This is a genomic window from Thalassococcus arenae (assembly GCF_019104745.1).
Classification (GTDB): Bacteria; Pseudomonadota; Alphaproteobacteria; order Rhodobacterales; family Rhodobacteraceae; genus Thalassococcus_B; species Thalassococcus_B arenae.
The window spans coordinates 440056-497726 of record NZ_JAHRWL010000002.1 but is presented as its reverse complement, the minus strand read 5'-3'; the positions used below and the strand labels follow the sequence as shown (position 1 = coordinate 497726).

Sequence of the window (57671 nt, the reverse complement as noted above, 5' to 3'; positions counted from 1 at the left end):
CCTACCATAGGCGGCGTGTCGATCGCCGCCACCCCCAGCGAATTGCCGCCCAACACCAGATGGTGACGTGACATGGGCGGAGTACCGCTTTATGATGCGGCTCAACCGGCGGAACAGCCGGATATCCAGGCATGGGCCACCGGGCCCGCAAGAGCAGAGAGCGATGACATGACCCATTCCCGCCGCGCCTTTTCGCTGGGCCTCGCCGCCCTTCCGCTTGTCGCAGCCTGCGGCAACGGGATCGGATCCAACAACGCGCAGAGGATCGACGCCCGCGTCGACGCCACGCTGAACCAGCTCTACGCCGACTATCCCGGCACCCGGCGGCTGGGCGAAAACGCCGCCGGCGTGCTGACCATGCCGCTGGTGACCGAAGCCGGGCTGGGACTTGGTGGCGCTTACGGGCGCGGGGCCTTGCGGGTCGGCGGCGCCACCGTGGACTATTACTCGGTCGCCAAGGCAAGCGGCGGGTTGCAGATCGGCGCGCAGCAATACGCGCATGTGCTGTTCTTCATGACCGAAGATGCGCTGATGACCTTCCGCCGTTCGCCCGGCTGGGCTGCGGGCGCCAACGTGGAATACGCCACCCCCGCCCAGGGCGAGACGCTGGCGGCCGAGACCACGACTTCGCTCGCCCCGGTGATCGCGGTGATCTTCGGTCAGTCGGGCCTGCGCCTGGGTGCGACGTTGGAAGGCGTGAAATACACCCGGATCATTCCGTAACACCGGCGTTCCGGCGCAGGTGTCAAAGCTGGCAAGGCGCTCTTTTTTCGCTGCCGAAAAAAACACAGGCAATCCCGTTCCGATCCCGCACATGCTAGGCCAGCGCGGGCGGATCCGCTTTGCGCACCGCCCCAGCCCTCCACCCGGAACAGCCGTGAAAAAAGGCGCGCTGCCCCGCTTCGCGCATGCGCGAATTCACCCCGAGGTATTTTCGAACCAGAGAAGCAAGTGTTTGTTAACCTTACCGCCGGAAGATCTGCCCGCGGAACAGGCGGAGGCGCCGATGGCCGCAACCAGAGAAGCCCCCGGTCACCATGCCGGGGGTGGACCCGGCTTCTTCTCCGGTTGGCAAATACCTTGGGGTGAATGCCGCGCCCCCGCGCGGCAGAGGGGCAACGCCCCTGTCTTCCCGCGACGCCACACCGACCACCGGACGCTCGATATTTCCGCGTAGCGTTCCCGCGGCGCTCAGGTCGACATGCGTCAGTGCGGCGACGCCGGTTTCAGTGGAACGTCAATTCGCCCACCACGTTGCGCCATTCCCCGGGCGAGATCATCTTGCGGTGGCAAAAGCGCACCGAATGCAGCGGCCCCTCGATCTCGTCCTGCCAGAACTCGATGAAGGCGAACAGCCGCTTGTGATCCGGTGCAAGGTCGTAATCCTGCCAGATGAAGCTGTTCAGCACGTTGCGGTAGTCCGGCATCCGATAGAACAGCTCGGCCGTGGTCAGACCGTATCCTTTCAGCATCAATTCGGTCGCGCTTCCCATCTCGCTCACCTCGTTGTTTTTGCCTTTCAAAAATCATGCCGAGAGAATCTTTACTTTTCAATGAAAACAGTGTGTTAGCAGCCTCTCGCCTTGGCTGCCAGAAAACCGGGTCCCCCCGGGATTGCCCCCCACAACTTGTCTCTGATATAGTCCGCCCAACAAGATATGGCAGAGACAAAGACAGGCCGAGCACGTGAGCGACACGCCAGAAACACCTGAAAACGAAGAGCAAAAGCGCGTGATGCCCGCGGGGCCGACGATCTCGATCACCCAGGAGATGAAGTCGAGCTATCTCGACTACGCGATGAGCGTCATCGTCAGCCGGGCGATTCCCGACCTGCGCGACGGCCTGAAGCCCGTGCATCGGCGCATCCTCTACGCCATGCACGAGACCGGCAACGGCCATGACAAGCCCTATCGCAAATCCGCCCGGCCGGTCGGTGATGTCATGGGGAAATACCACCCGCACGGCGACAGCGCGATCTATGATGCGCTGGTGCGGATGGCGCAGGATTTCTCGATGTCGCTGCCGCTGCTGGACGGCCAGGGGAACTTTGGCTCGATGGACGGCGATAACGCCGCGGCCATGCGCTATACCGAGGTGCGCATGGACAAGCCTGCGGCCTACATGCTGATGGACATCGACAAGGAAACGGTCGATTTCCAGGACAATTACGACGGCAAGGATCGCGAACCCACCGTCCTGCCCGCGCGCTTTCCGAACATGCTGGTCAACGGTGCGGGCGGCATCGCGGTCGGCATGGCCACCAACATCCCGCCGCACAATCTGGGCGAAGTGGTCGATGCCACTCTGGCGCTGATCGACAATCCCGATCTCAGCTCGGAACAGCTGATCGAATACATTCCCGGTCCCGATTTTCCCACGGGTGGCATCATGCTGGGCCGGTCGGGTGCACGGAAAGCTTACCTCGAAGGTCGCGGCAGCGTCATCATCCGCGCCAAGACCCGGATCGAGGAAATCCGCAAGGACCGCTGGGCGATCATCGTCGACGAAATCCCCTACCAGGTGAACAAGGCCACGATGATCGAACGCATCGCCGAGGCCGCGCGCGACAAGCGGATCGACGGCATCGCCCATGTCCAGGACGAATCCGACCGCAACGGCGTGCGGGTGGTCGTGGAACTGAAGCGCGACGCCACCGCCGAGGTGGTGCTGAACCAGTTGTTCCGCTTCACGCCGATGCAGACCAGCTTCGGCTGCAACATGCTGGCGCTCAACGGCGGGCGTCCCGAACAGCTGACGCTGCGCGGCTTCCTGACCGCCTTCCTCGATTTCCGAGAGGACGTGGTGGCGCGGCGCACCGCGCATCTGCTGATGAAGGCGCGCGAACGCAGCCACGTGCTGTGCGGCCTGGCCGTCGCGGTCTCGAACGTGGACGAGGTCGTCGCCACGATCCGTGCCTCGGCCGACGCCGCCGAAGCGCGCGCCAAGCTGATGGAGCGGCGCTGGCCCGCGCATGACATCCTGCCCTATATCCGGCTGATCGACGACCCGACCCACAAGGCCAACGAGGACGGTACCTACAACCTGTCCGAAACCCAAGCCCGCGCCATCCTCGAACTGCGCCTGCAGCGCCTGACCCAGCTGGGCGTCAAGGAAGTCACCGACGAGCTCGAGGACCTGGCCGGCAAGATCAAGGAATACCTGGCGATCCTGGGATCGCGCGACCGGATCATGGGCATCATCGGCGACGAACTGCGCGAGGTGCGCGAGCTGTTCGCCGTGCCGCGCCGCACCGAGATCGTCGACTGGTCCGGCGACATGGAAGACGAGGACCTGATCGAACGCGAGGATATGGTCGTCACCGTCACCCAGTCCGGCTGGATCAAGCGCACGCCATTGGCCGATTTCCGCGCGCAGCGCCGCGGCGGCAAGGGGCTGTCGGGCATGGCGACCAAGGATGACGACGTGGTCACCACGCTGTTCGTCGCCAATACCCATACCCAGCTTCTGTTCTTCACGACCGACGGCATGGTCTACAAGCTCAAGACCTGGCGCCTGCCGCAGGGCGGCCGCACCGCCAAGGGCAAGGCCATCATCAACATCCTGCCGATCCCGCAGGGCGTGTCGATCGCGGCGATCATGCCGGTCGACCGCGACGAAGAAGATTGGGACGCCCTGCAGATCGTGTTCGCCACCACCGCGGGCGACGTGCGCCGCAACGCGCTCAGCGATTTCACCAACGTCATGCGCAACGGCAAGATCGCCATGAAGCTGCCCGAAGGCGTCGAGCTGGTGAATGCCCGCATCTGCTCCGAAGACGACGACGTGATGCTGGTCACCGATTCCGGTCGCGCGATCCGGTTCCGGACCACCGACGTGCGGGTCTTCAAGGGCCGCGACAGCACCGGCGTGCGCGGCATCCGGCTGTCGAACGGCGACCGCGTGGTGTCGATGGCCGTCATCCGCCATTTCGAGGCCACACCGGACGAACGCGCCGCGTATCTCAAGATGCGCCGCCTGGTGGCCGGTGTGACCGAGGAAACCGAGACCGACGAAGAAGAAGGCAATGCCGATGCGGCGCTCAGCCAGGACCGCTATGCCGAAATGTCCGCGGCGGAAAACCTGATCCTGACGATCACCGCCAAAGGCTCGGGCAAACTCAGTTCCAGCCACGACTACCCGATCCGGGGCCGCGGCGGCATGGGCGTGATGGCGATGGACAAGGCGATGCGCGGCGGTCCGCTGGTCGCCGCCTTCCCGGTCGAGATGGACGACCAGATCATGCTGGCCACTTCTACCGGCCAGTCGATCCGCGTTCCGGTCGACGGCATCTCGTTCCGTTCGCGCAGCGCCGGCGGCGTCAAGGTCTTCGACACCGGCAAGGGCGAAACGGTCGTCTCGGTGGCCTGGATCGCCGACCAGGGCGACACCGAAGACGAGGCCGAGACGCCCGAGGCCTGAGCTTTGCTTCGGAGCCGCCGTCGCTTGCATCCCAAGGGACGGGCCGGTGCCGGGGAATCAAGCGAAATCGCCGAGGGGCCCCGCTTGCGGGGATACGGCTATTTTGCTTGGATCCCCCGGTGACGGACTGTCACGCACGGATCAAGCGGGGGCGGCTCCGAAGCTTTGCTTTGGTGAGCCCGAGCGCCCTGCCCCCAATCACACTCCCGACATCCACCCTCTGGCTCACACGGCCACGGGTCCCGGAAACCAGCCTGCGCGCAAGGCGCGCAGCCCTTTGGATCAAGCCCCGCTCACAATCCGTAGAGCGCGCCGAACTTGGCCTCGAGGTAATCCAGCAGCGGCGCCTCTGACGGCGCGAACCCGCAGGCTTTCTCGATCACCGCGCGAGGTTCGTAAAGCCCGCCATGGCGTTGCACGCGGGCCTTCAGCCAGCCCGTCGCGCCGCTCAGATCGCCCTCGGCCAGTTGCGCGTCCAGTTCCGGGATCGCCGTGCGCAGCGCCTTCATCAGACAGCCGGCATAGACGTTGCCCAGCGTGTAGGTCGGAAAATAGCCGAACAACCCGCCCGACCAGTGCACATCCTGCAAGACACCGTCCGAGGCCTTGTCGACGGCAAAGCCGAAATCGGCCTCGAACCGGGTATTCCACGCCTCTTCCAGGTCCTCGACCTCGAGCGCCCCCGAGATGATCTGCCGTTCCAGGTCAAATCGCAGAAGGACATGCAGGTTGTACTGCACCTCGTCCGCCTCGGTACGGATATAGCCGTCATGCACACGGTTCACGACCGCGTAGAAAGCGTGTTCCGACCCGATCCCGAAATCGCCGAAGGCATCCTTCATCTGGCCGAACAGCCAGCCGCAGAACGGCCGCGACCGGCCCAGCTGGTTTTCGTAGATCCGGCTCTGGCTTTCGTGCACGCCCATCGACACACCGCGCCCCAACGGGGTCAGGCGATACGCCGGATCGATACCCTGCTCGTAAGCGGCGTGGCCGACCTCGTGGATGGTCGAGTAGAAACAGTTGAACGGGTCCAGCCCATTGGTCCGCGTGGTGATGCGCACGTCATCGCCCGAGCCCGAACTGAACGGATGCACCGCCTTGTCGACCCTCCCCCGGCTCATGTCGTAGCCAAAGGTCTTGGCCAACATGCGCGACAATTGCATCTGCTTCTGCTCGTCGAAATGCCCGTTCAGCGCCTTGGGCTGCGGTTTGCCCAGCACCGCCTCGCGCAACGCCACCAACCGCGGGCGCAGCGCTCCGAACATGGTGGCCAGTTCCGACGCCGTGGCGCCTGGTTCGTAGTCGTTCAGAAGCGCGTCATAAACATCGCCGCCATCCGCCAAAGCCGCTCCTTCCTCGCGCTTCAATGCCACGATCGTCTTCAGCGTGGGGGCAAAAGCGGCAAAGTTGTCGTCGGCCCGCGCCTCGGCCCAGACCCGATGGGCCAGGCTGGTCAGCCGCGCCAGTTCCGCCGACAACCGGGCGGGCACCTTGACCCCGCGGTCATAATCCCGCCGGATATGGCGCAGATTGGCTGCCGCCACCGCGTTTCTGGCTTCGGCGCGGTCGAGCCAGTCGGCGACCCGGGCATCGGTACGGCGCGCGTGCAGAACGGTTTCCATTGCCGCCATCTCTTCGCCGCGCTGGTCCGCGGCCCCACGCGGCATCATGGTTTCCTGGTCCCAGCTCAGGCGGCCGGCCACCTCGGCCAGCGCCGCTGTCTCGCGCTGGTACGCCATCAATTCGTCATACGCGCTCATGCCCGTCCCCTTACCGATTGTGCCCTCGGATAGCCCGCGCCGAACCGCGCCCTCAGGATCAGCACCCAAAGGATCACCGCGCCCAGTTGATGCAGGATCGCGATATGCCAGGGCGCCATGTACAGGACCGTGACGATGCCCAGCACCATCTGCACCAGCATCATGGCGAAGACGGCGTTGAAGCGAAAGCGGGTATCGGTATTGGGCGACCGGCGCGCCCGCAGCCAGACCACGACGCCATAGACCAGCAGCAGGTACCCGGCGACGCGGTGCATGAACTGGACCAGCCCGGCGTTTTCGAAGAAGTTGCGCCAAACCGGCGTGAGGTCGAAGGGATAGGGCGGCAGAACCGACCCTGCCATCAGCGGCCAGTCGTTATAGGTGCGGCCCGCATCGATCCCGGCGACCAGCGCGCCCAGCAGGATCTGCAGCATGGCGAAATGCATCAGCCCGGTGCCCATGCTCCACAGCCTGGTCTCGCGCGTCCGCTGCGCCTGCATGAGATCGCGGCTCTCGCGGCCCAGGCGGAAGACATACCAGGAAATCAGGCCAAGGATCACGAAGGCCAGCCCCAGATGCGTGGCCAACCGGTACGAGGCCACGTCCAGCATCTCGCCGGTCAGGCCAGAAGACACCATCCACCAGCCGATCGCGCCCTGCAGCCCGCCAAGCGCGCCCAGGCCCAGCAGACGCCCGGTCCAGCCCTGCGGAATGCGCCTTGTCAGCCAGAAGAACAGGAACCCGGCCGCCCAGACCAGACCGATCACCCGGCCCAGCTGCCGGTGCCCCCATTCCCACCAGTAGATCACCTTGAACTCGGCCAGGCTCATGCCCTTGTTCTGCAACTGGTATTCCGGGATGGCGCGGTATTTTTCGAACTCGATATCCCAGGCCTCGGCGCTCATCGGTGGGATGGCCCCGGTCACCGGTTTCCATTCCGTGATCGACAGCCCGGAATCCGTCAGCCGGGTCAGCCCGCCCACCACGATCATCGCCACCACCATCGCGAACAGCACCATAAGCCAGGCGCGCACCGCGCCGCGGGCGCCGCGTCGCCCGGCATCGATCATGCCGCCCTGCGGGGTCGCCGGTTTCGTGGTCTGCGCCACCTCTTCGAACAGTTTGCGATTGCCGCTCATGGCCCTCTCCGTCTTCTTGCCGGGCTTCTTGCCGGGACGATATGTCGGCGCCGCCGGGGCGTCCAGAGCAGGACCTATTTCCCGTCGCGCTCTTTCCAGCGCACCATTTGCCGCAGGATGCCATGCAGCATCTGCACATCGACGCGCGTCAATGGCATGCGCGACCACAGATTGCGCAGATTGACCTTCATCGCGGGGGCCTTGTGTTCGGGAAAGAAGAACCCCGCCTCTTCCAGCCTTTCCTCGTAGTGCCGGGCCAGGTGTTCGATCTCGTGCCCTTCGGCCCAGTCGGCCCCGGCCATTTCCACCGTTCGCGCCACGGTTTCGTTGGTCGCCCGGCGCCACTCATACGCCGTCAACAACACGCATTGCGCAAGGTTCAGCGACGGGAAGTCGGGATTCACCGGCACCGAGACGATGGCATTGGCCCGGGCGATGTCCTCATTCTCGAGACCCGCCCGCTCCGGCCCGAACAGCACCGCGACCCGCTCGCCCGCGGCGATCCGGTCGCGTGCCTCGGCCATCGCCGCCTCGGGGGTCAGCACCGGCTTGGTCAGGTCGCGCGACCGCGCGGTGGTGGCATAGGTATAGGTCCGGTCGGCAAGCGCGCCCGCCAAGTCGTCGCACAGCATCGCGGCGTCCAGCAGCCGCCCCGCCCCCGAGGCCAGAGCCATCGCCGCCGGGTTCGGCCAGCCGTCGCGCGGCGCGACGATGCGCATGCCGCTCAACCCGAAATTCCACATCGCCCGCGCCGCGGCGCCGATATTCTCGCCCATCTGCGGCCGCACCAGCACGAAAGTCGGCTGACCGATCTGCTCTGCCATCATCTTCTCCAAAACCGCTCACCGCATAGGCCAAGGCCGGGACGGCTGACAATCCCCCGTCTTCATCTTGCCCGATAAACTCCCGCCGGAGGCTCCCGCAGGTGTCACGCAGACCGATGCCGGGCCGTGCAAATCCCCATGGCCAAACGCGAATTCCCGCGCTAAGGAAAGGCCCGCACGACAGGAGCCCGCCATGGCCGAACCCGAGCAGCCGCAGCTCTACCTCATCACCCCGCCCGAGATCGACCTGCTGAGCTTTCCCGCCCGGCTGGCCTCGGTGCTCGACGCAGCGCCCTTTGCCTGCATCCGTCTGGCCTTGGCCACCCATGACGAGGACCGGTTGATGCGCGCCGCCGACGCGGTGCGCGAGGTGGCCCATATGCACGACATCGCGCTTGTCATCGACACCCATGTGGTGCTGGCCGAGCGCCTGGGCCTGGACGGTGTGCACCTGCACGGGGCGCGTGGCGTGCGCGCGGCACGCAAGGCGCTTGGACCGGATGCCATCGTCGGCGCCTTTTGCGGCGCCTCGCGGCACGACGGGATGAACGCGGGCGAAGCCGGTGCCGATTACGTCGCCTTCGGACCGGTCGGCGGCGCGATCCTGGGCGATGGCAGCCTGGCGGAACGCGATCTTTTCGACTGGTGGTCGCAGATGATCGAACTGCCGGTCGTGGCCGAAGGCGGCCTGACCCCGGACCTGATGCGCGATCTCGCCCCGGTCACGGATTTCTTCGCGATCGGCGAGGAAATCTGGGGCGAGGACGACGCGCTGGCCGCGCTGTCGCGATTGACGTCCGCGCTGCGCTGACGCTCAGCCTTCGGTCATCGCATGGGCGGCGCGCACCTGCGCCTCGAGATGCGAGGCCAGCGTCTTGCGGTTGGGAAAATCGTCGACCCGGACAGGGTCGTGATAGATCAACTCGACCCGCCCCTGGCGCCTTGTTGCCAGCGTTTTCAGCAAGTGCGGGGCGAAATCCATCTCGCCCCACCATCCGTAATAGCGCGGGTCCTCACCTTCGGGCGGGTGATACATCACCGTCACCGCCTGCATCTGCAGGTCATGGCGCAGCCCATCTGTGAAGAAAGCGGCAAAAAGCGTTGATTTGAAGGGCAAAACCCGAATCGCATCGGTTGAGGTTCCTTCGGGAAAGAACAGCAGCCGATGCCCCTGGCGCAAGCGTTCCTCGAACAGCCGCGTCTGTTCCGCCGCCTCCCGCGGGTCGCGGCGGATGAACACCGTGCCGGTGGCGCGCGCCAGCCAGCCGATCCCGGGCCAGCCCGCCACCTCGGCCTTGGACACGAAATAGACGTTCTTGCGGCTGTTCAGAGCAAAGATGTCAAGCCAGCTGGAATGGTTCGCCACCACCGCCCCCGGCCCCTTGATCCGCGGACCGCGCGCGGTGATCGGCATCCGCAGGATGACAAAGGCCGCGCGACAGACGCCCTGGGTGATCCAGGGCGTGATCGGGCGGCGGGTGCCGTAGATCGGCCGTTCGATGAGGCGCATCAGCAACAGCAGGCCCAGCCCGCCGAACGTCACCGTGCCCAGCACCGACCCGCGCCAAAGCACCCGCAGCCAGTCGCCGGGGCCGAGCTTTGGATCGGGTGGGATATCATCCTCCCACGACCGGCTCATGCACCCGTGCCCCTTGTATAGAGCGCCGTCTGGGCGGCATTCATCCGCGCGGTGTCCATCACCAGGCAGATATCGGTGGTGTTGAAGGCATGATCCACGAAAGCGCCCTCGCCCACGAACCCGCCCAGTCGCAGATAGGCCTTGATCAGCGCCGGAATCGCCAGCATCGCCCGGCGCCGGTCAAGATCCGCTTCCGGCATCAGGTCCATGCGTTGAAAGGCCCGGGACCGCACCCGCAGTTCGGGCGGCGCCAGATGACGGTGGTGCAGCATCGACAAGGGTTCCGCCAGCGTTGCCGGATCGGTGCCATGGAACGACGCCACCCCGAACAGCACCTCGATCCGGTGTTCCTGCACATAGGCTGCCAGACCTTGCCACAGGTGGAACATCGCCGGTCCGCCGCGATAGTCGCGATGCAGGCACGACCGTCCCAGTTCCAGCAATCTGCGACCGCTGTCGCGCAGGCAGGTCAGGTCGTATTCGTCTTCGGAATAGAACTGCCCGGCGGCACGTGCCTGGTCGCCGCGCAACAGCCGGTAGACGCCGACCACCGCGCCGCGCGCCGTGTCCTCGACCAGCAAGTGATCGAAAAACGGATCGAACCGGTCGCGCTCGAGACGGGCATCGTGATCGACCAGAGGGCCCGAACCGCCCAGTTCCTCGACGAAAACGTCGTAACGCAGCCGCTGGGCCGCGGCGATGTCGGAATCATCGCGCGCCAGGCGCACGGCAAAGGCCGGCGCCGCGCCGGTCATGCGATCTGGACGCAGGTGATCCATGGCGCGCTTCTAGGCAGGGGCCGAGACATTGACAACCGTCCGGACACAGACTGTTCCTCCCGGGGATTAACGTTCTTTAAACCTTGTCATCCCAAGGTTGATCTTCAAAGATCGGCTCCAGGGCAATCGTCCGTCCATCCAGCACGACCTTGCCCGCCTCGCGGAAATTCACGGTGATGCGGCCACCGATATTGGATTGGACCTGGCCGATGCCCCAATCCGGCTGGCCGGGATGGGTTACGAGCATGCCGGGTTCCAGTATCGCGTTCAAATCGGTCATCAATCATCCTCGGGACAGGGCTACAGATGCAGGACAATAGGGCGGAACTTGCGGCGATGGTAGGGTCACGGCTGTGCCACGACCTGATCAGCCCCGTGGGCGCGATCCAGAACGGTCTGGAATTGCTGGCGCTGGCGGGACAAACCGGGCCCGGGCCGGAAATCGCCCTGATCGAGGAAAGCTGCGCTGCCGCCACCGCGCGCATCCGTTTCTTTCGGGTCGCCTTCGGCCTGGCTGGCAACGGCCAGAACCTCAGCGCGCGCGAAGCGGCGGCGCTGCTGGACAAGATCACCGATGGGGGCCGCGTGATGGCCGATTGGCGCCCGCGCGATCCGATGCCGCGGGCCGATGTCCAGATGGCCTTCCTGGCTTTCCTGTGCTGCGAAGCGGCCCTGCCGCAGGGTGGACGCATCACCGTCGACACGGACGGCGACGTCATCGATGTCGAAGCGACAGGACCGCGGGTCAACGTCGATCATTCGGTCTGGTCGCATCTGTCCGGCCCGGCCAAAGCCGCCGATCTGGCACCTGCTTCGGTTCAGTTCGCGCTGCTTGCCACCCTGTCGCGGGACCGCGGCGCGATGCTGACGACGCGAACATCGGACAGCGCCCTGCAAATCCGGATCGGTTGACGATCAGGCGCGCACCGCGCCATCCGCCGTGACAAGGTATTTGAAGCTGGTCAGCTGTTCCGCACCGACCGGACCGCGGGCATGCATCTTTCCGGTGGCGATACCGATCTCGGCGCCCATGCCGAATTCGCCGCCATCGGCGAATTGGGTCGACGCATTGTGCATCAGGATCGCGCTGTCGAGCCGGGTAAAGAATTGCCGGGCGGCCTCCGGATCCTCGGTCAGGATGCAATCCGTATGGTTCGACCCGTAGCGACGGATATGCGCGATGGCTTCATCAATGGAATCAACGACTTTAGCCGCGATCTTCATGTCCAGATACTCGCGCCCCCAATCCGCGTCATCCGCCGCTTGGGTGCCCGGGACGGCTTGCAGATCGGTATCGGCCCGCACTTCGACACCGGCGTCGATTAGTGCCCGGATCACACCCTGGCCCACCGTGTCCAACGCGTCGCGATGGATCAGCAGGCACTCCGCCGCACCGCAGATCCCGGTGCGCCGTGTCTTGGCGTTCAGCACCACGTTCAGCGCCTTGACCGGGTCGGCCGCCTTGTCGATGTAGATGTGCACGATGCCTTCGAGATGGGCAAAGACCGGCACGCGCGCCTCGCGCTGCACCAGCCCCACCAACCCCTTGCCGCCGCGCGGCACGATCACGTCGATGAATGCGGTCATGGTCAGCATTTCCGACACCGCCGCCCGGTCGCGGGTCGGCACCAGCTGGATCGCGTCCTCGGGCAGGCCCGCCTTGCGCAGCCCGTCGATCAGGCAGGCATGGATGGCGTTCGAGGAATGAAAGCCTTCCGAGCCGCCGCGCAGGATCACCGCGTTGCCGGCCTTGAGGCACAGCGCACCCGCGTCGGCGGTGACGTTCGGCCGGCTTTCATAGATCACGCCAACGACGCCCAGCGGCGTTCGCACCCGCTGGATGTGCAGGCCGTTGGGGCGGTCCCATTCGGCGATCACGGCGCCGACGGGGTCGTCCTGCGCGGCCACCGCGCGCAGCCCCTCGGCGATGCCCTTGATCCGCGCCTCGTCCAGCATCAGCCGGTCCATCATGGCGTCCGACAACCCCTTGTCGCGGCCGTAGTCCAGATCCTTGGCGTTTGCGGCGATGATGTCGGCACGGGCCGACCAGACCGCATCGGCCGCCGCTTCGAGCGCGGCGCGCTTGGCGTCGGCGGGCGCAAAGGCCAGCTCGGCGGCGGCGGCGCGAGCGCGCGCGCCGATCTCGGCCATCAGGGCGGGAATGTCGGTCAGATCCTTCATCGCGGGGCCTTTGGAAACCGGGGGGGTGCGTATTTAGTAAAGAGAAGAAGGGACCGGGTCAAAGCGCCATGTCATCGCGGTGCACCAGCACCGCGCGGCCGGGATAGCCCAGGATCGCCGCGATCTCGGAGCTCTTGTGCCCGGCGATCGAGCGCGCCTCGTCCGCCGTGTAGCGCACCAGCCCCTGGCCCAGGCCGCGCCCCGATGCGTCACGGATCGTCACCGGATCGCCGCGACCAAAGCGCCCTTCGACCCGCGCCAGCCCGGCGGGCAACAGCGATTTGCCCTGGTCCAGCGCGCGCGCGGCGCCGGCGTCGACCACCAGCGTGCCCTGCGGCTTCATCGCGGCGATCCAGCGTTTGCGCGCGGCATGCGGATCGAGCTGCGGGGTGAACAGGGTCGAGGGTGCGCCGTCCAGCAGCGACCGGATCGGGTGCAGCGCCGCGCCCTGGGCGATCAGCATCGCGCAGCCCGCCGCCGTCGCTGTCTTGGCCGCCATCACCTTGGTCTTCATCCCGCCCTTGCTGAGACCCGAACCGGCATCGCCGGCCATCGCCTCGATCTCGGGGGTGATGGCATCGACGCGGGCCAGCCGCCGGGCTTGCGGATCGGTGATCGGATTGGCGGTGTAGAGCCCGTCGACATCCGACAACAGCACCAGCAGATCGGCGCCCACCGTGACGGCCACCTGCGCTGCCAGCCTGTCGTTGTCGCCGAAGCGGATCTCGTCCGTCGCCACGGTGTCGTTTTCGTTGACAATGGGCACCACGCCAAGCGCCAGCAGCGTTTCCATCGTGGCACGAGAATTCAGGTACCGGCGGCGGTCGGCGCTGTCTTCGAGCGTCACCAGGATCTGGCCGGTGGTGATGCCATGCGGCGCCAGCGCCTCTTCGTAGGCGCGGGCCAGCCGGATCTGCCCGACCGAGGCGGCGGCCTGCGATTGCTCGAGCGCCAGCGCGGTCCGTGGCAGGCCCAGAACCCCGCGACCGAGCGCGATCGAGCCCGATGACACGATCACCACGTCCGCCCCGCGCGCCTTGAGCAACGCCACGTCCTGCGCCAGCGCGTGCAGCCAGTCGGCGCGCAACTGCCCCGACCCGCGATCCACCAGCAGGGCCGAGCCGATCTTGACCACGACCCGGCGCGCATCGCTCAGGGACGCCATGGTCCGCTATCCTCCTGGACATCGGCGCGATCGGCCTTGCGGCGGGCCTGGACATGCGGGCGCAAGGCGCGCAGCACCTCGGTCACGCCTTCCTTTGTGGCGCCCGACATCAGCATGACGTCCTGCGCCCCCGCGGCCTCGAGTTCATCCTTGAGGAAGGTGCGTTCCTCGGCATCGAGCGCGTCGATCTTGTTCAGCACCGTCACCCGGGGCTTGTCTGCCAGACCCGCGCCATAGGCCGCAAGTTCGTCCAGGATGGTCTGCCAATCCTCGATCAGCGTGCCGGAGGTGCCATCGACCAGATGCAAGAGCACGGCGCAGCGTTCGATATGACCAAGGAACAGATCGCCCAGCCCCCGGCCTTCATGCGCGCCCTCGATCAGGCCGGGAACGTCGGCGACGACGAATTCGGTATCGTCCACACCGACCACGCCCAGATTGGGGTGCAGCGTGGTGAAGGGATAGTCGGCGATCTTGGGACGGGCATTCGACGTGGCGGCAAGAAAGGTGGACTTGCCCGCGTTCGGCAGCCCCACCAGCCCGACATCGGCGATCAGTTTCAGCCGCAGCCAAAGCGTCCGCTCGACGCCGTCCTGGCCCGGGTTGGCGCGGCGCGGTGCCTGGTTGGTCGAGGTCTTGAAACGCAGGTTGCCCCAGCCGCCATTGCCGCCTTTGGCCAACAGAACCCGCTGACCAAGCTCGGTCAGGTCGGCGACCACGGTTTCCTCGTCCTCGTCGAGGATCTCGGTGCCCACGGGCACCCGCAGCACGATGTCGTCGCCATCCTTGCCGGTGCGGTTGCGGCCCATGCCGCCCTGGCCGTTCTGGGCGAACCAGTGCTGCTGGTAACGGAAGTCGATCAGCGTGTTCAGACCATCGACCGCTTCGGCCCAGACATCGCCGCCATTGCCGCCATCGCCACCATCGGGCCCGCCGAATTCGATGAACTTCTCGCGGCGAAAGCTGATGCAGCCATTGCCGCCGCTGCCCGAGCGGACATAGACCTTGCAGAGATCGAGAAATTTCATCCGGCAGCCCCAAAGCGTTCTGCCGACAGGCGATAGAGGGAAATCGGCGCAGGCTCAAGCCGCGCCGCAGAGGTAGCGGTGCCATCGCCGGTTTTGGCAAAGCCCAAACGCGCCAGAATATGCGCCGAGGCCGGGTTGTCGTGAAAGACATCGGCCCCAACCGCGTCCAGCCCCAGATCGTCGAACAGGAAACGCAGGAAGGCTACCAGAGCTTCGTTCGCGATACCCTGCCCTTGCGCGGCGGGGTCGAGGAAATAGTAGATGTCGGGCACGGGGCCTGCCCCCACCCCGACCGAGCCGACCAGCGCACCGTCGCGGTACACCCCCAACCGGAAGGGCGGTGCGCCGGTGAACCGCGTTCGCCGGATAAAGGCTCTGGCGTCATCATCGGTCCAGTCGGGCGGGAACAGGAACAGCATCCGCCCCACCGAAGGCGTGGTCACGATGCGCCGCAAGGCCGGTGCATCGGTCTCGGCCATGGCGTCCAGCGCAAGCCGGTTCGTGCGGAGCGGCAGCGTCTTCATCCGGTCCCGGGTTTTCCGGCGGCGGGCCGCATGGCACGGATCACCGGCACCGCGCGGCCCAGAAAATGCGCCTGTCGGGTTTCAACGACCCCCGTGCGGACAAAGCCCAGCTTGGCCAGCACCCTTTCCGAAGCGGTGTTGCCCTCGATCCAACCGCTGTTCACGCAGCCCCCGCTGTTGGCGTCATGGCTTTTCAGCAATGCGCCCGCCGCTTCGGTCATGATGCCCTGTCCCCAGGCGTCGACCCGCAACCAGTAACCCAGATCGACCGTACCGGACCCGGACTCGGCGGTTTCGTCGTCGGGCGTCAGGGTTACCATGCCCAGTCCCACGCCATCGCGCGTGATGACGCGGTAAGCGGGCAACCCCGCCTTGGCCGCGATATAGGCACGTGCATCCTCAATTCGGTAGGGATGCGGCGGCGAGGTCAGCCAGCGTTGCACATCCGGATGGCGGATGGTCCGAAAGATCCAGCCAGCATCCGCCGCCACCAGTGGCCGCAGAACCAGCCGCCGTGTAGCGATCATGGCTCAGAGCTTTCGCAGATAGGTCCAGGTCGGCACCTTGGCGTTGCGCGCGACACAGAACGCTTCGGCGTCGCCGATATAGTCGAACCCGCAATTCACCAGCACCCGCGCCGAGGCCGGGTTGTCCTGGAACACGCTGGCGAACATCGTCGCGTTGCGCATCGGGTTGGCCTCGACCAGGGCGCGAACGGCTTCGGAGGCGAGGCCGGTATTCCAGAATTGCGGCGCCACCCAATAGCCGATCTCGGACTGGTTGCGGTCCATCCGCATCAGGCCGATCACGCCCATCAATTCGCCCCCGCCAGACTTGCTGGCATCCATCGCCCAGGCGTCTTCGCTGCGTTCCTCGGCAGTGACACGCGACACGAACGCCTGCATCACGCCGGGCGGCAGCGGGTGCGGGATCGACGGCGTCATGGTCGCCACGCGTTCGTCGCCCGCGAACAGCTCCAGCAGACCGATATCGGACGCGCGCAGCGGGCGCAGGTCGAATCGTTCCGTCTGAACGACGGGTTGGGTGGTCAATGCATCAAGGCTCATCTGCACTCTCCTCATGCGCGATGGCTGCTTTCAATATGGGACCGGCCCAGTGTCCTAGCGCGCCCCGGTGTCGGGGATGTGACCGAACCGTGACCGGAAAAAACCGAAGGGGACCGGCGGTATCGCCGATCCCCTCCGTGTTTCTTGCAAAACCCTTAAGGTCGGCTTACTCGGCGGCCTCGGCCATCGGCAGGACCGAAATGAAGGTGCGGCCCTTGAGGCCCTTGTGGAAGGTCACGGCGCCCTCTTCGGTCGCAAAGATCGTGTGATCCTTGCCCATGCCGACACCTTCGCCCGGCCAGAACTTGGTGCCGCGCTGGCGCACGATGATGTTGCCCGGGATGGCGTGCTGGCCGCCATAGAGCTTGACGCCAAGGCGACGGCCCGCGGAGTCGCGCCCGTTGCGGGAGGAACCGCCTGCTTTCTTGTGTGCCATCTCGTCTCTCCTTAGCCTTCGGCCAACTTCTTGGCCTGAGCGATCCAGTCGTCGCGCTCGATCCGGCCCTTGAAGTTGAGTTTCTCGTCCATAGCAGCCACGTCATCCGCGGTCCATGCCGCGATCTGCGCAAAGGTGGTCACGCCAAGCGCGTTCAGCTTCTTGACGATCACCGGGCCCACGCCCGAAATCTGAGTCAGATCGTCCGCACCGTCGGTCTTGGCGGCTGCCTTCTTCGGGGCTGCCTTCTTCGGTTCGGCCTTCTTGGCCTCGTCCTTTTTCGGCGCGGCCTTCTTCGGCTTGTCTGCCGCGGCCACGGCGACGGCTGCAACCGATCCCGCGCCCATCGCGGCCTTGACGCCGGTCTTGTCGCCGCCCGAGGCAAGGATTTCGGTCACCCGCAGCAGCGTCAACTGCTGGCGGTGGCCCTTGGTGCGCTGCGAGCCGTGCTTGCGGCGACGCTTGACGAAGTGGATCAGCTTGTCGCCCTTGATCTGGTCCACGACCTCGGCCTGCACGGCGGCGCCATCCACGAAGGGCGCGCCGACCACGACCTTGTCGCCACCCAGCATCAGAATCTCGTTGAATTGAACGGTTTCACCCGCATCGGCTGCCAGCTTTTCCACCCGGAGCGTATCGCCCGACTGGACCTTGTATTGCTTGCCGCCGGTTTTCATCACCGCGAACATGCGCGTCGTCCTTTGTCTGCCGCGTTCTGTGGCCCCCGGTCTTCCGGGCGTTCCGGCTGTCGCCGCCTCGAACAGCGTGCCCCTTTCGGGACAATCGTTTGTCAAAAACGAAAGCCGGGGCCCGAGGCCCCGCGCAATCCGTGCGGCGCATATGCCCGCCCGCGTTCGGCCTGTCAAGGCCGGAGTGCGGGATGCCCGGGTGCCCTGCTACAGGTCCAGCGCCTTCATCTGGCTCGCTGCCGCAAGGCCAAGCGCGTAAGAGATATTGTCGTACATCGCGTTGAACCCGGCAAACAACGCGCCGTTCAGGCGGCGGCCTTCGGGAGTTGCGGACAACGCGATATAGGTCTCGAGCGTTTCTTCATCGAGCGGGCCATAGGCCAACAGGAGAAAGCCGTAGACCCATTCTTCGGTATCGGACCGGGTCTGGTCTTCCTGTGACCAGACCTCGATCAGGATTTCCTCTTCGGTCATCGAAAAGGCGCCGCCGTCGACCAGGCCGCGATAGAACTGGTACGACGCGTTCATAGCACCCACGACATTGGCGTCGATCAAGTCATTCGCGGCGACGAAATCGCGGATGCGCGCAAGACGCGGATCGTCGGCATCCTGCAGCGCGCGATAGGCTGCGCGGGCCTCTTCCTCGACATCGTCGTCCACCATCGCCCGCCGCGCGCTCAGTTCGAGCGCCACGATCTGGGTGCCGGCTTGGCTGGTGAAGAAATCCAGCACCGGCGTCGGGTCGGCGTTGCCGAATTCCCTTCGGAACGCCGCACGCACCACGTCTTCCATCCGCTCCGTGCCATAAATCTCCGAGACCAGCGCCCGCCAGCCGTCGCTGGCGCCACCCGGCAGCATGTCGCGCGCCATGTCCTCGCCATAGAGCAACCCTTCCTCGCGCATGATGGCGACGATCTCGGGAACGCCCATCGCGTCGAGAATCGCGTCGACCGGATCGGCGCGCAATGCGCCGGGTATCATCAGGCCAAGCCAGAGAAGACCGGTCATTACCAGCCGGCGCGGGGCGATCAGGGACATCATTGGGTTCCTTTCGGGGCGTACCCGATACCTAGGCGCCGCCCGCGCGAAAGCCAAGGGCGCGGCATGCGCCAAGGCGCCGCGTCGGGCGGAAACTTGGGTGTTGCAAGCCCCGCAGAGAGACGCTAAACGCACCCACCAGACCCCCGCGGAGAGGTGCCGGAGTGGTCGAACGGGGCGGTCTCGAAAACCGTTGTGGGCGCAAGTCCACCCAGGGTTCGAATCCCTGTCTCTCCGCCACTCTTCGGCAAAATGGCTTCAAGGCCGCATTCGGCAGGGCCGACAACCGGATTGTCTCGGTCTGCCCGGTGCCATGACGCGTGCAGGCCCGATCGCGCAGGCCGTAGGCGCCGTTGCGACCTTGTCCTGTCCGGGCTGAACCCCCGATCAGAACTTCGCGATCAGGTTCACGAATGCGCCTTCATCGTCATAGGTCAGGTCGGTCAGATCGTCCGAGAAGCTGCCGAAATTGTATCCCAAGCCCAGCTTGAGGTTGTTTCCGACATGGCGGTAGACGGCGCCGAGGAACGCGGTTTCCGACAGGCCCGCCTGGTCGGCCTCGAGGTGCCGCCCCTCGATCAGCACGTCCCATTTATGGGTCAGATGATAGCGCGCATTGGCCACCACGAGCCACGCGTCGTTCTGCTGCAGCGGCGTGTCGGCATCCGGCGCCGAGTTCGACCAGCGTCCACCCAGCTTGGCCCCCAGCGTCCATTGCGGCGTGAGGTCGTAGGCCATGTCCAGGGACAGGACATGGCTTTCCTGAACCGGCCCGCGATCGTTGCGGCCGCCATCGGTTTCCTGTCCGATCATGTCGTAGAGATAGCGGTACTTCAGCAGCAGGTTAAGCTTGTCGTTCAGCACCGGGCGGTAGGCATAGCCCAGCGTCGCATCGACATAGCTGCCGGACCGGATCGAACTGTTGTCGGTTTCCGTTTCCGCCCATTCCAGCGAAAAGACCATCCTTCGTTCGTCGTCGAGCTTGTAGCGCGCAGACGCGGTCAGCAGGAACACCTCCTGGTCGCGGTCGTTGCCGGCGATGTCCCCTTCGTCCAGCCGGTATTCCAGCCGGCCGGTCGCCTGCAGGCTTTCGCCGTCGTCATATCGCACGCCCAGGCTGACGGCGTGGCGGTCGAACTGGTCGGGGCCGTCGTCGATCTGGCCCACTTCCAGCGCGCCGGTCCAGGTCAGATGTTCCGTCCGGCGGTATTCCACGCCGTAGATGTTGGTCAGCGCCTTGTGACGGCCGAACAGGTCATAGGTCGCCTCGCCGTAGAAATCGACATCGTCGGATACCCGCCGCTTGCCGCCGGCGACATAGGTGCCGCGATCGCTGCCGCGCAGATCGACGCCGCTGAATTCGCGCCCCGGTTCCAGCCGATAACCGAAATACGCGCTGTCATAACCTTCGGACTGGTAGGTGAAGATCGCCTCGCCCGCGACGCCCTGGCTGCCGTCGGACACTTCGCCGTCAAAGGTCCAGTTCTCGGCGAAACGGTAACGCACCCCCGCACCCACGCGGTGATTGTCCTCGAAACCGCCATCGCGGGCCACCGTCGCCTGGCCGAACAGCCACCATTTGAACCGGTCGGATTCGGTGAAGGTTACCCTGGCCGCCACATCCGTGCGCGACCCGGTCTCGTCCGCGTCGCCACCCGGCGTGCGCTTGCTCAGATGCTCGGCGCCCAGATCCAGTTGCACGCGCGCGTTCAGCGTCAGGCCCAGCTCGACCCCGCCTTCCCGAACCGATTTGCCGGTCGCGTCGTTCAGTTCGTCGTAGTAGAACCGCAGCGCGACGTCCTCGCGCGGCTGCAGTTCGAAGGACAGGCCCCACAATTCCTCGTTATCGTCGACCTGGTAGTCGAGCGACGAAAACCCGGCGGTGCGTTTCTCGTAATAGGCCGCAACCGAGCCCGGCAGGGCAAAGCCCAGCTCTTCGAAATCCGCCTGCCCGGCGATGCGCCAGGCCTCTCCTTCGATCCCGGCCAGCCCGGCGGTTCCCCGCGTTTCCGACACCAAGCCGCCGGTATTCGAGAAGGTCGAACCGAAACCCGGCCCTTCGCTGCGCGCATATTCGAGGTCGAGATAGGTGCGCTCGGACAGCTCGTAGCGCAGATCGGCGCCGCTGGCGCGCTGGTCGGCGATGTCGGTATCCTCGACCAGCCCGGTGACTCCCAGCCGCAGCCTGTCGGTGGCCCAGGCCTCGATCCGGCCGCCATAGGCCATGCCGTCGATATCGCCGAAAGCCGGGGTGTATTCGTACTGCACGACCAGTTGCACGGCGGTTTCGCCGCCCGGATCGGTGACGATCAGCCCGCCGCCGGTCGATCCGTTCAGCGGCTGGTTCAGCAGCACGACACCCTGAAGGTAATTGATGGTATAGTCGCGCCCTTCGGTCAGGGTGCGGGTCTCGATCACCCGGCCGGTATCGCCGTCGCGCAGCTGAACGGTGACGGTTTCCGACCCCACCGCGATGTCCTGGCGTTGCAGGAAATAGGCCGACCCGCCTGTGCCTCGGAACACGTCACGCCCCGGCACCTGGTCGGGGCTGGCGGCGTAAAGCTCGGCGGCGACGCGCGATTGCCCGCGGCTGGTGGTATCCTGGCTGCGATAGACCCCCTGAAAGCCGTAAAGCTCGCGTTCCTGGCGCAGGAAATAGGGATTGGTGATTTCAGCGCGGTAGTTGCCCCACATCAGGTGGCTGCCGTTTCGTTCCGCCTTGAGATAGACCTTGCCGTCAGACGGCGCGCCGTCCTCGATGCTGCTGTCGTCGCCATAGGTGGGATACGCGTCCTCGCGCTGCATCCGCAGCAACACCGATTGCGGGTCCTTCTTGTCGAGATCGCGGAACAACTCGTCCAGTTCTTCTTCGCCGGTGTCGATCCTGGCGGTGATGGTCCAGCCCGATTGCGTCTTGCCCTTGGCATAGCCGGCGATGCGGCCATAGCTGTAGTCGTCGTCCAGCCCCAGGGCGCGGTTGGTGGCCCTGTTCATCCGCCAGCCATAGGTCAGATCGACGGTCCCGGTGTAGAACCAGTCCGAGGCCGGGATCGTCACGCCGCGTTCGACAAAGGTGTCGTGCCCGGCGCCGGTCACCTGAACCGCGACGGGATGGTCGCCCGCCGGCAGGATGCGCTGAATGACGAAGCGCCCCTGCCCGTCCGGCTCGATCCGTTCGCCTAGTGCTGTCACGACGGCACCGGGGCGGACATCGCTGCCCGACACTGTGACGGCGCCCCCGTGGACCGGGATGCGCGACCGCGCCAGCGTGGTTTCGCCCTCTTCGACCGCGATGCCGTCGTCGGTCAGATAGGGTGCCGCATCGCTTGCCCGCAGCGGCAGCGGGCGAGTTTCGTCATACCGCCCGCGGGCGTCGTAGACCCGGTGCACGGCGACCAGAGACTGGCCTTCGGGCAATGTGAAGCTGGTCACGCCATTGGGATCGACCGGCACCACCTGCAACAGCCGCGCCCCGCCCGGCGCGGCCAGGTCGAGGATACGCATTTCACCGCGCGTCACATAGGCGGGATAGTTCAACTGGCTTTGCAGGCGCACGACCTCGCCCGGTTCGGGCGGCACCGGATTCAGCAAAAGCGCCGTCAATCGCGGCTTGGCGCCCAGTCCGTCGAAAGTGACGCGGATATCCGCCTCGGCCAGCGCCACATCGGCACGGCGGGCGGCGGCGGCCGGACCGTCGGCGGGGGCTGGCGTCGTCGTGCCGGGGGATGTGCCGTTGATGGTGATGGCAAATCCCGCATCGCTGGCCAGCACCCCCGAGGCCGGTTCGGCGTTGGCACCGACCGGCTGGGTGACGACATCCTGTGCCCATAACGGCACCGGCGCGATCCCCAGAACGGCCAGGGCCAGCGCGGTTGCGGCGGTATTTCGGACGGCTTTCTGCGAGTTCGTCATGACCTGTCCCCTACCCTTACCGCGACCGCACGATCTGGCGTTCGATGATCAACTTGTACCGACCGGTTCCGCGCCATTTGCGCTTGAGCGTCTGTTCCAGAACGCGCAACCGCGCCCGGCCCAGTTCCGGCCCCTCGCCCGCCTCAAGGACATAGGTCAGGCGGATCGTCGATGGCGTGTCGGCGATCTGCCCCAGCAAGCCGTCCAGAGCCTGATCCAGCGCCGGTGACGCATCGGCCTGGCCCGGCGCAAAGGCACGATCGGCGAGGTCGATATTGACCAGGTTCGAAAGCGAGGCGCCGAAATTCAGCTTGGCCAGCTTGCCCGCGGTCAGGCGGATGTTGCGCGGGTTTTCGGTGGTCACGCGATAGCCCGAGGGCAGCGTGCGCGTGTCCAGTTTCAGCTGGAAGTTCGAGCCGATGTCACGCGGCAACGCCGCACAAGGCACGCTGAAGCGGCCGAATTCGTCGGTGGTGATGATCAACCCGTTCGGCGTGACCAGGCGCACATCCGGAATGCCCGGTTCGTCACGGTTCACCGTTTCGGGTTGCACCGGCAACACCGCCGCCTTGCCGCCCTTGCCATCCGCCCCGGCGATGTAGTCGCGGTCGATGATCTGCGCCGGCAGGCTGTCAGGCCCGTCCTGATAGCCGTTGCCGTTGCGGTCGTCGAAGACCTTGCCGATCACGTCCGAACAATCGAAGACATGTTCGGGATCGATCCGCACCACCGCCCGCGCGACGTTCGAAAGCCGCCGGCCGAATGCATCCTGCAGATAGGCGCGGTTCTCACGCTCGCCGAACCCGCCCTGGCGCGCCACGCGCACCGAATAGGTCAACACCGCCGTCGCCGACGCGGCCAGATCGGTCGTCCAGACCAGCGTGCGGCCCGACACGACCGGGTCCACCGCCACGCCGTCGATCCGCGCCGTGCCGGGGGTGTAGTTCAGCCCGACCGGCAACCGGTCGACGACCTGCGCGCCGGCATAGGTGTTCAGCGTGTCGTTGCGGAAGCTGAGCGTGTAATTCACCGTCTCGCCGAAGACCGCGGTTTCCCGATCGGCGGTCTTGGTCGCAACGACATCCGGCACGCCGGCGCAGGCGGTCAGCGGAAGGTTGTTGTTGATGATGAACGGATCGCCCGCCTCGAAGGCAAAGGCGGTGTGGAACGGGTTCGCAGCCTCGGCGAAATCGGCCAGCACGCCGGTCGCACCGAACTCGCCCGAGCCAAGTGCGGCAGGATTGTCGGGCAGCAGGCTGGTCGCGTCCAGCGTCGCGCCCGGCAGGCGCGTGGTCGAGGGCGTGCCGATCCCCGGGTAGTCCAGCGTCAGAGTGTAGGTGCCGGGCGCCGTGACGTGGAACTGGTAAAAACCCAAGCTTCCATCCTGGATGATCACGATCGGACCGCTCACACCCGTGCCGGTCTGGCTGAAGCCGCCACCGCTCACGGTGATCTGCCCGCCGGTCAGGATACGGCCGTCTTCCTCGCAGTAGAAATAGCCGGTCGGGTCGTAATCCTCGGCATCCGGAATGCCGTCGCCGTCGCGGTCGGCCGTGGCCGATTCCAGATTGTCGGGAATGCCGTCGCCATCTTCGTCCGTGACCGCCAGCGCCACCTCGGCCTCGGTCGGATCGCCCAACTGGTCCGAGGTCACGGCGGCGGTGTTGGGCGCACCGGGCTGGCCGGTGGCCGTGGCGTAGGTCAGCGTGACGGTGATCGTACCGCTGCCGCCCGGCGCCAGGGTCGCATCGCCGGACAGCAGCGCCGTCACGATGTCGCCATCATACGCGCCGTTGGCCGAGCCGTCGGCGAACCCGCTGGCGGTGACTTCGACCGGGTAGGTCTCGGACAGCAGCAAGGCCGGCGACAGAAACGAAACAAGGTCGTCGGTCACCTGGATTCCGGTCTGGGTCAGGTTGCCGGTATTGGTGACGGCGATGGTGAAATCCACCTCGTAGATCGTGGGGAAGACGACGCGCGGTTCCGACACGGTCTTGACGATGTCGAAACTGGGCAGCGGTGTCACCTCGGCGATGGTCGGATCGCTGTCGCCGGTTCCATCGTCGTCCGAGATGTCGGTCACGCTGCCGCCACGTGGCGTGGTGCCGGTGGCGGTCACGGTGTTTGACAGACCGCCGCTGTCGATATCGGCCAGGGTCAGGGTCGCGCTGGCGGTGTAGGTCGCCGTTTCGCCGGGTAGCAGCGTGCCTTCGGGCGATGCCGGGCTGCCATCGGCACCGGTGAAGACCAGCGGCAGGGCGCGCGGGTTGCCGCCATCCAGATCGGTCAATGCATCGCTGACGGTCACACCGGTCAAGGTCACGGTGCCGGTGTTCCGGACGGTTACCGCGTAGGACACCGTATCACCCGCGGCAGCGCCGACCTCGGTCACCTGCTTGATGACGGTCAGTTCCGGCACCGGCGCGATGGTCAGTTCTGTCGGATCGTCGGTGGTGTTTCCGTCCAGGGGATCATCATCCGCCGAAAGATCGCTGACCGGCCCGCCATCCGGATCTCGGGCCGACACCACGGCCGAGTTCACCAGACCGCCCGCATCGACATCGGCCTGCGTGATTTCGTGGCTGAGCGTCCAGGTCGCGGTCTCGCCCGGCGACAGGCTGGCCGGCACGTCATCCGCGATCGGAGTGGCAACGAGGGACGCGCCATCGGCCCGTTCGAAAAGGTCGGTCACCGAAAGGTCCGTCAGGTCGACATTGCCGGTGTTCAGCGCCGCGATCTCGAACACCACTGTTTCGCCGACAAGATTTCCGCTGGACGTCACCCGCTTGGTCACGCTCAGCGACGGCGCACCATCGATCGTCAGAACGGTCGGGTCGTCGCTGGTATTGCCGTCCCCGTCCCGGCCGTCATCGGACGCATCGCTGACCACGCCCGCGCCGGGGTCTTCCGCGGTTGCGGTCACCCGGTTCGAAACGCCGCCTTCGTTGATATCGGCCTGCTGCAACGTGTATTGCGCGGAATACAGCCAGGTTTCTCCGACGTCGAGTTCGCCATCGTTGTCGGTATCCGATGCGGCGATCAGCGCGAAAGGCGCGTCCAGCATGATCGGGCGGCCGTCCAATGTCTGCATGGTATCGACGATGTCGACATTGCTCAGCGTGACATTCCCGGTGTTTTCGACCGACAGCGTGTAGCTCAGAACCGCCCCCGCGACGGGCGCGACCGGAGCCAGAACCTTGGTCGCCTCGAGCGCCGCGACCTGTGCCGGGCCATCGGTTGTCACCTCCGCCGTCGCGGTGACCGGACCGTCGAAGGGATCCAGACCGGTCACGGTTGCGCTGTTGTCGATCGAACCGGCATCGACCATGGCCTGAGTCACCGGGATCGAGAAACCGCAGGCGCGGTTCACCGCGCCGGGTGCCAGCGTCGCGATCTCGCAGCGGTAATCCGGGTCCAGCAGCTCGGACACCGTCAGACCGGTCAGGGTCACGTTGCCGGTATTGGTCACCGTGAAGCGATAACTCAAAGTGCTGCCGACACCGCCGAAGGGCGACGGCACGGCGGTCTTGACCAGCGTCAGACCCGGCGCAGCGGCGGGCATCGCGGTCGTGAGAACGGTCTCATCTCTCACCGGATCGCCATTCGGCGCGACGCCCGAAACGGACGCGGTGTTGACCAGCGACCCGGTGTCGATATCGGATTGCCGCACCGTGTAGTCACCGTCGCAGCTGAGCGCCTCACCCGGCGCCAACGTGGCGGCGCTGCATGTCAGCCCCGGCAGAAGCGGATCCGAAATCGTGATCGCACGCAGCGTCTGGTTGCCGCTGTTGTTGGCCTCCAGCGTGTAGGTCAGCACCTGCCCCGCGCCGGTCACAGGCAGCGTCGCGACGCTCTTGGCCAGCGTGAGTTCGGGTGCGGCATCGGCGGCGACGGTCTCGGACACCGGCGGCGAGGTCACCATGGTATCCCCCGCACCGAAGGTGGTCTCGGCGAAGGCATCGTTCACGATCTCGCCGGCATCCAGATCGGCCTGGGTGACGACATGCGTGGCGCTGCAGGTCGCGACCTCTCCGGCGGTGAAATCCGGGTCGGCGGTGGTTGGCGTGAAACAGGCGATCTCGCCCAGTTCGGTGTCCCGGATGACCACCGGCGCCACGAAGGCCCGCGTGCCGGTATTCGTGACGGTGAAGGTGTAGTCGATCTCGTCGCCCACGGCGGCAAAGCTGGCACCGGCCTCGGCCGTCTTGGTGACGCTCAGCGCCGGGATGCCTTCATTCGGGATGGTCACGCCGACCAGCGGCGCATCCGTCGTCCCGTCGCTGGCGCCCGCCAGGTTGGTGACGCTGCCCAGGTCCACATCGTCAACGGTGACGGTATAGTCGGCGGTGCAGGTATAGCTGTCGCCTGGCGTCAGCCCGTCGACCGGGAAGGCCGGGCAGATCATGTCCGCCGCGGGGATCAGGTTGTCGGTCACGGTGATCGGTTCGGTGATCGTCACGTTGCCGTCATTGCTGACGACATAGCTGTAGCTGACCGTGGCACCGACGACGAAATCGGCCGCGTCGATGGATGCCGCCGTCTTCACCAGGTCGATCGCAGGAGCCTGGACCGCGGGCAGCGACACCGTCGAGGGATCCGAGACGACGGTCCCGTCCGGCGTGCCGCTGGTTGCGGTGGCGGTGTTGTCGATCCCGCCCGCGTCGATATCGGCCTGGACCGTTTCATAGTCGGCGGTGCAGACCAGTTCCGCGCCGGGGATCAGCCCTTGGGCAGGCAGGGTCGGGCAGGTCACGGCCACCCCGGCATCGGCCAGGAACGGGTCGTCGATCACCGGCGCTTCGGTCAGGGTGACGTTGCCGGTATTGGTCAGGGTGAAGACATAGCCGACGCTCACGCCGGTGGCGCTGAACGAAGCCGGGGCCGTCGCCGCCAGCGTCTTGGCCAGCCGCAGCGACGGATCGGCCGGTATCAGCAGTTCGGCAGGATCATCGGTCGTGTTGCCGTCGCCGTCATCGTTGTCGTCGGAGACATCGGTGACCGCCGGGCCCGAGGGCGGTGTGCCCCGCCCCGTCACGCTGTTGCGCACGCCGCCCGCATCGATATCGGCTTGTTGCAGCGTGTATTGCGCGGTGTAGGTCGCGGTTTCGCCCGGCCGCAACGTGCCCTGAGGCGAGCCGAGGCTGCCGCCGCCGAAGGCGGGCGGTGCGTCCAGCGACAGCGCGGTGCCATCGGCGCGCTCCAGGTCTTCGGACGCGATGCCGACCCCGGTCAGGGTGACGTTGCCGGTGTTGGTCAGCGTGATCTCGTAGCTCAGCAGACTGCCCGCGACCACGTCCGAACCGGTCAATTCCTTGACCGCCTCGATCCCCGGCGCGGCATCGATTTCCACAAGTGTCGGGTTGGTGGTGCCATTGCCCGGCACGCCATCATCCGAACTGACCGCGATCGGGCCATCGCCCGGCGTGTCGGCAATCACCCGCACCTGGTTCGACAGCCCGCCCGCGTCGATATCGGCCTGGGTCAGCGTGTGGCTGAGCGTGTAGGTCCAGGTCTCGCCCACCTCCAGCAGGCCGACGATCCCGCCATCGCCGCCGGTCAGCGCGGGCGGCGCAGGCAGGGTCAGCACCGTGCCGTCGGCCCGTCGCAGCGTGTCGGTCAGCACGACGTTGTCCAGTGTCACGTTGCCGGTATTGGCGACCGCGATATCGAAGCTCACCACCTCGCCTGCCGCCGCCGGGTCGCTCAGCGCGCCGGTATCCGCGGTCTTGACCACGCTCAGCGCCGGCGCGGCGGGCAATTCGGTCAGCGTCGGCGCGTCGGTATCGGCGGCATCGCCCGAGACGTCGCTGGTCGGGGTGCCGTCCGGCCCGACGCCGGTGCCCGTCGCCTGGTTCGATACCGCGCCGGCATCGATATCGGCCTGGGTCAGCGCATAGGTCGCGGTGAAGGTGACGGCGCCGCCTCCGACAGCCAGGTCGATCGCGTCGGCCTCGGCATCCAGATCGGCGCCGCCGCTGTCATAAACCGGGATGGGTGTCGTCCCTGCCCCACCGAACCCGGTCTCGGCCACGCCAAGATCGAACAGAGTCACGTTGCCGGTATTGGTGATCGTGTAGGTATAGGTGATGACGTCGCCGACGCTGGGCACTTCGTCGGCGCCCGCGTCGAAACTGGACGCCTTGACCACGGCCAGGGCCGGCGCTCGGGTCAGTTCCGTCGCCGTGGGGTCGCTGTCACCCGGCGCATCCGCGCTGTCGTCCGAGACGTCGCTGACCGGGCCGTCAACGGGGTCGGTCGCGGTTGCGGTCACGCTGTTCGTCACCCCGCCGCTGTCCAGCATCTCGGCCGTCAAGACGACCTGCGCGGTATAAGTCCAGACCTCGCCCACATCCAGCGCGCCGGCGGTGCCCGTGTCGGTTCCGTCGAAGACCGGCACAGGCGCCGGTGTCAGCACGGTGCCGTCGGCATCGCGCAACGTGTCGGTCAGGACCACGTCGGTCAGGGTGACGTTGCCGATATTGCGGACGGTGATTGTGTAGTCGATCACGTCGCCGATCGCCGGCGGGCTCGACAACACCGGCGCGGCGGTCTTGACCACCTGCAGCGCCCCCGCGGCGGTCAGCGGGGTTTGCGTGGCGGCATCGTCGCCGGGCGTGCTGCCGGACAGATCGCTGACCGGATCGCCGTTCGGGTCGGCGGCACTGGCGGTGGCCTGGTTGGCAACACTGCCTGCGTCGATATCGTCCTGCGTCAGCGCATAGGTCGCGGTGAAGCTTACGGTACCACCGCCGACCGCCAGGTCCGCCGCATCGCCCTGACCGTCCAGATCGGCGCCGCCGGATTCATAGACCGGCGTGGGCACCGCCCCAGCTCCGCCGAAGCCGGTTTCGGCAACGGCGACGTCGAACAGGGTCTGGTTGCCGGTATTCGTCACCACGTAGGTGTAGGTGATAACGTCGCCCACATCGGCGCGGCCGTCGCCGCCATCGTCCAGGCTGGCCGATTTGACCACGGCAAGCGCCGGACCTTCGCCAAGATCGACAATGGCCGGTGTGTCGAGATCGTCGGGCACGTCCACGCCCTGCGGGTCCTGCGCCACGACCGATACGGTATTGGAGACACCGCCGGCGTCGATGGCCTGCTGATCGATCGCGAAATCGGCCGTGTAGACCCAGCGTTCGCCGATCGACAGGTTGCCGTCGCTGTCGGTATCACCACCGGAGAAATCGGGACCGTTGCTCAGCGTCAGACTTCCGCCATCGGCATCGGTCAGCGTATCGGTCAGCACCGGCGCGGTCAGGGTCACGTTGCCAGTATTTTCCACGACGATTTCGAAGGTCACGATATCGCCCACCGTCGCCGGGTCGCCGATAGCCGTGTCATCGGCCGTCTTGGTCACGGCCAGCGCCGGTGCCTTGACGATCGGCGACACTGCCGCTCCGGCCTGAACCGGTGCCAGCGCTGTGTTGTCGGGATCGTTGCCCGTGACCTGCGCGATGTTCGTCAGATCGGCCTGCGCATCCACATCCGCCTGCGTGACGGTATAGGCCGCCGTGAACGTCACCACATCGCCGGGCGCAAGCGTCGTCCAGACGCCATCGCCGTCGCTGTCGACCGAAGTCCCGGTTTCGTTGATATCCGTCGTGAGCGTATCGCCGCCCACCGCCAGCGCCACCGTGCCCGCCGCGCTGGTATGCTGATCGCTGACCGTCACGTCGGAGATGGTGACATTGCCGGTGTTGGTGACGGTATAGCTGTAGGTGATCTCCTGGCCTTCGGTGGCGCCGGCGGTGACCGAAGGCGTCTTGACCAGTGACAGGCCCGGGCTCCGAGCGGCGGGGATCGTCAACGCATCGGTGGCCTGCGGATCGCCCGGCGCGACCTCGGACGACGTCACCGTCGCCGTGTTGGTCACGCCCCCGCTGTCCAGATCGGCCTGGGTGACGGTGTAGCTGGCGGTGCACTGATAGAAGTCCGACGGCAGCAATCCGCCCGAGGGAAGACCCGCGCAGGCGAAGGTGCCGATCTTGTCATCGGTGATCTGCGGCACCTCGGTCAGGGTGACATTGCCGGTATTCACCACGGTGTAGGTGTAGGTGACCAACTGGTTCCAGGTATCGATCTGGGCAAGATCGGCGCTCTTGGCCAGACGCAGTTGCGGGTCGCGGTCCGGCCCGCGCACGAAGACCGAACCGGACCCGGTGAAATCCGGAAGCGACGGGTTGTCCGGCGTCGCGGTGACGTTGGCGGTGTTGGTGAAACCACCAAAGGTCGCACCGCCGCCGGTGTTGATCGCGTCGATATCGGCCTGCGTCACCACGTAGGTGAATTCGCAACTTGTATCGGTGGCGCCGGGGGCGATCGGACCGGTCGTGCAACTGGTCGGCGTAACAGGCCGCTCGTCGGTGACGACTGCCTGGCTGAGCGTGATGTTGCCGGTATTCCGCACGGCGATGCGGAAGGTCACCGGTTCTCCCGGACCGGCAAAGGCCGCACCGGCGCCGGGATCGGGATCGACCGTCTTGGTCACGACCATCGCGGTGACGGGTGCATCCAGCGGCTGACTGTGTCCGCCGGTCGCGCCGACGGAGGCGCCTTGCGGGTCGGTCGCTGCGGCGCTTGCGGTGTTGACCAGCGTCTGCGCATCCAGGTCGGCTTGGGTCACGGTATAGGTGCCGGCGCATCGCAGGGCCTCGCCCGGCAGCAGCACGACGTTGGCCGGGGCCGCCGACGCGGCGCCTGCGACAGGCACCACGTCGCAGCTCAGCGACGGGATCAGCGGATCTGTGATCGCCACGCCGCGGAGCGTCTGGTTGCCGCTGTTGGTCGCGATGATCGTGTAGGGCAGAACGTCACCGGCCGAAGCCGTGGCGATCCCGGTATCGGTCATGTCCTTGGCCACCGTGAGGCCCGGCAGTTCGTCGGCGCTCACCGTCTCGGATGCATTGGGCGACGTGACATCGGTGGATGCGCCGCCGGGCGCATACACCGTCTTGGCCACGGCGTTGTTGGTGACGAAGCCGCGGTCCACATCCGCCTGCGTCACCGTGTAATCGAACGAACAATCGTGGCTGGCGCCCGATGCGAAGACCGGCGTGCCGCCACCCGCCGCCGGGCGGCAGGCGAGCGTGCCCATCTTGTCGTCCTCGATGGTGATCGCGTCGCTCAGGCCGACATTGCCGGAATTGGTCACGGTATAGGTATAGGTGATCGTGTCGCCCGCAGCGTCGAAACCCGTGTCGGCCGGGTCGGCGACCTTGACCACGCTGAGCGCCGGGTCGGCATCGACCGGATAGATCGCGTTGTCGCTGGGCGACCGTACCGGGCTGCCGTCGAAACTGCCTGTCGCGAACACCACGTTGGTCGCCGAGCCGAGATCGATGTCGTTCGAGGTAACGACATGGCTCGACGTGCAGGTCAGCGTGTCGCCCGGTTCCAGGGCACCGCCGGGCACAGCCGGGCAGATCGGTGTGGCCAGGTTGTCGGTCAGGGTGATCGGCGCATCGACCGTGACGTTGCCGTCATTGCTGACGACGATCTCGTAGCTGAGCGTGTCGCCGACATTGAAAAAGCCGGGGTTGTCCGTGCCGGTGAAGGTCTTGACCACCGCGAGGCTGGGATCCTGCACGGCGTTGACGCTGACGCTGTCGGGTGCCGACTGCACCGGGCTGCCGTCGAAGACCGTGTCGGCCGTGGCGATGTTGGTCACGGTGCCCGCGTCGAGATCGGCCTGGGCCGCCGTCCAGGTCTGTTCGCACGTCACGCTTGCGCCCGGCGCCAGCGGCGCGGTGGAGCAGGTCAGCGTTCCGGGTATCCTGTCGTCATCGACCGTCACGTCGGCCGTGGTGGTGACGTTGCCGGTATTGGTGACCACGTATTCGAAGACGATGGTGTCGCCGACGCTGTCGAAACTGGACGGCGAGCCGGCCTTGACGCGCTTGTCGATGCCAAGGGCAGGCAACTGGTCTGCCGTGACCGTGGCGGCGTCGCTGTTGGACGTGACGGTCACCGTAGAAGGATCGCCGGGGTTGGCGGGCACCACGGTCTGTTCGGCGCTGGCGGTGGCGGTGTTGGTCACCTGCCCTGCATCCAGGTCGGCCTGTGTCACGGTATCGCTGGCCGTGCAGGTCAGCGATGCGAGCGGCGCCAGTCCGCCCGCCGGAAGCGCCGGACAGGACACGGTGCCGATCCGGCTGTCGGTGATGACCACCGGTGCGGTGATGGTGATGTTGCCGATGTTGGTGACGTCGAATTCGTAGGTCAGGCTTTGCCCGAGCGTATCGAAAGTGCCGGCAAGGGTCGCGGTCTTGGCCAGGCTCAGCGCGGGCGCCTGTGCCGGGCCGGTGACCGTGACGGTCGCGCTGTCGGCGACCGGCGTGGCGCGGACCGCGCTTTGGCCGGTGACGGTGGCCGTGTTGGTATAGCTGCCGGCATCGACATCGGCCTGGCTGAAAGCCTTGGTCGCGCTCAGCGGTGTGGTGTCGGCGCATTGTGTGGTGCTGTCACCCGGAAGCAGGTCATCAAGCGCGCAAGTAAAGCCCAGATCGTCATCCGTGATCACGAGCCCGGTCAGGGTCACGTTGCCGCTGTTCTCGACCTCGAAGGTGTAGCCTTCGGTGTCGGTGGCCGAGGCAAAGACACCATCCGCGGGCGTCTTCGTGATCGTCACCGAAGCGTTTTCCGCCGGACCGGCGACGGTGACGCTGTCGTCGACATCCGCCGGCGCCGCCACTCCGGCAGGTGCATCCGCCGAAGCGGTCGCGGTGTTGGTCAGCGATCCGGCGTCGATATCGCCCTGGCCGATCGTATAGGCGGTCGTGCAGGTGGTGCTGTCCACCTCGCCCGGCAAAAGCGTTCCGATCACGCAATTGACCGGGCTGCCGAAGAACGGATCGGTGACCGTGACATTGGACAGGGTCACGTTGCCGGTGTTGCGGACCTCGAAGACGAAATCGATGCTCTGACCGGCGCTGGTGAACCGAGCAGGCGCGCGTTTGTCGAATGTGAACGCGGCCACCCGCGCCGGGCCGTTCACCGTTTCCGAATCGACCGCGGCGGTGATGTCGGGGGAATCCACGGTGGCGGTGTTGTCGATCTGCCCGGCGTCCAGATCGTCTTGCGTCACCGTGTAGAGAAACGAACAGGACGTATCGGTCGCACCGGGCGCCAGCGTCGGGATCGTGCAACTGAACCCGGCATCCAGAACATCCGTCACGGCCAGCCCGGTCAGGGTCTGGGTGCCGGTATTGGTGACCTGCATCGTGTAGGTGATCTGCTGGCCTACGCTGGCAAAGCTGGCCGTGCTGGCGACCTTGGTGATCGATGCCGACTTGCTGGGCACCAGCGGGTCGACCGGTACGGACTCGGTGGCCGTTTCGCTGAATTGCGCGCCCTGTGCCGGTTGCGCGGTGGCGGTGGCGGTGTTGTCGATCTGTTCGGCATCCAGATCGGCCTGGGTGACGAAATAGGCACCGGTGCAGCTGTCGTTGTCGCCCGGCGCGATGCCGGTCAGCGTGCAGGACAATCCGGGGATCAGCGGGTCGGTGACGGTAACCGACGCAAGCGTCACGTTGCCGGTATTCGTGACGGTGAACGTATAGTCGAGCTGTTCGCCCACCGCAGCGAATTGCGCAGGCCCGTCCTTGGCAAAGGTCATCGACGGCGCCGGGACGACGGGAACACTGGCGGTACTGACATCCGAGGTGACGGTGATCGTCCCGCCAGGCGTGACGAAGGGGAACGACGCCGTCGCGCTGTTGTCGACCGATCCGGCATCCAGTTCGGCCTGGGTCACACCCGTCCGCGTGCCGGTGCAGGTGAAACTGTCGCCGGCGTCGAGCGTGGCCGGTTGCGCCGAACAATCCGCCGTTGCCGACAGCAATGCGTCGCTGATCGTGACCGGTTGGTCGGGCAACAGGATCTGCGTGTTGCCGGTGTTGGTGACAAGAAATTCATAGGCGATGCTGTCCGAGGTCGCCGCGACAGAGGCGGTCGGCGACGATTTCGCTACACCGATCGCGGGCGAGAAACTGGGCGAAACCAGCGCCGTATCCTCGTTGGACGTCACACTGCCCGCGTTCGCAGTCGCGCGGTTCTGCACCGAGTTCGCGACGATGTCGTCCGATGTCAGGACATAGTCTGCCGTACAGGTCACGCTGGCACCCACCGCCAGCGGCAGCGCATCGCATGTGAACGAACCGATCTTGTCGTCGGTGACGGTAATCTCGGTGCCGCCGGTCGTGGCGGTGTTCAGCGTGACGTTGCCGCTGTTGGTGACCTCGAAACTGTAGGTGATCGTTTCGCCCAGCTGGTATTCCGCCGGGGTCAGCGTCGGCGCCGTCTTGGCCAGTGTCATCGCGGCGTTCTGCACGGCCGGGACGGTGACCTGGTCGGCGCCGCTGGACACCGGGTTCGGCGTCGGTCCGGCTTCGGTCGCGCTTGCCGTGGCTGTGTTGACCACTTCGCCCGCATCCAGATCGCCCTGAACGGTGCTGTAGCTCGCCGTGCACACCATCTGCGTGCCGGGCAGGATTTCCGTTCCCGGACAGGTCACCGCGGTCCGGTCGTCGGCCACGGCCGGATTGAGCAGCGTGACGTTGCCGGTGTTGCGCAGCACGTATTCGTATTGCAGCACGACCCCGGTCGCCGCGAAGGTCGTCGGCGACGCCGCTGCCAGGCGTTTGTCCAGGCTCAGGCCGACCGTGCGCGTCGCGGTCACGCTGGCGGTATCGCTGTCGGACGCGGTGAGCCCGCCCACCACGATCTCGGCCGAGGCGGTGTTTTCCACTTGCCCGGCGTTGATATCGTCCTGGTCGACCGCATAGGACGCCGTGCAGACAACCGCATTGCCGGGCGGGATGGCGCCTGCGGGACACGTCGCGCCGCCGGTCAGCGCATCGGTGATGGCGGGCGGGCCGGGAAAGGTGACGGTGCCGGTGTTCACGATGCGGATCTGGTAGGACAGCACGTCGCCGATGCTGTCGAAACCGGCGGTCAGGGCGGTCTTGGTCAGGTCCATCGACACGACCGGCGTCGGCCCCGGCAATGTCAGTCCGGCGCTGTCGGTCACATCGGTGCCGTTCGGATCTTCGGCGGTCACGCTTGCGGTGTTGTCCAGCGTCGTGCCCGAAGTGGCGAAACCGTCGATATCGGACTGACGCACGGTATAGCTGGTATTGATGACGGTCTCGTCACCCGGAGCCAGGCTGGTCACGACCGTGTTCAGCCCGGTCAGCGGGTCGGTCACCGTGACATCGCCGAGCGTGACGTTGCCGTCGTTGCGCACGGTGATCGCATAGGGAACGGGCGTGCCGACCGCACCGAAAGCCGACAGGGTCGAGGTTTTCTCGATCGCCACGACCGGATTCGGCGCGGGTCCGGTCAGGGTCACGCTGTCCTGCCGCGCGCCGAGGGTGCCGTGGTCGGGCACGCCGGTGGCGACGGCGATGTTGGTGACCGACTGGTTGTCCACGTCTTCCTGCGTGACGGTGTAGGTGCCGGTACATGTCGCGAAATCCGGCGTCTGGCCGGGGTTGACGTCCAGGATCACCGTCTTGTCGCATGTCACCGAGGCGATCTTGTCGTCCGCTACCGCCAGCGACCGGATCGGCACCGACCCGATATTGGTCACGACATAGGTGAAATCGACCGTCTCGCCGGCGGTGGTATAGGTTGCGGCACTGGCCGTCTTTTCGAGCGTGTAGCCCGGTGCGACGGTGACGATGTCGATGTTTTGCAGCGACGGTCCGCGGGTGAAATCCCAATAGTTGTCGTTCGGGTCACGGTCGAAGACCTGCGTGGTGGTCTGGCCCGTCGACAGGATGTTGGACAGCAGCGCCGGATTGGTCGAGGTGAACCACCCGGTATCAAAGGTCTGGTTGCCGAAACCGACCCCGAAACCAAAGCTCACCGTCCCGGAATCGTTCGTGGCCTCGGTCGTCAGGCCGGACCAGCTGCCGACATTGAAGCCGTTGAGGATGAGCGAGATGTCCCCCTCGTCAAAGCCCCCTTGCTGGGTGTCGCCGTCGAAGGCACTGAACCGGATATGCACGGCGCTCAGACCGCCGCCGAAATAATCCGAGCAGGACGAGAACCCGCAATTCAGCGTCAGCGGATCGTTGATGGTGAACGGATTGCCGCGGAACCGGGCCGGCCGGCCGCGATTCTGAAACCCGACAAATGCGCCGGTCGGGTCGGAAAACTGGAAATAGAGGTTGCCGTTGTTGCCGACGAGCACGAAGGCGACGCCGCCGGCTTGCGGGTAGTCCGACGGCAATCGGATCGACGTGCCCGGCACCGTCGTGGTGAAGGTGGTCGCTTGAACCGGACCTGCACCCCAGAAAACCAGCGCCCAGACCAGAGCGCACACCACACTGCCGACCGCCCGGCACAATCCTGACAACACCCTGCGTCCCTCGAACATCGGGGCTTTTGCCCCATTTTCGGTTGCGGCGCGTTGTATTTTTGGTTTTCGCGCCCGGAATCCTCGTCAACCCTTGGCGGTAAGGTTAATGACACATGACAGGCAGACAACCGAAAAGTGCCGCGGTGACGGGCTTGCGACGATTTTCCCCCTACAGGTTTCGGACTGGCGGGAAATTCGCGCACCCGCGGGCTTGCGGATCGGCGGCAAACCGCGCGCCGCCCAACTGGTGCGGTCAAATGCCGGGCTCCGGCAACGGATCAGTTTTCGCGAAAAGCCCGCGCCAGGTGGTCGGTCATCGGTTTCACGACATAGCTGAGAACCGACCGGGCATTGGTCTGGAGATACCCCTCGAGCGGCATGCCCGGCACCAGTGTGAGCGCGCCAAGTTGCGCGATCTCGGTATCGGGGATATCCAGTTCCACCACGTAGAAACTCACCCCCGTCTGCGGGTCGGTCAGAGATGTCGGTGACACGCGCCGAACGGTGCCCGTCAGTTCCGGCGTGGTGCGCTGGTCGAAAGCCGAGAAACGGATCGTGGCGGGCTGGTCGACATAGACCTGGTCGATCGATACCGGGCTGACCTGCAATTCGAAGGTCAGCCGTTCGGTCACCGGCACGATCTGCAAAACCGTCGCGCCGGGCTGCACGACCCCACCCTTGGTGAACACCTGCATCTCGTGCACGATGCCCGACACCGGCGCCTTGAGAGCGACCCGGTCAAGCTGTTTTTCGGTGGAGACAACCTGCTGCTGCAATTCGCCGATCTGCGCGACGACTTCGCCCAGGTCGCTGACCACCTGTTCCTTGAATTGGCGGCGGTTCTGCAGGATCTCCAGTTCGGCATCCTGGATCGAGTTTCGGATCCGGGCGATTTCCGACTGGTGTTCCGACAACTGCCCTTCCAGGTCCGCCTCGGACCGGCGGATCGCCATCAACTGGTTGGCCGCGACAAGGCGCTTTTCCTCGAGCGTGCGCGTCGTTTCCATTTCCTGCCGGATCAGCGAAAGCTGCGTGCGTTTTGACGCGATCAGCCCTTCGACGCCGGTGATCTGGTGGCCGAACTGCACCATCTTCTCGCGCAGCTGCACTTCGCGCCCCTGTTGCAGTGCGCGCCGCGCGGCAAAGACCTCGCGCTGACCGATCCGGAAGGTTTCGGCATCAAGGCCCGCCAATAGCGGCGGGAACGGCGCGAATTCGATCGCCGGCAGATCCGCCTGTTCGGCTTCGAGCCGGTCGCGGCGCACCAGCAATTCCGCGAGGCGCGCCTTGTAGATCGCCAGGTTCGCCTCAAGCAACGTCTTGTCGAGCACGATCAGCGTCTCGCCCTGAATGACGGTATCGCCTTCGGAGACCAGGATGTCCTCGATCACGCCGCCATCGAAATGCTGGACCTGCTTGGGCTTGCCCTGGATGGCGATCGATCCGGTCGCGATCACCGCGCCGCTGATCCAGACGAAATGCGCCCAGGCCACCAGCGATCCCAGCAGCACGACGACCCCGATGATCCCCAGCCGTGCGGTCCAGCCAAAGCCGGTCTTGAGCGGTCTATCCATGTGCCGCCTCCGTGCGAACCTGCGCCTGCGCCGCCCGCGCCGCCTGTTGCGCATTCATGCGGCCCAGCACTTCGGCCTTGGGGCCGTAATCGACCTTCTGGCCGTTCTTCAGAACCAGGATATCATCGACGGCCGCGATCGCGCTTGGCCGGTGCGCCATGACGACCACGGTGCTGCCGTTGCGTTTCAGCGTTTCGATGGCCTCGGTCAACGCGGTATCGCCGTCGATGTCGAGATTGGAATTCGGCTCGTCCAGCACCACCAGCTTGGGCTGTCCGAACACCGCCCGGGCAAGACCGATCCGCTGGATCTGCCCGCCCGACAGGGGTTGCGTCACGTAACCGATCTGCGTGCCATAGCCGTCCGGCAGGGACAGGATCAACTCGTGCACATTGGCCAGACGTGCAGCGGCGATGACCTCTTCGTCGGTCGCCTTCGGATCGAACCGGGCGATGTTGTCACGCACCGTTCCGGCCAGCAATTCGAGCTTTTGCGGCAGATAGCCGATATGCCGCCCAAGCTGCGCCGGATCCCACTGCGTCAGCGTCGCGCCGTCCAGCCGCACTTCGCCCTGATCCGGCTGCCAGGCCCCGACCAGCAGCCGCGCCAGGGTCGACTTGCCCCCCGCACTCGGGCCGATGACGCCGAGCGCCCGGCCCGGTTGCAGTCGCAGGCTGAGTGCCGACAGGATCGGCTTGGCATCGATATCCGGCTCCGGAGACGGCGGAAATTTCGTGACGCCGTTCAGGATCACATGACCCTTGGGTTCCGGCAGGTCCATCGCGCTGGCCGGCCTTGCGGCCTGCGCGCGGAACGTCGCGCGCAAGCGCCGGTGCGCTTCGCGCGCGCGGATCACGCCGCGCCATTGGCCGATCACCTGATCGATCGGCGCCAACGCCCGGCCCGCGATGATCGACGCCGCGACGATCATGCCCGCCGATATCTCTTGCTGCAGCGCCAGGTAGCCGCCCAGACCCAGCAGCGCCGATTGCAGCAGCAGGCGGAATGCCTTGGACGAGGTCGTGAATGCCTCGCCCCGGTCGCCGCCGACCTGACCGGTGGCCAGGCCACGCCGGTGCATGTCGCGCCAGCGGTCGAGGATGGCATCCCCCATTCCCAGAGAAAGGATCGTGTCGCCATTAACATGGGCCTGTTCGACAAACCCGCTTTCGGCGGCATCCATGACCATGGCTTGCGCCGTCGAAGGCCGGGTCAGCGCCTGATTGGCAAGCGCCAGCCCCAGCACCAGAAGCGCCCCGGCCAGGGTCAGCATCCCCAGCCACGGATGAACAAGCCAGACGATGCCCAGATAGACGGGCACCCAGGGCAGATCGAAAAACCCCAGGATCGCCGGGCTGCCGACGAACCCGCGCACCGCCGACAGATCGTTCAGCGGCCGGCCCTCCGGGCGTACCCGCCCTGCCCCGGCCCGCATCCAGATCGCGAAGGCTTCGGCACTGACATCCTGATCCAGCCGGTAGCCCGCCCGCGACAGCAACCGGGTGCGCAAGAAGTCGTAAAAGCCGAGAAACGCGAAGGCCACCACCACGATCACGAACAGGCCTTGCAGCGTGGCCACCGACCCGCTCGAAAGCACGCGATCATAGACCTGCAACATGAACATCGGCCCGGTCAGCATCAGGATGTTCACCACGGCGCTGAAGGCCGCGACCAGGATGAATCGCCGTTTCATCGCGGCGATCGCGGCATCGTATATGGATTTCTCGGGTGTCACGCCCTTGCCATTCCCTGAAACTGCGGCTGCCCGGTGTCTTGCCGGAAGCCGCAGCCGATTTCAATTGCCGCAGACCCGCATCAGTAGAACGAGAACTGGTCCTCATCCAGCGCCGCCAGCTGCGTACCGGCCAGGAACAGGCTGTCGCCTTCGCCGAAGTCGAACAGCACCCCGCCGCGTTCGCGGCTGGCGAAGCTCATCAGGTCTTCGAAACTGTCCACCCCGTCGATCTGGATGTTGATGCGGTCGCCTTCGATGGTGCGGTTGCGCCGAACCTGGGTGACGCGGAAATCCGCGATCCAGTCGTTGCCGTCGCCGCGCCCGAAGCTGAAGCTGTCGACACCGCCATTGCCGAACAGAACGTCGTCGCCCGCATCGCCGCGGATCACGTCGTCGCCGCGACCGCCCATGATGAAGTCGTCGCCGTTGCCGCCGTAGATCGTGTCGTCTCCGGCACCGCCATAAAGCCGGTCCTCGCCGTCGCCGCCCAGGATCGCGTCGGCCCCCCGACCACCGAACAGGGCATCGTTGCCCAACCCGCCCGCCAGCAGATCGTCGCCTCTTCCGCCGCGCAGGCGATCCGAGCCATCGCTGCCTTCGACGACCTCGGTGAAATCGTTGAGCACGTCCACGGTCACGGTCGCGGTCGCCGTGTCCTCGCCATCGAAGACGGTATAGGTGAACTGGTCTTCGCCTTCGGTTCGCAGGAACGGCGTGTAGACCAGGGTATTGTCGACGAAGTCCACGGTTCCGCCGGCACCATCCGTCGCATCGATGATCGTCAGCGCATTGCCGTCGAAATCGCCGTCATTGGCCAGCAGAATGGCATGGTCGATGACGAGGCGGTTGAAGACGCTGGTCTCGAACACACCGTCGTCATTCGCGATCGGGGCCGTGTTGCGATAATCCAGTGTCAGCGTGAAATCGTCCGAGATCTCGGTCGTGCCATCGCTGGCGTGGATGCGCAGCGCGTGCACGCCGGCCTCGCCCGAAGGCGCCAGACCGCTCAGGACAGTGCCGTCGAAGGCCATCCAGTCGGGCAACGGGTCGCCGTTCTCCATGGTCAGGGCAAAGGCAAGCGGATCGCCATCGGGTTCATCGAAGCGATCGAGCGGCAGGGTGATGAAGAACGGTGTTCCGGTGGCCAGCGTTTCGCCGAAATCGTCGGCCAGGTAATCGTCGAACGGCGTGACCAACACCGGCGCGTCATCGACCGGGGTGAAGGTCAGCACGAATTCGTCCGAAACGGTGGCCTGCCCGTCGCTGGCGGTCAGCCGCAGGCCGATATCGCCGTTGAAGTCCTGCGGCGGGGTCCCCGAGATCGCAAAGCGTGCCTGGTCGAAGCTCAACCAGTCGGGCAAGTCCGACCCATCGGACAGCGTCAGCGCAAAGCTCAGCGCATCGCCGTCGACATCCGAGAACAGCGCCCGCTGCAGCACGATGTCGAAGCCGGTGTCCTCGATCCCGTTGCGGTCCGACAGCGGCGCCGAGATGACCGGGATGTCGTTCACCGGCGTCACGACCAGGCGCAGCGGCGCCGTGGTGTCGAACACGCCGTCGCTGGCGGTCAGCTCCAGCTCGATCGTGCCGTGGAAATTCTCGGGCGGCCGCCCGGTCAGGCTGCGCGTGATCGGATCGAAGCTCAGCCAGTCCGGCAGCGCGATGCCGCCCGACCGGGTCAGGGTCAGCGTCAGCGCATCGCCGTCGGGATCGGTCGCGACATCTGCGGGCAGCGCGATGGCGATATCCTCGTCTTCGGGTGTTTCCAGATCGGCGATGGGCCCGATTTCCGGCGCGCGGTTGATCGCGTCGACATCGACGGTCAGCGTGGCGGGTGTTTCGGCGGCACCGTCGGACACCCGGTAGTTGACCACCAGCTGGCCGGCAAAGGCCGGGTCGCGGGTGATGACGATATTGCCCTGCGCGTCCAGCGTGGCGGTGTAGTGGTCGCCATCCTCGACCGAAGCGATGCTCAGCGCATCCCCGTCGATATCGCTGTCATTGGCCAGCAGGTCGGCGGCGGCAACGATGAAGGGTTGTTCAATGCCGCCATAGCGGTTGTCGTCCACCGTGACCGGCGCGTCGTTCACCGCGACGATATCCAGCACGACACGCGCCGTCACCGAAAGACCCGTTGCATCGGTGACCGTGTAGTCGAACCAGCCCGGGCCGTTGAAATCGGCCTCGGGCGCGATCTCGATCCGGTTATCGGGCAGCAGCGTGACGGTGGCGCCGTCGCCGGATGCCACGGCGGTGACGCTCAGCGCATCGCCGTCCGCATCGCCGTCGTTGGCCAGCAGGTCGGTGGCGAGGATCGCAAAGGCCTGGTCTTCGAAACCCCGCAGGAAATCGTCGGCCGCGTCGGGCGCATCGGGCACCGGCGCCACGATCACGCCGACCGTACCGGTGGACGTGACCCCGTACTGGTTCGCCACGGTATAGCTGATCTCGTAGGCGCCATTGGCGTCGGGATCGGGGCGGAACAGGTATTGCTCCGCGCCCAGATCCTCGAGATTGGGTCCATCGACCCCGACCAGCGTGAGCACGCCCCCGTCCGGGTCGATGTCGTTGGCGATCAGGGCATTGCCGTCGATAATGGCGAAACCGTCTTCGTCCAGCAGGATATCGGCATCGGCGACGACGACCGGGAAGTCGTCGACCGGCAGGATGGTGATGAACACCTCGCCCACCGATTGCGCGCCCAAAGCGTCCTCGACCAGGTATTTGAACTTGGCGTTGCCGAAATAGTCGAACCGGCCCTGGAACACCGCCGTCTCGCCATCGGCAACGACGGTGCCGTTGTCCCCGTCATAGACCGACACGATGCGGAAAGCGTCGCCTTCGATGTCGACGTCGTTGGCCAGCAGCGTGGCGAAGTCGATGCGCAGGGGCTGGTCCTCGTTCACCACGAAGCCGCTATCGTCAACCGTGATCGGCGCGTCGTTGACCGCGGCAAAGTCGATGCTGACCGTACCCGTGCTGTTCAGGCGGCCATCGGTCACCACATAGTCGAACTGCACGACACCGTTGACCTGGTCGTCGGGCACGAACTGGATCGTGCCGTCGGGCAGGACGAACGCGTTGCCGCCATCGGCGCGAGTTTCGATCGACACGAAGCTGACCGTATCCTCGGGATCGGGATCGCTGACGAAACCCATCAGCCCGGCGATGCTGAAATCCAGCGCCGTGTCCTCGGTGCCCTGCAGGTCAATCAACGGGGCGAAGGGAGCCCGGTTCGTAGGCGTGACTTTGAATACGATCAATCCCTCGTCGGTCATGCCGTCGCTGTCGGCGACGACATAGGTGGCCGTCGCTTCGCCAGCAAAATTGATCTCGGGCGTAAAGGTGACGGTATCGCCGTCCTGGGTCAGTGTGCCGTTCGACGGGGTGCCGAAGGACAACACCGTCAGGACACCGCCATCGACATCGGTGTCGTTGGCCAGGATGTCGTCGAGATCGAAGACGATGCTGCCATCCTCGTACCCGGTGAAGCCGTCCTGGCGGGCCACCGGCGGATCGTTGACCGGCGCAAGGTCGATCTCGATCCGGCCCGTGGTTTCGCCCTGCTTGTCGTCCGTGATGACGTAGTCGATGGCGATCAGACCGCTGATTTCGGGATCGGGAACATAGTCGAAGATGCCCGAATGCATGCCGTTCAGTTCGACAGGCGCCTCGGCGGTTTCCTCGACGCCGTCAAGGCTGCGCGTCCACACCAGGGTCAGCGCATCCCGGAACTCCAGCGGCACCAGCGCGGTGACCTGGCCCGTGGCCGCGTCGACGCTCATCCAACCGGGCAGGTCGGAGCCATCCGACAGGGTGACGGCAAAGACCGCACCCTCGGCGGGGGCCAGGCTGTCCGGCGTCTCGACGATCACCGCGCCGGGGCGCAGCGCCACGGCGCCGTTGACCTGATCGTCGTATTCCTGCGCGACGGTGACGGTGTTCGTCACCGGCAGCAGGGTCTGTTCGAACAGCAGCCCAGGCAGGTCGGTGAAGGTATCAGGCACCGTCGCGGTCAGGACGCCCGTCGCCACGTCGAAGCTCATCCAGGCGCGGATCAACGTGCCGTCGCCCAGGGTGGCGGCATAGGTCGCGCCATCCTGGTGAGTGAAGTAGTCCTTGGCGTCGATGGTGATTTCGCGCGTTCCCGCGGGCGGCAGGGCCGCAAGCGCGGTGTTGAAGTCGTCCGAGGCGTCCTCGGCCAGCACCTCGGGCAGCAGCGTCTGGCTGAACTGCAGCTCCAGCGTGTCCGAGTAGTTGCGCGGCACCGTGCCGGTCACAAGGCCCGAACGGGTGTCGAAGGTGATCCAGTCGGGCAGGTCCGACCCATCGGCCAGGGTGACACGATAGCTCGCGCCCTCGGCCCGGTCGAGATGGTCGAAGATATCGACGATCACCACGGTCTGCTGGCTGCCCTGGTGTTCCGGCAACCCGATCTCGACGATGCGGATCGCATGACCATCGACATCGTCGTCGTTGGCCAGCAGAGTCGACAGAACGAAGCTGGTGACTTCGCCTTCGACACCGGCAAAGCGGTCGACGCCCGCATCGGGCCGTTCCGGCGCCGCCGCGACATTGACGAAAACGGTCGCCGGCTCGGCCGATCCCGCGCCCTTGACGTCCTCGGCATCGTATTCGATCGCGAAAGTGCCGAAATAATCGGTCGGCGCGCCCAGCAGCAGCCGCTCGGACAGCGCCGTGACACTGACGCCGGACAGGTCGGTCAACGCGTAGGTTTCGTCGATGACCACATCCATGAGCAGCGAGAACGCCACCGGTCCCTGCATGTCCAGCCGAACCGGCAGGCTGCCGACAAAGCCTTCGGGCGCCTGCCCGGCGAAGCGCATCGTCGCGGCGTCGAAGTCCAGCCAATCCGGCAGGTCCGCCAGGTTTTCCTTGCGCGCGACGATATCGGTGACGCCCGACAGGTTCAGACCGAACTGCCCCTTCGCGGCGAAATGAGACGAGGTCTGCAACAGCGCGTTCACCGCCGGGTCGACGCCCAGGACGGGGTCGATCACGAATTCGAGCGCGAAATCGTCATCGGTGCTGCGCAACCTGACATCCGAGTCGGAATTCGACTCGAACACCACCTGCACGCGGACCGGCTCGGCATCCGCCGCGGGCGCGATCCCCGACAATTGCAGCGACGCCGTGGCCGCGTCGAATTCCAGCCATTCCGGCAGCGGGCGCATGCCCTGCAACTGCGCGCGCGGCGTGAAATCGGCTTCGGTGACCAGCACGTAACCGTCCAGATCGCGCAGCTCGATCAGACCGGCATCAAAAACGGCCAGGCCGCTGGCGATGGCGATGCCGTCCTGCAACCGGTCGGCATCGGCGGGGGTCAGCGTCAGCGACACGCTGTGCGCCTGGGTTTCGGTGCCGGTCGCCAGGGCGCCAGTGTCGAAGTAATGCACGACGACGACCACGTCTTCGGTCTGGCCATCCGGCAGAACGCCGTGAATCAACCCGGCATCCGCATCGAAGAACAGCCAGCCCGGCAGGTCCGATCCGTCGGCCAGACGCGCCACCGCCGTGAGGCCCAGATCTTCGTCCGTTCCGCTCAGCGTCACGTCCCGCGCGACCTTGGGCTGCGTGTCTGTGACAAAGCGCGCCAGCGTCGCGGCAAACCCGCTCAGACCCACCGGCACGTCGCGCAGACCCGCGCCGCCATTGATGCCGACCCAGTCGTCGACCTGCTGCGCCGTCATCCGCACCAGGCCCAGCCCGTCGAACAGGCGTGCCCCATCCAGCTGCGCCGCGATCGCGTCGAGCGCCGCCTGGTCCATGCCGGAATTGACGCTGACATCCAGCGCATAGACCGCCCTGGAGGCATAGCTGCTGTCGAAATCCGCGGTGGGCAGATCCGCCTCGACATAGGAAATCCGCACCACGAGGGATTGCGGATCGGCCGGTGCCGTGTCGGGGTCGATGGACAGCTCGAGCGTCTCGGGGTCGAACGACACCCAATCCGGAAGCGCCTCGCCGTTCTTCAGCGAGGCCACGAACCCCCCTTCGCCGGCGGCGCGCAGCATGTCGTCCCGTCCAAAGACGAACCGGCCCGCCCCCGGTCCGCCATCGGCGGCGATGCCCTGGGCGACACGCGCAAGCGACAGGCTTTCCGTCCAGACCTGTTCGGGGCGTTCGCCGTCGGCCGGTCGCGTCAGCGTCAGCACCACATCGGCCTGCGCCGTCAACGCGCTGTCGTCGAACCAGAAGGCGACACGCGCGGCGTCGAAATGCAGGTCCGCAGGCAGGTCCGTTCCGTCGGCCAGCGTCGCGGTGGCGACGATCCCGGCCTTGGCCAGTTCCGCGCCCAGATCGACCGGCGCGGCGTCACGCTCCCAGTCGACCTGGCCCAGCACCCGCGCGCCGGAGAAGAACAGCACGTCGCCGTCCAGGTCGATATCGTTGCCGAAGGCTTCGCCCGGAATGACCGACAACGCGGTATCTTCGAGCCCGAAGACGATGTCGTCGAACAGGATCGGCCCGTCGTTCTGCGGCAGGATCGAGATGGTGACATAGCCCTGGTCGAACCCGCCTTCGCCGTCGCTGATCTCGTAGGCGAACCCGGCCAGCCCGTTATAGTCGGGCGACGGGGTAAAGACGATCTGTCCGGCCTCGTCGAACGCCACCTTGCCATGGGTGGGGAAGCGCTCCAGCCCGCTGACGGTCAGGGTGTCGCCGTTGGGATCGGTATCGTTGGCCAGCAACAACGCCGGGTCGATCACCAGCACCGCGTCCTCGACGATCTCGAACTGGTCGTCGGCGGCGCGCGGCGGGTCGTTCAGCGGAACGACCGTGATTTCGACGGCATGGGTCGACCGGGCGCCCTTGGCATCCACGGTGTCATACGAGAACCCGGCATCGCCCAGCGACCCGGACGCGGTGAAAGTGATGGTGCCGGTATCGGCGTCGTAGGACATGTCGCCGTTGAAGGCCGAATGCGCCCCGCCGAAGACAAAGCTGTCGCCCTCGATGTCGAAATCGTCATCGAGCAAGTCACCGACGGTGATCTCGCGCACCAGGGTCTGCCGCATCGTATAGCGATCACCGGCGCTGCGCGGCGCGTCGTTGACCGCGTTGAAGAACAGCTCGACCTCGGCGGTGGCCGTCCCGCCATTGCCATCGCTCAACGTGTAGATGAAGCCGGCGAACCCGAAATGATCGGGCACCGGTTCGAACTCGATTTCCGACCCCAGGATACGGCCGCGGCCGTTGGTCAGGTCATAGCGGAGCCCCGAGTAAAGCGGGTTGCCGTCTTCGTCCAAAAGCGGGCCAAGGTCGATGATCGTCAGCGCATCGCCGTCGATATCGCTGTCATTGGCCAGCAGATCGGCGATGGAAATCAACAGCTTGCTGTCTTCTTCACCATAATAGACGCCGTCGTTGCCACCCACCGGATTGTCGTTGACTGGGCGCAGGTTGACCTCGACCTCGGCGGTGGATTCGCGGCCGTAGGGGTCGCGGACGGTGTATTCGAAGAACGCATCGCCGTTGAAATCCTGATCGCCCAGGAAGTTGATGCTGCCGTCCTCGGCAATCCAGGCCGTGCCGTTGGCGGTACCGCGGACCGAAACCAAAACCAGGTCCTCGGTGCCGCTGTCGGCGTCGTTGGCCGTCAAATCGGACAACGCGATCACCACGACCTCGTCCTCGTTCTTGAGGCGGATCAGGTCGTCTTGCGCGTTGAACCGCCCCGCTCGGGACAGCGTGTCGATCGTCGCGCGATCCCAGACCGTGCCATCGGCATAGGCGATTTCCTCGATCCCGGTCTCGCGGCCGAGGAAGTGATCGGTGACGCGCAGCGTGTCGATCAGCAACCCGTCATCCTGTTCCAGTTCGATCAGCAGATCGTCGCCTTCGCGGATGACGGACACGTCCTTGGGCGCCGCGCCGTCCTTGACGGCCACGCGGTCGATATCGGCCGCGCCGCCCTGTTCGACCACCGTGTCAGACCCGGAATCGAACCCGAAGAGATAGGTGTCGGAGCCTGCGCCGCCTTCTTGCGTGTCATCGCCGAAGCCGCCATCGAACTGGTCGGCGCCGGCCGAACCGATAAAGCGGTCGTCGTAGTCCGAGCCCAGCAGCGCCTCGATCCCGGTCAGCTGGTCGCCAAGCGCCTCGCCCGCAAGACCCAAGCCCTGCGCGAGGTCGACCACCACGGCTTCGTCCGCCTGCGAATAGTCCGCGATGTCAAAGCCCGCGCCGCCATCGATGTCGTCAGCCCCGCGCCCGCCGCGGATGATGTTGTCGCCCGCATCGCCGACGACGGTGTCGTCGTGATACGACGCCTGGACGATCTCGATCCCGTCGAAGCTGTCGCCGGCCGCGTCTCCGCCACCGGCCGACCCATCGGCCATGTTGATCGATACCCCTTCGGCGGACAGCGTGTAATCCGCCACGTCGATGCCGTCGCCGCCGACAAAGCTGTCCGCGCCGCGCCCGCCGATCAGCGTGTCATTCCCGGCCAGACCCAGCAGCGTGTCGTCACCGCGGCCACCCCGCAGCAGGTTGTCGCCACCGTCGCCGGTCAGGGCATCGTCATATTGCGTGCCGACGAGGTTTTCGATCGAGATCAGCGTATCGCCTTCGGCGTCGCCACCCGTGGCCGTGCCAGCGGCCAGCGATACCGCGATGCCTTCGCCCGCTTCGGACAGGAAGTAGTCGGCGGTATCGGACCCCTCACCGCCATCCAGCACGTCGGCCCCGGCGCCGCCGGTCAGGCTGTCATTGCCCGTCCCGCCCAGCAAGGTGTCGATCCCGGCATTGCCGCTCAGGCTGTCTGCCCCGCCGCGGCCGGTCAGCAGGTTGTCACCGCCATTGCCCGACAGGATGTCGCCGAAATCGGAACCCGAAAGCGCTTCGACATTCAGGTAGACATCGCCTGCCGCAAAGCCGCCCTGCCCGATCCGCGTGTCCAGCCCGGCGCGCACGCCGATATTGGACCCGGCGAAATCCACGAGGTCATAGCCGGCGCCGCCATCGATTTCGTCGCCGCCATCGCCGCCCAGGATCGTGTCGTCTCCGGCGCCGGTGCGAATCGTGTCGTCGCCGCTGCCGCCGTCGACAAGGTCGTTTCCGTTACCCGTTTCGACCAAATCGTCGCCGGCCCCCGCAAAGACCGTGTTCTGGCCATCCAGTGCAAAGATGTCGTCGTTCCCGCCCAGACCGTGGAACGTCTCGTCCAGCGCGTTGCCGATCAACAGATCGCGGATCTCCGAGCCGGTCTGCACCTGGCTGTAGGTGTCGGACACCGCGCCCGCGGCAAAGCCGGTGTCGAAGGCACCTGCCAGATCGGCGATGCTGTATTCCAGCGTCACCGCACCGCTGAACCCGTCTGCGTTGCGCACGACGATGAATTCGTCGCCATAGATCTCGGCCGCGCCGATGCTCAGGTTCTCGACCGCACGGAACGCGATCACGTCGTTGTTGTCGATGTCGAAATCGTTGGCCAGAAGGTCGTCGATGCGGACAACCCAGGGCGTGTTGAACCCGGCGGGCGCCAGAACGTCATCGACGATCTCGGGGTCGTCGTTGACCGGGATCATCACGATATTCACCGATCCCACATCGGTGCCGTCGGCATCGTCGGTCACGACATAGGTGAAACCGGTCGAACTGACCGAATTGAGGTCGGGCGTGAAGACAAGATCGCCATCGGCATTGAACCGCAGATCACCGTTGATGAAGGGCAGCGGCCGGGCGGACAGAATCCGCAGCGGATCGAGATCGATATCGGTGTCGTTGGCAAGCAAGGTCGCAACCGGAATGACCGTCTCGACGTCTTCGTAGACCTCGATGACGTCGTTGCCGGCGACCGGAGGCGCGTCACCCACGTTCTCGAAATAGAGCGACACGCGCGCGGCGTCGGTCAGGCCCTGTTCGTCCCGGATGAGGTAGAAGAACGATGCGTTGCCCCAGAAATCCTGGTCCGGCACGAAGCGCAGCGTGTCCGCGTCGATCTGCGTGACGACACCGTTGATGTCCTCCGAGAAGCTGACGAATTCGAGCGCCGAGCCTTCAATGTCGCTGTCGTTGGACAGCAGGTCGGCGATGTTGATCTCGACGGCGTTGTCCTCGAGCGCATAGAGATACGGCAACCGGTTCCAGTGATCGGCCCGGGCATCGGGCGCGTCGTTGACCGGCGTCACGTCGACCGTGACGCGGGCACTGGCGCTGCCGCCCTGCCCGTCATCAACCGTGTAGGTGAACCCGCCGGTGCCAAAGAAATTCGCCGCCGTGCGGAATTCGACGGTGGCGTTTTCCAGCAGGCGCACGCTGCCACCGGTGGGCGCGCTGACGCCGGTGATGGTCAGCGTGTCGCCATCGTATTCCAGGTCGTTCGCCAGCAGGTCCGCCGCGGCGACAAGGATGATGTTGTCCTCCTCGACCGACAGGCTGTCCGCCTGCGGATCGGGATCGTTGTTGACCGGTTCGATATACAAGTTGACCTGCGCCGTGGCGGTGCCGCCCTGTCCGTCCTCGATCGTGTAGCCAAAGCTGGCATTGCCGAAGACGTAGTCGGTCGGTGTGACCTGCACGTACCCGTCATCGGTCAGCGCCACCGACACGTTCGCGTTCCCGGTGACCCCGGTGATGCGCAAGGTGTCTCCGTCGATATCGCTGTCGTTTGCCAGAAGCGCGGATTGCGCGATCAGGAAGGCCTGGTTTTCCAACGTGGTAAAGCCGGAATCGGTGCGGGCGACCGGTGCGTCGTTCACCGGTGTGACCTCGATCGTCACCACCGCTTCGGCGCGGCCACCCTCGGGCGTGTTCGCGGCATAGCTGAAGCGCGCGGTGCCGTTGAAATCGGCATCGGGGTTGAAGGTGATCTCGCCGGCCGAATTCAGCGACACGGTGCCGTTCTGCGCGCCGAAGACCTGCCCCACGATCATCCGGTCGCCATCCAGATCGTTGGACAGAAGCCGCTCGGCCGAAATCTGCAAGGTGCCGTCCTCGGCCACCGAAAAGCCGGAATCGTCCCGTGCCTCGGCGACCGGCCGCACGCGGATATCCACCGACGCGGTAGAGATGCCGTTCTGGCCGTCGGAAATCGTGTAGGTGAACTGGGTCGGCCCGGTGAAACCGGCGACCGAGCGGAAGACCACGTTGCCGGTCGCATCGATCTCGGCATAGCCGTCGGGCCCGCCATCGACGGCGATAAGGCTGATCGGGTTGCCGTCGGGGTCGAAATCGTTGGCCAGCAGTTCCGATGCCAGGATCACCACGTCCTCGCCCGAAACCGAGGAATAGTAACCGTCGTCGCGCGCCTCGGGCGCGGTGTTCTCGGTCGCGGCCAGCAATTCCGTCTTGGTCCAGACCACGCCGTCCGAGAAATGGTATTCCTCGATCCCGCCATTGTCGGACGACAATGCGTTTTCGACGGTCAGCGTGTCGCCGCTGGTGGCGAACGAGATGACCACCGTGTCGCTGCCCTTGAACAGACGGACGGCCGAAGTTTCGGACGACACCGCATCGACAAAGAAAACCCGGTCGATGGCCGCGTCGTGGTTGGCCTCGGAAATCTGGTCGTGGCCGGCGCCACGGGTCATGACATAGGTGTCGGCCCCCGCCAGACCGGTCAGCAGATCGTTGCCCGCCGACGCGGCAAAGCTGTCGTCGCCGGCAAAGCCGCGCGCCTGGTCGGCCCGGTCGGTGGTGGCATAGGCGATGACCTGGGCGCGCATCTCGGCGCGGTCCCAGACCGTGCCATCGGCGAATTCGATCGCATCGACGCCGGCACGGCCATCCGCCAGGGCATCGACCAGGATCACCCGGTCGCGTTCCTGCGCGAAATACAGCACCAGGTCGGTGCCTGCCTCGCCCGCCCGCGCGATCCCGCGCACGTCGGCGGGCACCAGGTCAGGCAGTTCCAGAACGTCACCGGTATCGTTGCCGGTATCGGCAATGCGGTCGTCCCCGTCGCCGTCGCGATAGACATAGCGGTCGTTGCCGCCCCGACCGTCGATCACGTCGCTGCCGGCGCCGCCTTCCAGCGTGTTGGCCGCCGCGGTCCCGATCAGCAGGTCGTCGTGGTCGGTGGCCGCGCCGGTGATCATCTGATCCAGCACGGATTGCACCGAGATATCCTCGGCACTGTCCAGCAGCCGGATGGTTTCGACCCGCGCCGCGCCCGTGCCGACCCCTCCGATCACCCGGATCTCGTCCGAGGTTCCGGCGAAGCGGATCAGCAGGTCGATGCCGTCACGGCCATCGCGGGTGATGTCGAGATCGGCCAGCGCATAGCCGGAAATCTCGATCCGGTCGTTTCCGCCCACCGCTTCGGCGATGCGGTCGCGGCCGTCGCCGCGGTGGAAGACATAGACGTCGTTGCCGCCTTCGCCTGCCAGGATGTCGTCGCCCAGTCCGCCGATTAGGCGTTCCTGGTCGCCGGTTCCGGTCAGCCGGTCCGCGCCGTCGGTTCCGGTGATGTCGGTCACCAGGTCGACGGCCAGCCGCGCCGTCGTCTCGGCCTTGGTCCAGACCGTGGCATCGGCAAAGACGATCTGGTTCAACGTCCAGGCGGCGTCCGACGACAGGTAGTTGACCAGGGTAATCACCTCGCCCGTGTCGATCCGCAACAGCAGGTTCAGTCCCTCGGCATCCAGCAGAACCTGGTCCGGCGTCACGTCGGTCAGGGTCAGCCGGTCGAGATCGTTGTTGGAACGGTCGTAGTCGCTGATCGCATAGCTGCCATCGCCGGTGGTATGGAAGAAGTCTTCGGCGAAGACGCTTCCGACAACGCTGCCGGTGGCCTTCATGTCCGCCACGACCTTGTCACGCAGCGCCTTGCCCGACAGAACCGTGCCGTCGGCAAAAGCCAGTTCGTCCATGCGGTAGTCGTTGCTGTCCTCGAAATGGCGCAGAACCGTGACGGTCTCTTCGCCGGGCAGGCTGGCGACCAGATCGTTGCCGACATGCGCCAGCAGGACCTGATCGGGGTTCAGGTCGACAAAGCTCAGCCGGTCGGAACGGTCGTTGTTGTCATAAGCCGTGATGGTATAGCTGCCGTCGCCCGTGCGGTGGACGAACATTTCGGAATAATGATCGCCGATCACCGCGCCGCCGGCTTTCATATCCGCGACGACACGGTCGCGCAGCGCCTGTCCGGTCAGAACCGTGCCGTCCAGGAACGCGATCTCGTCCATCCGGTAGTCGCCGTTCTCGTCGAAATGGCGCTGGATCGTCACCGTTTCACCGCTGGCGCGGGTGATGACAAGGTCGTTGCCGACATGATCGAAGGTCACGCCGTCCGGGCCGATATCGGTGAATTCCAGCCGGTCGACGCGGTTGTTGTTGTCGTAGGCAAGGATCGCGAACGATCCGTCACCGGCGCTGTGCCGGAACAGTTCGGAGTAATGATCGCCGATCACAAGGCCCGACGCGCGCATGTCAGAGACGACACGGTCGCGCAGCGCCTGTCCGGTCAGAACCGTGCCGTCCAGGAACGCGATCTCGTCCATCCGGTAGTCGCCACTTTCCTCGAAATGGCGCTGGATCGTCAACGTTTCACCGCTGGCGCGGGTGATGACAAGGTCGTTGCCGACATGATCGAAGGTCACGCCGTCCGGGCCGATATCGGTGAATTCCAGCCGGTCGACGCGGCTGTTGTTGTCGTAGGCAAGGATCGCGTAGGTTCCGTCGCCTTCGGTATTGCGGAACAACTCGGAATTGTGGTCGCCGATCACCAGGCCCGAGGATTTCATGTCCTCGACCACCTTGTCGCGCAACGCCTGGCCGGTCAGGATCGTGCCGTCCGAAAACGCCACTTCGTCGATCCGGTAATCGCCGTTCTCGTCGAAATGGCGCAGGATCGTGACGGTTTCGCCGCTTGACAGCGTCGCCACCAGGTCATTGCCCACATGCGAAAGGCTGACCTCGTCCGGTGTGGCATCGGCAAAGGACAGTTGGTCGATCCGTCCGTTGTTGTCGTAGGCAAGGATGGAATAGGACCCGTCGCCGACCCGGTGCACGAAGGTTTCTTCGAAGTGATCCCCGATCACCGCGCCCGTCGCCTTCATGTCCGACACGACCCGGTCGCGCAGCGCCTTGCCGCTCAGCACGGTTCCGTCGGCAAAAGCGATTTCCTCGATCCGGTAGTAGCCGTTTTCGTCGAAATGGCGAAGCAGGGTCACCGTTTCGCCGTTCGGCAGCGTCGCCACCAGATCGCTGCCCACATGCGCCAGTTGCACGTCCTGCGCATCGACATCGGCAAAGATCAGGCGGTCGGTATCGCCGGGCACGGCGTAACGCGAAATCGCGTACGATCCGTCGCCAAGCCTGTGCACGATTTCGGGAAACTCCGACCCGAGTGTGACCGTCCCGTCGGCTTTCATGCCGTCCAGCGCCTTGTCCCGGATCGCCGTCTGGTCCAGCACGGTCCCGTCCGAGAACCGGATCTCCTCGAGCGCCATGTCGGACGATGCCCGGAACTGTTCATCGACGACGATTTCCTCGCCGTTCTCCAGCGTGATCCGCAGATCGGTGCCGTTGACGATGCCGAACTGCGCCTGGTCCGGCGTCACGTCGGTGAAGGTCAGGCTGTCGTCCAGCGCCCCCGGGCCCTCGGTCCCGGTGACGATCCCCGCCAGCGCCACGAAGGCCGCCGCATCATAGGCGGTCTGGCCGATCGTGACTTCGGCCACCGACAGCGATCCGTCCGGTTTGACCAGGTTCAGCAGGACGATGAAACCGCCGGGTGTCAGCACATCCAGGTTCTGGCCGAATTGCAGGAAGCCGTAATCCTCGACGGGACCGGGCCCCAGATCGAAGCTGGGCAGCACCTGGTCGAGCGTCAGGAAGTAGACCTGCGTCGGCGTGACAGGCGTTTCGCCGTCGGGCGGCAAAGGCGGCTCAAGCGGCGGGAACCCCGCGTCGGCGGCGACGCGCGCGGCGACCGCGGCCGCATCGAACACGACCGGGCTTTCGATCTCGGACAGGATGATCTCTGCCACGCCGACTTGGTCATCGGGGCGGAAGTAGTCCTTGACGATCGTGGTCTCGATCCATTCGCCCGGCACGTAATGCAGCAGCAGATCGGTGCCGTCCTGTTCGAAGATCACGTCGAAGGTTTCGTAGAACGGCAGTTCCAGCACATCCGTGGTGTAGTCGGGAATTCCGCCTTCCGGGCCCTCGGGGCCTTCGGGGAACGGTACTTCTCCGCCGCCGCCGCTGTCGTCGCGGATCGTGTAGAAGCCATCTCCGGTGCTGTGTTCGAAGGCGTCGCCGCCCGCGGTGCCGTAAACGAAACCGGTGTCGGTCGCATAGCCCTGCGCCACCAGCGCGTCGATCTGGACACCATCCAGAATCGTGCCGTCGGCAAAGGCCAGTTCTTCGATCCGGTCCAGCGGATCGCCCGAGAAATGGTTCCGCACCCAGACCGTACCACCCTGAACCAGCCGGATTTCGAGATCGGAACCGCTCTGGAACAGCATCGCCTGGCCGGGGATGACGTCGCGCAGTTCGACCCGGTCGATATCTTGCGCAAGACCGCGGTCGATGATCGTCGTCGTCTCGGTCGCGTCGCGCAGAACATAGGTGTCCGATCCGGCGTTGCCCTGCAGCGTGTCCGTACCCGCGCCGCCGTCCAGAACGTTGTCGTTTGCGTCGCCGATCACCGTGTCGCGGCCGGAACCGCCGATCACGGCTTCGATATTGGCTATCGTTTCGACGCCGCCGCCGCTGAAGGTCGCCGTGGCCGACGCCAGATCGATGACCACGTTGTCCGAGGTGTAGGTGAAGTCCAGCGTGTCATACCCGTCGCCGCCGTCGAAGACATCCAGCCCGAACCCGCCGACCAGAAGGTCGTCGCCGGCCCCGCCGTTGATCGTGTCCTCGCCGTCTCCGCCATCCACGGTGTCGTTGCCGCCTGCGCCGTTCACAAGGTCGGCGCCACCGCCGGCATGCAGGTAATTGTCGCCGTCGGTGCCGGTGATCGTGTTGTTGCCGCTGCCGGCCAGAACATGTTCGAAATCGACGATGGGATGCACGTCGCTGTTGGGGAACGTGACGCCCTCGGCGGCCAGGTCGATATGGTGGTCGTCGCCGGCGTAACGGAAATCCAGCGTGTCCTCGCCCGCGCCGCCATCGTATTGGTCACCCGCGCCCGAGGCACCGCGCACCAGGTCGTCGCCATCGCCGGCCAGGATCGTGTCGTTGCCCGACCCGCCGTCCAGCGTGTCGTTGCCGCCGCGGCCTTCGATCAGGTCGTTGCCGCTGCCGGTGACAATGGAATCGTCCCCATCGGTCCCTGCATGGGGAACCGTGGCGGCCAGGTCACTGAAAGAAACGCTTTCACCATCGCCGAACACGATGGTTTCAATGGCGAAATTGGTCTCCAGCCCGCGCTTGATGCGGACCGTCTCGGCATTCGGCAATTCGAAGATCAGGTCGTTGCCGCTGCGCGAAATGACCATCTCTGATCGCAGCGTATCGGTGAAGGTCAGCGAATCCGCGCGGTAACTGGCGCGGTAGTCGTTGTCGTAATCCTCGATGGTGTAGGACCCGTCGCCAAGGCTGTGGGTATAGGCTTCGAACCAGAACGTGCCGGTGACGGTGCCCGAGGCCTTTTCGTCGGCCACGGCCCGCGCCGCAAAGCCTTCAATGTCGTAAACAACGCCATCCGAGAAGGTGATCGTCTCGATCGAGCGGTAGGCATTCGAGTCGAACTGGCCCTTGATCCGGATAACCTCGCCATTGTCGATGCGGATCACCGCATCGGTGCCGTCGCTTTCGACGGTCACCTCTGTCGAGGCGACGTCGGTGAAGGTCAGCGAATCTGCCCGCACATTGGCGCGATAATCGTGGTCGTAGTCCTCGATGGTGTAGGACCCGTCGCCGCGCGAGTGGGTGTAGGCCTCGAACCAGAAGGTGCCGGTGACGGTGCCCGAGGCCTTTTCGTCGGCCACGGCCCGCGCCGCAAAGCCTTCAATGTCGTAAACAACGCCATCCGAGAAGGTGATCGTTTCGATGGACCGATAGGCGTTTTCGTCGAAATTGCCCTTGATCCGGACCACTTCGCCATTGTCGATGCGGATCACCGCATCGGTGCCGTCGCTCTGCACCGTCACCTCGGTCGAGGCGACGTCGAGGAAGTCCAGCCGGTCTTGCCGATAGCTGGAGCGATAATCGTGGTCGTAATCCTCGATGGTGTAGGACCCGTCGCCGCGCGAGTGGGTGTAGGCCTCGAACCAGAACGTGCCGGTGACGGTGCCCGAGGCCTTTTCGTCGGCCACGGCCCGCGCCGCCAGTCCTTCGATGTCATAGACCACGCCATCCGAGAAGGTGATCGTTTCGATGGACCGATAGGCGTTTTCGTCGAAATTGCCCTTGATCCGGACCACTTCGCCATTGTCGATGCGGATCACCGCATCGGTGCCGTCGCTCTGCACC

General features: G+C 65.6%; 25 protein-coding genes and 1 tRNA gene. 5 read left to right on the top strand and 21 right to left on the bottom strand.

Features of this window, described 5'->3' with window-relative positions; translation table 11 throughout:
- Positions 1-168: 168 nt before the first annotated feature.
- Positions 169-723 (top strand): lipid-binding SYLF domain-containing protein, encoded by a 555-nt coding sequence (locus KUH32_RS13665; protein WP_217779162.1) that lies wholly within the window; start codon positions 169-171, stop codon positions 721-723.
- A gap of 503 nt (positions 724-1226) precedes the next feature.
- Here the strand turns inward: KUH32_RS13665 and KUH32_RS13660 are convergent.
- Positions 1227-1493, bottom strand: a complete 267-nt coding sequence (locus KUH32_RS13660) for an usg protein (RefSeq protein ID WP_217779161.1) — start codon at positions 1491-1493, stop codon at positions 1227-1229.
- Positions 1494-1686: 193 nt separating this feature from the next.
- Between KUH32_RS13660 and gyrA the strand changes: the two genes are divergently transcribed.
- The gene (gyrA, locus tag KUH32_RS13655) at positions 1687-4419 is read left to right on the top strand and encodes a DNA gyrase subunit A (protein ID WP_217779160.1); all 2733 of its coding nucleotides are present in this window, start codon (positions 1687-1689) and stop codon (positions 4417-4419) included.
- Between the two features lie 293 nt (positions 4420-4712).
- Here the strand turns inward: gyrA and KUH32_RS13650 are convergent, their stop codons facing one another.
- From KUH32_RS13650 to KUH32_RS13640, 3 genes are all read right to left on the bottom strand, one after another.
- Positions 4713-6182 (bottom strand): carboxypeptidase M32, encoded by a 1470-nt coding sequence (locus KUH32_RS13650; protein WP_217779159.1) that lies wholly within the window; start codon positions 6180-6182, stop codon positions 4713-4715.
- Positions 6179-7321 carry a heme A synthase gene (ctaA, locus tag KUH32_RS13645; RefSeq protein ID WP_217779158.1) on the bottom strand — a complete coding sequence of 381 codons (1143 nt, stop codon included), beginning with the start codon at positions 7319-7321 and terminating at the stop codon, positions 6179-6181. Before ctaA ends, KUH32_RS13650 begins: the two co-directional genes overlap by 4 nt.
- Positions 7322-7395: 74 nt before the next feature.
- Complete coding sequence (locus KUH32_RS13640) at positions 7396-8145, bottom strand: RNA methyltransferase (RefSeq protein WP_217779157.1); 750 nt, start codon at positions 8143-8145, stop codon at positions 7396-7398.
- A gap of 193 nt (positions 8146-8338) precedes the next feature.
- Between KUH32_RS13640 and KUH32_RS13635 the strand changes: the two genes are divergently transcribed.
- Positions 8339-8956, top strand: coding sequence for a thiamine phosphate synthase (locus KUH32_RS13635; RefSeq protein WP_217779156.1), 618 nt, complete (start codon positions 8339-8341; stop codon positions 8954-8956).
- Positions 8957-8959: 3 nt separating this feature from the next.
- On the opposite strand, the gene olsA is transcribed toward KUH32_RS13635, so the two are convergent.
- The 3 genes from olsA to KUH32_RS13620 form a co-directional block, all read right to left on the bottom strand.
- Positions 8960-9784, bottom strand: coding sequence for a lyso-ornithine lipid O-acyltransferase (gene olsA / locus KUH32_RS13630; protein ID WP_217779155.1), 825 nt, complete (start codon positions 9782-9784; stop codon positions 8960-8962).
- On the bottom strand, positions 9781-10539 hold the full coding sequence (gene olsB, locus KUH32_RS13625; protein WP_217779827.1) for an L-ornithine N(alpha)-acyltransferase: 759 nt from the start codon (positions 10537-10539) through the stop codon (positions 9781-9783). The genes olsA and olsB overlap by 4 nt, the downstream gene beginning before the upstream one ends.
- 100 nt (positions 10540-10639) lie before the next feature.
- A complete protein-coding gene (locus tag KUH32_RS13620; protein WP_217779154.1) occupies positions 10640-10843 on the bottom strand; it encodes a DUF3553 domain-containing protein in 204 nt (67 codons plus the stop codon).
- Between the two features lie 26 nt (positions 10844-10869).
- Here KUH32_RS13620 and KUH32_RS13615 point away from each other — a divergent pair, with 26 nt between their 5' ends.
- A complete protein-coding gene (locus KUH32_RS13615; protein WP_217779153.1) occupies positions 10870-11475 on the top strand; it encodes a histidine phosphotransferase family protein in 606 nt (201 codons plus the stop codon).
- A 3-nt stretch (positions 11476-11478) separates the two neighbouring features.
- On the opposite strand, the gene KUH32_RS13610 is transcribed toward KUH32_RS13615, so the two are convergent.
- The 9 genes from KUH32_RS13610 to KUH32_RS13570 all read right to left on the bottom strand — a co-directional run bounded on the left by KUH32_RS13610 (position 11479) and on the right by KUH32_RS13570 (position 18691).
- A complete protein-coding gene (locus tag KUH32_RS13610) occupies positions 11479-12744 on the bottom strand; it encodes a glutamate-5-semialdehyde dehydrogenase (RefSeq protein ID WP_217779152.1) in 1266 nt (421 codons plus the stop codon).
- A 58-nt stretch (positions 12745-12802) separates the two neighbouring features.
- Positions 12803-13909 carry a glutamate 5-kinase gene (gene proB / locus KUH32_RS13605; protein ID WP_217779151.1) on the bottom strand — a complete coding sequence of 369 codons (1107 nt, stop codon included), beginning with the start codon at positions 13907-13909 and terminating at the stop codon, positions 12803-12805.
- Complete coding sequence (gene obgE, locus KUH32_RS13600; protein ID WP_217779150.1) at positions 13897-14937, bottom strand: GTPase ObgE; 1041 nt, start codon at positions 14935-14937, stop codon at positions 13897-13899. Before obgE ends, proB begins: the two co-directional genes overlap by 13 nt.
- A complete protein-coding gene (locus tag KUH32_RS13595) occupies positions 14934-15461 on the bottom strand; it encodes a GNAT family N-acetyltransferase (protein ID WP_217779149.1) in 528 nt (175 codons plus the stop codon). Before KUH32_RS13595 ends, obgE begins: the two co-directional genes overlap by 4 nt.
- Positions 15458-15988, bottom strand: coding sequence for a GNAT family N-acetyltransferase (locus KUH32_RS13590; protein WP_217779148.1), 531 nt, complete (start codon positions 15986-15988; stop codon positions 15458-15460). The genes KUH32_RS13595 and KUH32_RS13590 overlap by 4 nt, the downstream gene beginning before the upstream one ends.
- Positions 15989-15991: 3 nt before the next feature.
- The gene (locus KUH32_RS13585) at positions 15992-16528 is read right to left on the bottom strand and encodes a GNAT family N-acetyltransferase (protein WP_217779147.1); all 537 of its coding nucleotides are present in this window, start codon (positions 16526-16528) and stop codon (positions 15992-15994) included.
- 166 nt (positions 16529-16694) lie between these two features.
- Positions 16695-16964 carry a 50S ribosomal protein L27 gene (gene rpmA / locus KUH32_RS13580; RefSeq protein WP_217779146.1) on the bottom strand — a complete coding sequence of 90 codons (270 nt, stop codon included), beginning with the start codon at positions 16962-16964 and terminating at the stop codon, positions 16695-16697.
- 11 nt (positions 16965-16975) lie between these two features.
- Positions 16976-17653, bottom strand: a complete 678-nt coding sequence (locus KUH32_RS13575; RefSeq protein ID WP_217779145.1) for a 50S ribosomal protein L21 — start codon at positions 17651-17653, stop codon at positions 16976-16978.
- Positions 17654-17860: 207 nt separating this feature from the next.
- Positions 17861-18691: a DUF2059 domain-containing protein gene (locus KUH32_RS13570; protein WP_254899168.1), complete on the bottom strand. Its 831-nt coding sequence runs from the start codon at positions 18689-18691 to the stop codon at positions 17861-17863.
- Positions 18692-18841: 150 nt separating this feature from the next.
- On the opposite strand from KUH32_RS13570, the gene KUH32_RS13565 reads away from it, so the two are divergent.
- A tRNA-Ser gene (locus KUH32_RS13565) sits at positions 18842-18931 on the top strand.
- Between the two features lie 147 nt (positions 18932-19078).
- On the opposite strand, the gene KUH32_RS13560 is transcribed toward KUH32_RS13565, so the two are convergent.
- The 5 genes from KUH32_RS13560 to KUH32_RS18520 all read right to left on the bottom strand — a co-directional run bounded on the left by KUH32_RS13560 (position 19079) and on the right by KUH32_RS18520 (position 57670).
- Positions 19079-22603 carry a hypothetical protein gene (locus tag KUH32_RS13560; RefSeq protein ID WP_217779144.1) on the bottom strand — a complete coding sequence of 1175 codons (3525 nt, stop codon included), beginning with the start codon at positions 22601-22603 and terminating at the stop codon, positions 19079-19081.
- Positions 22604-22619: 16 nt separating this feature from the next.
- Positions 22620-36986, bottom strand: a complete 14367-nt coding sequence (locus KUH32_RS13555) for a beta strand repeat-containing protein (RefSeq protein ID WP_217779143.1) — start codon at positions 36984-36986, stop codon at positions 22620-22622.
- A 260-nt stretch (positions 36987-37246) separates the two neighbouring features.
- Positions 37247-38542 carry an HlyD family type I secretion periplasmic adaptor subunit gene (locus tag KUH32_RS13550; protein WP_217779142.1) on the bottom strand — a complete coding sequence of 432 codons (1296 nt, stop codon included), beginning with the start codon at positions 38540-38542 and terminating at the stop codon, positions 37247-37249.
- Entirely contained in the window at positions 38535-40277 is a 1743-nt protein-coding gene (locus KUH32_RS13545) for a type I secretion system permease/ATPase (RefSeq protein ID WP_217779141.1), read from the bottom strand. Before KUH32_RS13545 ends, KUH32_RS13550 begins: the two co-directional genes overlap by 8 nt.
- Positions 40278-40357: 80 nt before the next feature.
- Positions 40358-57670 (bottom strand): tandem-95 repeat protein, encoded by a 17313-nt coding sequence (locus KUH32_RS18520; RefSeq protein WP_348541120.1) that lies wholly within the window; start codon positions 57668-57670, stop codon positions 40358-40360.
- Position 57671 lies beyond the last annotated feature (1 nt).

Coding starts and splice junctions, on each gene's coding strand:
- KUH32_RS13665 (WP_217779162.1), top strand. CDS start 169: ATGACCCATTCCCGCCGCGCCTTTTCGCTGGGCCTCGCCGCCCTTCCG.
- KUH32_RS13660 (WP_217779161.1), bottom strand. CDS start 1,493: ATGGGAAGCGCGACCGAATTGATGCTGAAAGGATACGGTCTGACCACG.
- KUH32_RS13650 (WP_217779159.1), bottom strand. CDS start 6,182: ATGAGCGCGTATGACGAATTGATGGCGTACCAGCGCGAGACAGCGGCG.
- ctaA (WP_217779158.1), bottom strand. CDS start 7,321: ATGAGCGGCAATCGCAAACTGTTCGAAGAGGTGGCGCAGACCACGAAA.
- KUH32_RS13640 (WP_217779157.1), bottom strand. CDS start 8,145: ATGGCAGAGCAGATCGGTCAGCCGACTTTCGTGCTGGTGCGGCCGCAG.
- KUH32_RS13635 (WP_217779156.1), top strand. CDS start 8,339: ATGGCCGAACCCGAGCAGCCGCAGCTCTACCTCATCACCCCGCCCGAG.
- olsA (WP_217779155.1), bottom strand. CDS start 9,784: ATGAGCCGGTCGTGGGAGGATGATATCCCACCCGATCCAAAGCTCGGC.
- olsB (WP_217779827.1), bottom strand. CDS start 10,539: ATGACCGGCGCGGCGCCGGCCTTTGCCGTGCGCCTGGCGCGCGATGAT.
- KUH32_RS13620 (WP_217779154.1), bottom strand. CDS start 10,843: ATGACCGATTTGAACGCGATACTGGAACCCGGCATGCTCGTAACCCAT.
- KUH32_RS13615 (WP_217779153.1), top strand. CDS start 10,870: ATGCAGGACAATAGGGCGGAACTTGCGGCGATGGTAGGGTCACGGCTG.
- KUH32_RS13610 (WP_217779152.1), bottom strand. CDS start 12,744: ATGAAGGATCTGACCGACATTCCCGCCCTGATGGCCGAGATCGGCGCG.
- proB (WP_217779151.1), bottom strand. CDS start 13,909: ATGGCGTCCCTGAGCGATGCGCGCCGGGTCGTGGTCAAGATCGGCTCG.
- obgE (WP_217779150.1), bottom strand. CDS start 14,937: ATGAAATTTCTCGATCTCTGCAAGGTCTATGTCCGCTCGGGCAGCGGC.
- KUH32_RS13595 (WP_217779149.1), bottom strand. CDS start 15,461: ATGAAGACGCTGCCGCTCCGCACGAACCGGCTTGCGCTGGACGCCATG.
- KUH32_RS13590 (WP_217779148.1), bottom strand. CDS start 15,988: ATGATCGCTACACGGCGGCTGGTTCTGCGGCCACTGGTGGCGGCGGAT.
- KUH32_RS13585 (WP_217779147.1), bottom strand. CDS start 16,528: ATGAGCCTTGATGCATTGACCACCCAACCCGTCGTTCAGACGGAACGA.
- rpmA (WP_217779146.1), bottom strand. CDS start 16,964: ATGGCACACAAGAAAGCAGGCGGTTCCTCCCGCAACGGGCGCGACTCC.
- KUH32_RS13575 (WP_217779145.1), bottom strand. CDS start 17,653: ATGTTCGCGGTGATGAAAACCGGCGGCAAGCAATACAAGGTCCAGTCG.
- KUH32_RS13570 (WP_254899168.1), bottom strand. CDS start 18,691: ATGTCCCTGATCGCCCCGCGCCGGCTGGTAATGACCGGTCTTCTCTGG.
- KUH32_RS13560 (WP_217779144.1), bottom strand. CDS start 22,603: ATGACGAACTCGCAGAAAGCCGTCCGAAATACCGCCGCAACCGCGCTG.
- KUH32_RS13555 (WP_217779143.1), bottom strand. CDS start 36,986: ATGTTCGAGGGACGCAGGGTGTTGTCAGGATTGTGCCGGGCGGTCGGC.
- KUH32_RS13550 (WP_217779142.1), bottom strand. CDS start 38,542: ATGGATAGACCGCTCAAGACCGGCTTTGGCTGGACCGCACGGCTGGGG.